The following is a 43065-nucleotide window of genomic DNA, read 5'->3' as shown; positions in this document are numbered from 1 at the left end:
GGATCAAAAGCAGAATGCAGAAACCATTATGGCGCATAGATGCCGAATATATGACAGCTTCAATTCTCCTTATACACATCGCTTTCGATTTTTTTCTTGTATTATCATCGGCGTCCATATATGACGGCTCTGAATTTTAAAGCACTTTCTTATACATACCAGAAAATAACTTACAAACAATAAAAAAGGCACCACAAGGCGCCTTTTTAATCAAAATAATTTGTGTTTGATATTAATGAGCACTTCTCATGTTTTGGAGCAACATTTCAAAAATCATTTTCCAGATTTCAGCCATTTTTTTCGCATGAGCTTCATTCACGATCTCTTGGAAAATCGCTGTAACCAACCTTTTCGCTTCATCTTTTGGCAAGCAAGATAAATCAGAAACGCCGAGTGCTTGCAAATATGTCCCCATTTTTTGCTGAAAGGCTTGACCTGAGATCGATTCTCTTAAATGCGATGGAAATAAATGCGCAGATCCAAGTATTTTCTGAGCTCTTGTGTTCATCGATTCCTGGACTTCTTGTGATTCTTCTAATGACTGTGCGATCGCCTGATACCCTGCATCCGCTTCCAATTGAGCTCTTTGAGCATCATTTAATTGAGGCGGAAATCCATTATCTTGGGCAAACTGCGCTGTATAATCTTGCAGGCTTTTTTGTAACGATGCAACTGATGTCACATCACCATCTGCATTGCGTCTTATGTGTGGTGCGCAAGCTTCAGCAACGCACTTAAGCCTATCAGAAACTTGATTTAAATAAGAATCGTGACGACTTGTTTGTGTTGTCACACATGCCATTAAATGATTTAATGCAACCATCTCAATATCTCTCCTCATTAAAAATATTAAAATCAATATATATTCAAATTATATAAAAGTCAAGAGATCAATTTACTTTTTATTCATAAAGATGAACATCTGAAACAGACCGACAAATTTCTGATGAAAGAGATTGCAATTTTCGTACTATTTGCTTAGATTAGGAAAGCGAGATTTTAACAAGATGAATCATTGAAAACAAAAGGACAAAAAATGCCAATTATGCCAGACAAATGGATTCGTGAAAAAAGCCTAACACACAAAATGATTGACCCTTTTGTTGAAAAACAGAGTGGCTCTGGTGTTATTTCATACGGTCTTTCATCTTATGGATATGATGCACGCCTTGCTCCAGAATTTAAAGTTTTCACAAATGTTCATAGCGCAACTGTTGATCCAAAACAATTTTCACCAAACAGCTTTGTTGATCTGCATACAGATGTCTGCGTGATTCCGCCTAATAGCTTTGCTCTTGCACGCACCGTTGAATATTTTAAAATCCCTCGCGATATGTTGGTGATTTGTCTTGGTAAATCAACTTATGCACGCTGTGGCCTTATAGTGAACGTAACCCCTCTAGAGCCAGAATGGGAAGGGCACGTGACTCTTGAAATTTCAAACACAACACCTCTGCCTGCAAAAGTTTATGCAAATGAAGGTATCTGTCAATTTCTCTTCCTCCAAGGAAAAGATATTTGCGAGACATCTTATGCTGACAGAGCTGGTAAATATATGGGACAAACTGGTGTTACCCTCCCCCGCCTACTTTCTGCTTAATTTTACAAACTTCCATTTATAGATAAGGACTCATCACATGGACACTATTTTGATCAAAGGCGGCAACGTCTTAAGAGGCGAAATCGAAATCAGTGGTGCCAAAAATGCGGCTCTACCTCTCATGGCTGCGTCCTTGCTTTGCGATGGTGTTTTACGTCTCACAAATTTGCCACATCTCAATGATATCGCATCGATGGCTGAATTGTTAAACCAATTGGGCGTTGGACTCTGTTTTAATTCCTTAAGCAGTGGGCTGAACGGACATGAAGGCAAAGTGCTTGAAATGGATGCAAGCGGCGTGAATTCAACAGTTGCTCCTTATGACATCGTCCGAAAAATGCGTGCATCGATCCTTGTTTTGGGCCCTCTTTTGGCACGGTTTCACAAGGCGAAGGTCTCTTTACCTGGCGGCTGCGCAATCGGAACACGCCCTGTCAATTTACACATTGATGCCCTGCGCAAACTAGGAGCCACCATTGATATTGAAGATGGCTATATCATTGCCTCAGCCCCTCAAGGATTGGTTGGCTCTGAAATTTTAATGCCGATTGTCTCTGTCACAGGCACTGAAAATATTATGATGGCGGCCTGTCTTGCCAAGGGCAAAACCGTTATTATCAATGCCGCACGCGAACCTGAGATCATCGATCTTGGTGAATGCCTTCAAAAAATGGGCGCAGATATTCAAGGTCTTGGCACTGATCGCATTGAAATTATCGGCACAGATTCTTTACACTCTGCTGAGCATGAAGTCATTCCTGATCGAATCGAGATTGGCACCTATGCAATGGCAGCTGGACTTACAGGCGGAGAACTGCTTTTAAAAGGAGCAAAGCTCAACCTCATTGAGGCTGTTGCAGCAACGCTAAAAGATGCAGGCCTTTCTTTGACACAAGCATCAAATGGCATTCATGTCAAAATGGAAAGAAACCGCCTTACCTCCATCAACATGACAACAGAGCCTTTCCCTGGCTTTCCAACAGATTTACAAGCCCAGTTTATGGCACTGATGTGTACCGCTCATGGCACATCCCTCGTGACAGAAACAATCTTTGAAAACAGATTCATGCATGTGCCTGAATTAAGCCGCATGGGAGCTAATATCCACATTCAGGGCTCCTCAGCAATGATCCACGGCGTTGAAAGACTAAAGGGCGCACCTGTGATGGCAACTGACTTAAGAGCCTCTGTCTCTCTTGTTCTAGCCGCTCTTGCTGCTGAAGGAGAGACAGTTGTGAGTCGCGTTTACCATCTTGATCGTGGATATGAGCGCGTTGAAGAAAAATTATCAGCATGTGGCGCTCAAATCTATAGAAAACGGAAATAGACGTCAATGTCTTCATTCACGCCCCTACGCCTCATTGCAAAAGATTTAGAAGATATCAAAGTTCTGTCTTCATGCGTTCAAGATGCAATCTTGCCGCTGAAAGAAATGGCTTTTATGCCTGAAGAACAACAATTTGCGCTCCTCATTCAGCGTTTTTGTTGGGAATGTACGCAAATAGATAAGACAGAAATCAATCAGGACAACATAAAACGTATCCATTCAGCGCTCATTTTCTCTCATATTTCATCGTATAAAACGATTGGTATTGAAGAAAATATGGATATCTTAGAACTTCTTGCTATCCAAACTCCTGACAAAAACTCAATGACGCTTCACTTTGCAGGGGGCGCTTCTATCAAGTTAAAGTTCACATCTATTCATGTTAAGCTTGAAGATGTTGGATCTCCTTGGACAGTCAGCCATATACCAAAGCATAAAATCTAATGAGCAGCTTCGATTTCTGACCCACCCTTCATTTTCTGTATTTCTTAAGAAATAGAGATGTACTCTGAATCTATGGAGAAGGGAGAGTCATATGAAACCTGAACACAGCACCCTCAATATTACCCCCCAACAAATTAGCCCTGATGCACATTTTCAAATAGCCAGCTTTTCTGATCTACCTATAAGTGTCATTGAAGATCATATTTGCTCCCGCATCTCAACACACGAAGAATTTCAAAGCTTTACGCTTGTCTGTAAACAATTCAAACAGGCGGCCTATCAGACTTATTTTTACAAACACTACATCCTCCGTTTGCCAAATTCAGGCATTTTTGCTCTTTTCATGTCTGAACCAAGCCTTCTGATTTCACGTTATGAAAAAATTGATCTTTCTGAATCTGTGATTGATAATCAAGGCCTCAGCCTCCTCTCAAGAAAAACACGGATTGTCACAGACTGCAGATTCACTTGGTGTATTCTTTTAACACCTGATGCCATTATCTCTTTTCTCAAAAATACAGCTTACTTACAAAGCCTCAATCTTGATTATTGTTATGATGTCAATTCAGATGTTCTTGATTGTATCTCACAGGCTTGCCCTAGACTCGAGCGATTAAGCCTTTCTCATCTCAATAAAATCACGATTGAAAGCATTTTGAACCTTTTAGAAAAATGTTCAAATATGAAAGAACTAACGTTAAGGGCAACTTATAACCTAAATGATATGCGTATCGTTGATATTTTCAAAAAAGGTAAAAACTTAGAAAGAGTTGATCTCAGTCATTCATCATTTGTGTCAAATGACATTCTTGAGCAAATTGTCGCAGCGATTCTTGAAAATCAACAGTCACATCAGAAGCCTTTCGAACTGATTCTTGAACGCAATGATCTCTTAAAAGCAGAATTTGTTGACTCAATACAAGCCGAAAATCCCACAATTTACATAAGATATTCACCCCTACCGTTAGAAATAAATTCATAAAGTAAATTCATAAAAAATATGAACTTTGCATTTTTTTATTAATTTATATAAAATTTGTATTATAATATAATTATATTTTAACTAGGGAGGCTCACTCAATGAAAAACACAACAAAAAGCAAAACGATTTCTCACTTAAAATCAACAACAGCTCTTGCTCTTTTAGCCACTTTAGGCATCTGCGTCATGAATACCTCGTTCAGCAATATGGCACAAGCAGAAACAACGCATGCTGAAGAAAACAATAAAGACTGTAAAACAAATGAATCAAAAGACAAAAAATGTGAAGAAAAAAATTCATTCCAATTATTTATTCAATCCCTTATGCATCGATTCTTTGGCTCTGAAGACCAAAATTCTGCTGTCCATTCTGAAGATAAAGCAGGAAGTGGCAAAGGTGGACAAGCCGTTGACAACAATAGTCAGAATACAGGCGATGCACCTCCTGGCACAACCGATTCCTCACAATCACCTCAAGGCAATGAAACACCTACCGGAGCGAATAATACAACCGAAGACACAAAAGAAACCGGAGCAAGCATGCTCTCAGGTGCAACTGGATCTGGCAGCTCATCAGGAAGCTCCACAGGCGGCGGCGGAGACAGTAGCAGTACAACACCAGCAGCACCATCTGAATCTACACAATCGCCTCAAGGCGAAACACCTAGCGGAGGCACAGGCACAACAAACGGCACAACCGGAGGAAGCTCTGGATCCTCAACTGAAAGCGGTACATCAACAGGACAGGATGGAACAGGCGCCTCTATGATGCAAGAACCAGCACCCCCAACGACATCACCTCCGACCACTGAAACGCCAACGGGAAGTGACAGTTCAACGACTGGCGGCACGATTATTAAAGACAAGCCAACAAAAACTCCTCTGCCAACAGCGGATGTAATCATAGAAACGCCTCAAGCGACTGAACCAGTGACAACGCCTGCACCAACAACATTACCACCCAAAGATCAAACTCTGGTGACCCCTCCTCTCTCTCAACAAGCACCACCACCCCCAAAGGAATCTCTAACAAGTGGAGCTGTTGGAAATAGCACACCGACTGAAGGTACACAACCACAGGGAACACAAACCCTCCCTCAAGCGGTTATTGTCCAACCTCAAGTGCTAACGGCCGCACCTTTTGCAACTTTTACCCCAACAACACCTGCTGCGCCGTCATCCAGTGCTCCTCTTGATCTCAACAGCGGTGTTGTTATCAATCAAAATAATCAGCCAGTCTTTTTACCCTCTGATCCATACAAAGATGTTACACTTGGCGGAGGCAATAAAACCGAGATAGAGACGACAAGTAGCATCAACACACATGGATTGGGTTTCTTAAGTCAAGCCTCTAGAGATACTAACCCTAACACAACTTTGCCCCCAGCAATTATGCTTCAGCCACAGGTATTAACGGCACTCCCTTATTCAACTTTCACGCCAACACCGAGTCCAGATTCAATAGAAGCTGAGAGACTCATTCTTGAAGGAGGACAAACAACCCTTATCCTCGATAGAAATGACGACACAAGCACCCCACCTGCTGCTAACACAACAACATATGTGAATAATACGCCAGCTGTTGGCAATCCGCAGGCCCCTTCAGGCACAACAATGCCCCTGCTTGATCTTAACAATGCAAACCCTGTTGTGACGAATGGTCAATTGACCATAAACGATACAACAACAAGTACACAACCTTCAAGCCTTGCAGATTGGGCAGCCACTTTAGGTCAATTTAATGGAACAGTCGCAGGCGGCACAACAACGACAACACAAACCATCATGTTACCGGGCGGTGCTATTACAACTAACTTTTCGACGCCTTCCAGTTCCCCCTCTTTTGTCGTCAATGGAACCTCTTCAACAACATTTGGAACGGGCTCTTTTGCGGCATCAAATACACTATACGATTCAAATGGTCAGCGCATTGGCCTTGTAACCAATGCAATGCCTCAAATTTTAACTACATCGCAAAACTACAAAGGATTTGTCTATGACTCATCCGGAAATGTGATTGGCGCTTTTATGACTGGCCTCTATTTCGCTTATGCCGATGGTAAATGGTACCAAGCCATGCTCAATAAAGTTCCTGTTCAATATGTGGGTGCGGATCCAGCTACGATTACAAAATTCTTTGGGACAGTTCCACAAACAACCCTACCCACCGAAGTGCAACAAAGGCAAACAATGACCATTGCTAAACCAAGTAAACCTAGTACACCTTCTAAATCCAAACAAATCACAGAAGACACAACAGATATCGTTTATATTGATGAAGACAGTGGCAACATTGAAAGAGACAGCGCTCGTGACCAAGGCAGAACCTCACCTGCCAGCACCGCACCTGCTGTACCTGTTGCACCTCCGCCAGATGATAACTTCTAAAAGCCTTCTGATAAAAAAAATCAGCCCTTCGGGGCTGTTTTGCATTTAAACTGGGATTTTGGTAGCGGAGGAGGGATTTGAACCCCCGACACAAGGATTATGATTCCTCTGCTCTGACCAACTGAGCTACTCCGCCGCGTACCGTAAAGACGCTCACGTCTTACTTATATCATTTTTTAATCTATCTGAGCCAAATCGTCAAGTCTAAAATCAAAAATTGACAATTTATTTTACAACATAAGACCTCAAGCCGCTATCAAAGTCCTAGCCGCTGCTCTTGCCTCTTCTGAGACATGTGCACCAGAAATCATCCGAGCTAATTCCTCAACTCTTTGCTCATAGCTTAAAGTGACAACAGACGATGTAAAGAGTTCTGAGTGCTCTTTTTTATCTTTCTGCACAAAATAATGATGATCAGCGCGCGATGCAATTTGCGGCGAGTGTGTCACTAAAAAGATTTGCTTCTCTTTTGAAAGTGCTTTTAAGCGCTCACCTACAGCATCTGAAACGGCGCCGCCAATGCCTGTATCAATCTCATCAAAAATCAATGTCATTGCCCCTTCACTCTGATGCAGAACCAATTTGAGCGCTAACATCAAGCGAGAGAGTTCACCGCCCGAGGCAACCTTATGAATTGGTGACAAAACGCCGGATGAACCTGTATTGATCAAGAACTGCACCGATGAAAGACCTGAAAGTGTTGCCTTTTCTTCAGGCAAAGCCTCTACAGCAACAGAAAACTGAGCATGACCCATCTTTAAAGGAGCCAATTCTGCATTCACACGCACTTGAAGCTTTTGAGCAATATCAGCTCTCTTCGCATGAAGAATCTCTGCTTTTTCCAGATAGGCTTTTTTCGATGTTTCAAACTTTTTCTTTTGCTGCAAGAGCATCGCCTCTCCGTCTGAGATCAATGCAATTTCCTGTGCAAAATAATCACGCTTTGCAATCAAATCAACTGATGCAACTTGATATTTACGTGCTAAGGTCCGAATCAAAGAGAGCCTCTCCTCAAGCGCCTCAAAATCAGCTTCACTCAAATCATCAGCCATGGCTGAGCTCAATTGACCTTCTGCTTCAATCAATTCAATGGATGCGCGATTCAATGCATCATAAACAGTTGCATATATATCGCGGATATAAGGAGGCTGACGATCAATTAAACGTAAGGCCTTCAAAATATCAGACTTCGGCGATGCATCACCATTAAAGAGCAACTCAAGCTGTTCCGTCACCTCACGGATTTTTTGCGCATTCATAAAAGCCTGACGTTTTTCAAGTAATGTCTCTTCTTCATTTTCAGCTAAGTTTAAGTCCGTTAGCTCTGTTAAAGCATGCTGAATATAGTCTTGCTCTCTTTGGCTCTTTTCAATCTCTAATAACAATTGCTCATAGGCTTTCTCTGCTTCCTTCCAGGCGGTAAAAAGCGCTCTGATCTCTTGAGTCTCAGAGACAAGACCTCCAAACAGATCAAGTGATACAAGATGTTGAGAAAGATCCATCAAAGATTGCGTTTGAAATTGGCCAATAATCTCAAGAAGACCATCTGAGACCATTTTTAAAAAAGCCAGACTGACTGGTTGGTCATTGACGAAAGATTGACTTCTACCATCTCCGCGTAAAATCCGGCGAATGACTAACGATTCCTGGGATGCGAGATCAATCTCAAGCCCAGCTTCATCAGAAGCCTCTTTAAAAAAAGAAAGAAATTCTGGCGAAAAACCAGAGAATGAAGCCGTGACAAGAGCTTTATCTTGTCCATGCCTGATCAACTTTACATCTGCCCTCTGACCTAAAACAAGCCCGAGCGCATCAAGAATAATGGATTTACCGGCGCCCGTTTCGCCCGTTAGTACAGAAAGCCCTTTTTCAAAAGACAATGAGAGCTTGTCAATCAGTACAAGATTTTCAATTGTCACATAATCAAGCATTCCGATTAACCTCGTATCTTATTTTACCAAAGATTTCCATGCCCTAGAGATCCAAGAACGATCATTTTCACGCGGAACATGGTCTGTTTCTCTTAACAATGCATATGAGTCCTCATACCATTCACTACCCGGAAAGTTATACCCTAAAACAGCGGCAACTGATTCAGCCTCATCAAAAAGACCAACTGAAACATAGGCTTCAACCAAACGATGAAGAGCCTCTGGCGTATGGCTTGTTGTTTGATATTTCACAATGACCTGCTGGAAACGTGTAATGGCTGATTGATAATAACCTTGTTTTAAGTAGAAACGACCGATTGCCATTTCCTTTCCTGCCAAGTGATCCTTTAATAAGGCAAGCTTTAAACTTGCATCTTTTGCATAAGTGCTATCAGGAAATTTTTCAACTAATTCTTCAAAAGCTTCATGAGCGCGCTCTGTGAGGGATTGATCCCGACGCACATCCGCAATTTGCTCGTAATAGCTAAGGCCTTTCAGATAGTAAGCATAGGCAATGTCTTTATGACCTGGGTGCATCTGAATAAAACTATCAAGTGATACTATCGCATCATCATATTTTAAAGCCTCATAATAACAGTAGGCTGCCATTAATCGTGCTTTTGTTGCCCAGCTTGAATAAGGATGGTGACGCTCAACCTCTTCAAAAATCTTTGCGGCCTCATTAAAATTATCAGCATCCATTGCTGCTTTAGCTTGAGCGTAAATTTGATCAACCGGTTTTTCAATATAGATCTCATCTTCTTTACAGGCCGCTAAAGCGCTTAATAGCGAGAGACAAAGAACAATTTTTCCGAAATATCGAAAGCCGTTTTTCATTTTTATCTGATCCTTCTAAGATGTTATACCACCCCTTGATTTATACCAAGAGATCTAAGAAGAAGATAGTGAAAAATGCCATCCCCTGCACTAAACACTGCAATTTAAATTATTTGAAAAATTATATTGTAATTTACTTCAAATTTTATTATAATTAAACCATAGGGCGTCACTTAAGAAAAACAATAGAAAGGGAGATCAACATGTCATTATCCGTCAAATCCATCAATATGATCATTGATTTAATTGAGATTAAGCTTAGTTATATGAGCGTGACTGACCGTGAGGACGCGAAAGAATATGCGATCCTCGAAAAAACACTCAGCGAATTAAAGGCAATGAAAACCCTTAAGCAAAACAATCTCGTTACAATGAAAATGCAGGAAGCGGCGACGAAATAGACTTAGCCGAAATGGAGATATTAAAATTCTATTGGGTTAAGATTGATCTATACTTACTTGAACTGACGCAACAGACTTTCAATATTATCTTGCGCAACCCTATCCATCTGAGTTGCAACTAATCTAGAATAATGAGAAATCAACTCTGGACTTGCCCCAGTGGGATTGCCTTTTCGTCTATACAAACCAATAAGCGCAAATAATGCCTCTGTGTGTCCTTGATCTGCAGCTAACTGAAGGTAACGAACAGCCTCCATCAAACTTGACTTAACACCCCTACCTGTTTGATACATTGTACCAAGGACAAATTGAGCTTCAACATTTCCAGCATCTGCAGCCAATTTAATACGCGGAACATTTTCAGATAGAGATGGGTCAACTACTTGCTTATTCCTGTACATAACCTTAAGATTTTGGATGGCTAGATCATATCCCTGATCCGCGGCTAATTTAAAGTAACGAGCCGCTTCATTCATATTTTTTTTATAACCTTTGCCATTATAATACATGGTTCCAAGATTGTATTGAGCTGTTACATAACCTCGATCCGCTGCCTTTTTATAATAACGAGCCGCTTTACGAAAATCTCTTTTAACACCCCTACCCGTTTGATACATTGTACCAATCATATATTGCGCTTGTACATCACCTTGAGCCGCTGCGAGCTTAACCAAACGAAATGCCTCTGATAAATTCTGTTCAACTCCCTCACCAGCGTGATACATGGCTCCAAGGTTATATTGAGCATTTGCATCATCTTGAGCTACTGCAAGATTGAAATAACGAGCGGCTTCAACCAAATTTTGCTTAACACCATCACCACTGTAATACATCGTTCCTAGAATAGACTGAGCTACTGCATAGCCTTTATCTGCGGCCAACTTAAAGAGAATAAACGCTCTTTTATTATCATTTGCAATACCATCGGCACTACTTTGATATAAGATTGCTTCCAAAGTTTCAATGATCGGATGAAAAAAAATATCTAATGCTCGATTATTTCTTAGATTGCGTAAAATTGTTAAACTCTCAGAGGGTGAGTATTGATGTTGGTTTCTACGCTCTAAACTTAGATCATCCGGTAATTGCTCTTGTGGAACTAGCAAAGACATCGCCTTGAAAATATTCCGCGTAATGTCTTGAGGAATTTCATTCAGATTTTCAACAAATAGAACACTCCGGTTAAAAATCTTTTTCTGTTCAACCAATTCTAAACCTTGAAACTCTAAATTAACCGCCCCTGATCTTTTATTGAGCGTAAAAGGCATTTTAAACTCAATATCATAAGCATGTGCTTTGATAAATTTTGATTCACCGCTTATTGGACTTTGAATTGCTGTTTCATTTGGAACGACTGGCCGTAGTAACACGTGCGACATTAAAATACTCCTGTAAATATATTGTCTGTTTATCTTACAAATTATTGTAATAAAATTGATTAAATCATAGCTTTATTATAAAATCAATACTAAATTAAAAACAATACTAAAAAATTAGGCCCTCTTGAAGTAGAAGAGCCTAATTTGAACAGAAGCAATCTTAATCTCTAAGCGTTTAGGCCTTCTCTCAGCATTCTGCTTGAGCGGAAGCTCACAACACGGCGCGGTGTGATTTTAACTTCTTCGCCTGTTTTTGGGTTACGGCCAACGCGTTCGCTTTTAGTCAATACATTGAAGGAAGCAAATGCAGGAATCTTAACTGTCTCGCCATTTTTAAGTGCATCACCGACCAAGTCTAAAACCTGACCAATCACTTTCATCGCATCAGTCTTTGACAGCCCAATCTCTTCAAAAATTTTGTTCGCTATTTCATCTTTTGTGAGTGTGTGCATTTTTCTATCCTTCTTTATGAACTGTTAAATTTTGAATTAAGAAACCCAGTATACCTATTTTTTTTACCAACGCAAGAGGGAAGATCCCCAAGAAAGCCCTGCCCCAAATGCAGATAAGGCAACCAGCTGCCCTTTCTTTACATGCCCTTCAGAAACAGCATAGTCTAAGGCGAGCGGAATTGAAGCCGCTGACGTGTTTGCATGGAATGAGACTGTTGAAATCAAGTTTTTCTCATCAAGGCCTATTCTTTTCCCAACGGCCTCTAGAATACGTGAGTTTGCTTGGTGCGGAATAAACCAGTCAATGTCAGATACACTCAATTTATTCTTTTCAAGGGCTTGAAAAACAGAATCACTCATAGCCTTAACGGCACTTTTGAAAACCTCTTGTCCTACCATAGTTGTGACGCCTGAAGAACGATTCAATGAAGGCCCACCATCGGCACAGAGAATATCTATATATCGACCATCAGAAAATAGGTGAGTTGAGAGAATCCCTTCTGTTTGAACATCACCTGAATCTTCAAAAGCTGAAAGAATAACAGCTCCGGCACCATCGCCAAACAAAACACAAGTACGTCTGTCGTTCCAATCTAAAATGCGTGAGAAGGTCTCAGCGCCAATCACCATAATGTGTTTGGCTGAACCCGATTTAATAAACTGATCCGCAATTGAGAGCCCATAGATAAAGCCGGCACAAACAGCTTGAACATCGAACGCACAACCACGTTCCATCCCTAACTGAGCCTGTACTCTTGTTGCTGTCGCCGGGAATGTCCGATCCGGCGTTGTGGTCGCAACAATAATCATATCAATATCTTCAATGCCAATAGAGGCTTTTGACAAACATTTCCGCGCTGCTTCTATTGCCAAATCAGATGTCAACACATCATCTTCAGCCAAATATCGCTGCTCTATGCCTGTTCTCTGAACAATCCAATCGTGTGACGTATCAACGATTTTTTCTAAATCATAGTTCGTGACAACCTTAGGTGGCAAATAAGAACCAACGCTTGTAATTTTAGATCGAGTGACCATACTCATTATATCCTTTGTTTAAAAACGTTCTAATTCGCCTAAGCGACATTTGAGATTTTAGATTTAGACTCTGCCATCGTAGCCAAGTATTTCTCAGCCTCAAGAGCAGACATGCAGCCCATACCCGCAGCCGTTACAGCTTGTCTGAAAACCTTATCCTTGACATCGCCTGCGGCAAAAACACCCGGGATGTTCGTCGCTGTTGAATCTGGCTTGGTTAAAATATACCCTTCCCCATCCATCTCAACTTTTCCTTTGAAAACCTCTGTTGCCGGATCATGACCGATTGCAATAAAGACCCCATCAACCTCAAGATTTTTTAAATCACCAGTTTGAACATGTTTCAATGCAACTGCTTTCACATATTTATCAACCGGCTGCGTGCCTCTGCTCCCTAAAATTTCATCCACGACATGATTATATTCAATGCGAATCTTTGGATGGGCTTTCACACGATCAAAAAGAATTTTTTCCCCTCTGAAAGAATCACGACGATGCACCAAAACCACTTCACTGGCATGATGTGTTAAATAAAGCGCCTCTTCTAATGCTGAATTTCCGCCACCAATCACTGCAACACGCTTTCCTCTAAAAAAGAAACCATCACAAGTTGCACAAGCTGAAACACCGTATCCCTTGAAGAACTCTTCACTCTCTAAACCAAGCCAGCGAGCCTTTGCTCCCGTTGCAATGCAAATGGCATCTGCATGAATCACAAGACCGCTCTCACATTTTGCTTTGTAAGGTTTTTCTGAAAAATCAACATCTACAACAATATCAAGCACCATCTCAGTTCCAACATGAAGCGCTTGCTTTTCCATCTGATCCATCAGGAATGGCCCTTGAATCACTTCAGCAAAGCCTGGATAATTTTCAACATCTGTTGTAATCATAAGCTGACCACCTGGCTGCATACCCTGAACCAATATAGGAGACATATTCGCCCGCGCAGCATATATGGCTGCTGTGTAACCAGCAGGCCCACCGCCGATAATCAAAAATTGTGTTGTTTTTTTCATGGCCATTTTAAAACCTCAAACTTGTTAAGTGGCATAGATTTATCAAATAGAAGCAATAAGGCTAGCATATTCAATTTTATTTCACAAGATAAAGAAAACAGCACGAAATATGATGCAACTCAAAACCACTCAACAAGAGTCTCAAGTGAGCGATTTATGAGGAAATCATCAAACGACTCCCCAACCTGAAGCCTTGATGCTTTTATTTCTCGGCCCATCACTGACCATGGTGCAGTATAAGTCATCATAAAACAATCCTCCAAAGACCATCCCAGAGTAAAATGTGCATAGCGAATTGAGTCAAGCAAAGTGACTGCACTCCCTGACAAAACACCATCTTTTGTCACTGAACGGCCAGATTCTGTATGAATTTCTTTTCCTTGCAATGTAAAAGCAGATGGCCCACCGGCAGCTGAAGGCATGGCGTCACTCACCAATATCATTTTATCAATTGGCCTTGTACCTTTTGCTAAAGCCAACATGGTTTCATGAACATGATATCCGTCAGCAATAATGGTTGTTGCGACGCGAGAGTTATTCAATACCGCACCAATAAGACCAGGCTCTCGTGCTGATAGCCCAGACATCGCATTATAAAGATGTGTTGCGCCATGACCGCCTGCTTTAAAAAAAGCGCTTGCTTCTTCAAAATTTGCATTGCTATGCCCTGCAAACAAGATGATTCCAGCGTCAACAAGCCTTTGAACATCCCCAAGCGAGATCTCTTCTGGAGCAACTGTGAGCAATAAAACCCCATCTCCAATCTTTTCTTTTAATTGGATCAAAGCACGAACATCAGCCTCATCCATTTTACGGATCAAGTTTGGAGAATGAACACCCGGTTTTTTGGGGGATAGGAAGGGACCTTCTAAATGAAGACCGGCTATGCCTTTTGGCCATGAAGACAAATTTGACCAATCTTGAAGCACGCGATCCCATTTCTCTTTGTGATCTGTAATAAAGGTGATGAGAATATCTTTCGTTCCGAAAGTTTGGTGCGCCATTTGTATTTGCTGTGCTGTTTCAAATGAAGGCAATTCATTGAAAAAATACCCTTTTCCACCATTCACTTGCAGATCAAAAAATCCAGGAATCGCAATCAAATCAGAACAATCAAGTCTTTTGATATCAGAAGGCAAATCAGACGGATCCAATTCAAGAATACGTTTCTTTTCATTAAGCAGCAACGACACAGGAGTCTTTATTTCAAGCCCATCAAAACGCGTACAATTCTGTAAATAAATTTTAGACACTTTGCCTCTTTTCTTATTTCAAAAATAGCATAACAGTTTTTGAAAAAGATGACAAAAAGAAAGAAAATGGTACTATTTTTGCGCGTAGTCAATCCTAACTCTATCTAACTCATCAAACATATTATTTAAAACATGTATATCACCAACGATCATCAGCAAAACAACGACTACCAGAGTTAATTTTCCTAATTTCGTCTCAAAAAAGGAAAAATAAAAAATGCATACAGCTATTAAAAAAATCAATGAAATATGCCAAAGCTGTGAATACAAATAAAACTCAACGGTATTCACAATGAATGAACATACATAAACGTAAAATATGATGTTAAAAAATGAAGAAAGGCCTATAATCTTTAAGATATTGTTTTGACGCACAGAAGCATACACACCCACGCACAAAACAAATACTGCGCAAAATGACAATGCTAAAATCAAAGAGAAGGATTGACTATCTTTATAAGCAAATGTGTGTTTATACGGACAGTTCATATTGATCACGTTACAACTAAAACAACATCCAAACTCTACGCTTTCAGGCATTGTAGGTATGATGGTGCGAGCAAGGTATTGCGGAGAGTCTAAAATAGACTGCATTTTTTGTGCAACTGAACGCGAATCAATTTCTTCAGGGGGACCATAAATATGATTACTCTTACTATCTCCTCTAACCACGTATTGAAAAAACCTCTGAGCATAATTTTGACTTTCATTCGTATAATAATAGGCCTTTTCATGTCTTATCAAATCTTCAACCCTTATATTCTGCCTATCAAGATTCGGGTTAGTTACTACATATATTTGATACTCATTGAATGAAAACAAAAAAATGCTCGTAAAAAATAATATACTCAAGCACAATATACTAGCTTTCATCCCAGATATAAACACACCTTTTTTCTGCTGGAAATAATTGAAGAAAAAATACAACAATCCTAAGTAAAAAAGATTGGTGGGTGCCGCCATTAATAAAACCGAACCTGAAAAACAAAGGCCTATAAAGTCATAATATTTATTTGAAAAAGAATAAGACACAAAAAACAATAAAACCAAAACACATGAAAACGCTGTCAAACCATACGATTCGGGTATCGATCCAAAAATCAACGCACTAAAACTAAACACACTCAACAAAACCAAAAAAACAGCATGAAAAAAGCTAAACTTTAAAAGACGAAAAACAACAAACAATAAACTAAATTTAAGCGCTGATGCAAAAGGAATGACTGACAAACCCAATACAAATAAAGTCTTTTGGGAATCAAAAACATTAAAGAAACCCACTATCATATTTGTAAACCTAACGATCAACAGGACGAAAAAAACAATTGGATGATTCGGAAAAGAATTCACCCAATGCGGGTATTCTTTTACAGTAAATGATCCTATATACGCAGGAATATCAGCACTAAAAAGAACATCATATTGTGAAAACACACCCTTTTCATTCCAAATATAAGCAAGCCACCCTTCAACCATAAAAACTGACAAGAATATAAACGCTAAAAAAAGAAATTCACCTTTGCTTATTTTTTTAAAATACTCTACTAAACTCAATCTAACAACTCCCTTTCTGACCCAAATTATGTCAACAAAGCTTTAAAGCATCATTAAACCTTGTAGTTTTTATTGATCTCAATAAGACAAACAATAATACTATGGCTCACTTGAAACAAACACAAAAACCCGATAACAGTTTTTGAAAAAGATGACAAAAAGAAAGAAAAGTGGTATACTTAAGTTGTGTAAAGCAGACAGAAAGGGGCCATCCATTACAAATATTCAAGCAAAACATGACGAACCCGCCATGCATTTAAAAGATCTAATCATAGAAAGCCTCCATAACGACAAGGCAGAAGATCTCTTGCTGATTGATTTAGAAGAAAAAAGCTACATCGCTGATTACATGATCATTGTCACAGGCACATCAACAAGACACTTACAATCGATGGCCAAACACCTCGTAGATAAAACAGACTCACTGAAAAACATCGAAAGCCATATTGAAGGGCTTGAGAAATGCGAGTGGGTTTTATTTGATGCGGGTGACGTGATTGTACATCTCTTTCTTAAAGACGTTCGCAAGTTCTATGATCTCGAGAGAATATGGTGCTTTGAACAATCTGAAACACCTGAAAAGATTACATCAAAACCATGAAGCTCTCTCTTTTTTGCATAGCTATTCAAAAATCAGGCGCTGAAGCCCAAACGCTTGTAACTCTTTTGCAGCACTATCAAAAGCAAATGTCTCCAACCCTTGACATTAAAGATTTTTCCATCAAACAAAAACTGCCACCAGAGCAATTGAGACGCAAAGAATCTGAACTGCTGCTTGATAATCTTCCGCCTCAGGCCTATCTCATTGCCTTGGATGAAAGAGGTGAAAATCCAACAAGTCTCGAGCTTGCAAAGAAAATTGAAAAAATTCAACTCAGCGGCTGCCCTCACCTTGTCTTAGCCATTGGCGGCGCTCATGGTCATGATGAATTGCTCCGTAAAAGAGCTGACTATACGCTTAGTTTCGGCAAAATGACCTGGCCACATCAACTCATGAAACTTCTGGTTACAGAACAACTCTACCGCGCGCAAATGATCCTTAAAGGCCATCCCTATCACAAGGAGTAAAATTTTTCGTGAGCAACCCAAATAAGGCTTATATATTTTGTTAAATTTTGCTACCATTAGATAATATAATAGAAAAATTTAAAGCCATGAAAAATAAACAACCACTTATTTTATGCATTCTGGATGGATGGGGATATCGCAAAGACCCAACTGATAACGCTGTTGCACTCGCAGACACACCTTGTTTTGATCATCTCTGGGACACAGAACCAAGAACATTCCTGAAAACCTGCGGCACCGATGTTGGCCTGCCTGAAAAGCAAATGGGCAATTCAGAAGTTGGCCATATGAATCTTGGTGCAGGGCGCATTGTCCTTCAAGATCTACCCATGATTGATCATAGCTTTGCAGATCAATCGATTGAAAAAAATCCACATCTTGTGAGTTTTGTCAAACAATTAAAAAAATCCAAAGGCGCTTGTCACTTGATGGGCCTTCTATCCCCAGGCGGTGTTCATTCACACGAAAGACACATGTTACAAATGGCGAAGATTCTTGAGAAACAAGGACTTGTCGTTTATATCCACGCCTTTATGGATGGTCGTGATACGCCCCCCATGAAAGGAAAAGACTATCTCAAGAAATTTACGAATGAAATTAAAGACTATCCAAACATCAAAATTGCAACCCTGTGCGGACGTTATTTTGCAATGGATCGAGACAAAAGATGGCAACGTGTTGAAATTGCCTATCAAGCCATTCGCAATGGCCTAGGCTTAAAAACAAACCACTTCGGCAAATCTTTGACTCAGTTCTATAAAGAAACAGGCAAAGGTGATGAATTTGTTACACCCCTTATCTCAGAGACATATCCTGGCATGAAAGAGGGAGATGGGCTCTTTATGACCAATTTCCGATCTGATCGTGTCCGAGAATTGCTTTCTGCCTTTCTTTTACCTGATTTTGATGGATTTAATAGAGGCAAACCTCTGCAACTGGCCGCACAATTAGGAATGATGTCATATGCTGATTACCTTGACCCCTGTTTACCAGCTCTTTTCCCTCCGAAGAAGATTGAAAATAGTCTCGGAGAAGTTATCAGTAAAGCAGGCCTTAAGCAACTCCGCATTGCTGAAACAGAAAAATATGCTCATGTTACATTCTTCTTCAACGGCGGCGATGAGACCGTTTTTCCAGGTGAAGATCGCCTTTTGATTCCATCACCACAAGTTGCAACCTATGATCTGCAACCAGAAATGTCAGCACACGAACTCACAACCAAACTCCTTCAACGACTTGACAAAAAAACGTACGATCTGATTGTGTTGAATTTTGCAAATCCAGATATGGTTGGACACACAGGCAGCCTTGAGGCAGCCATTCAAGCTGTTGAAACAGTTGATGAATGCCTTGATAAAATCACAACATCAGCCAAGAAAAATGGCTATGGAATGCTCATCACAGCCGACCATGGTAATTGTGAAACAATGAAAGACCCTAAAACAGGCGAGCCCATGACATCCCATACGCTCAATAAAGTGCCACTCATTTTTTATAACATTCAAAAAGTGAGAAAAATATCTGAGGGCCGACTTGCTGATATTGCTCCAACAATTTTAAGCCTTATGAATCTTCCGATTCCACCCGAAATGAAAGGCGTACCTTTAGTTGAAAATGCAGATGGCTCTAAAAGAAAATGACCCCATATCGCAAAAAATTAAGCTCAGCTCATTTCAACAAAATGCTTAAAACAGCTCTTTGTTTTACACCCTTGTTTTTTGCGAGTACTCCCAGTTATGCAGGCGAAGTTGTCTCTTATGATGAACTTAAAAAAATTCAAGCAACACTCGAGAGCGAGAAAAAACAATTAAGCACGCTTGATGAAAAATCTCAAAATATTGAGAAGGAGCTTTCTAGTTTTCGGCAAAGGCTCATCATGCTCAATGAAAAAATCCGCAGTAATGAGCGTGATTTACTCAGCCTTAAATCAGAACGCACCAAATTAGAGGATCAAAAGCAAAAACTGCTCGACTCTTTTTCAAACAATGAAGAAGATCAAAAACAGCTCATCATGGCACTCGAAAAAATTGCATTGCACCCTCCTGTTTTACAACTTCTGAATCCATCGAATAACAAATCAAAAATAGAAACCACAATTATTCTCAATACACTTCTCCCTCAATTAAGAGAAAAATCTGCTCATCTACAAGAGCAGATTCAAGAATTGAGTCATATTGAAAATCAATTGGGGATGGAACATCATCTCGAAAATAAAACCAAGGAAACAATCCGCAAACAATATGCCGAACTGTCCAAAATGCTTGAACAACGAGCTCATTTATTTGAAGAAACGAACACTGAATCTATTGCCCATAAAAATAAAATCCAGGAGCTTTCATCTAAAGCAAACTCTCTGCAAGAACTAATTGCATCTCTTGAAGCCAGCCAAAAAAACCGTGCACCAAAAGCAAAAAATAACACCACAACCAAACCACAGAAACTCACCCCTCAAAAACAAGAAACCGCTCAGAATCAAAAGACACAACGGAATCAAACAGCTTTTAACCTCAATCTAACTCTTCCAGTCCAAGGAAAAATCATCAATCAATTCGGCGAAAAACTTGATGAGGGACTTCCTTTACAAGGCATTAGACTTGAAACAAACAAAGGCTCACCCGTTATTGCGCCTTATAAAGGAGAAGTTCTCTTCGTAGGACCTTTCAGAAATTATGGCAATATCCTCATTATCAAGCATGATGATGAACTCCATTCTTTAATTGCGGGACTGGATAAAATAAATACTGTTGTTGGACATAAAGTAATCACGGGCGAACCACTTGGAACAATTTCGAATGACAATGCAATAAAACCTATTGTATATTATGAATTAAGGGATCATGGCACCCCAATCAACCCTATAAAAGGACTACAAAAAATCCGGCACCAAAATTAACCTTTTTTTGCAAGCTTCACACTATAATATAACCTCCTGATAGAACTTAAATTTTAGGATTCTGAAAAAATGACAAAGAAAAATTTGCTCCTACCTCTTCTTCTCCTCGCTTTTTTAGCGCCGACAGCTTCAATAGCTCAGCAAACGGCTCCAAAAGAAAAAAGAAATTTTGAGGAAACCTACAAACAATTAAATCTCTTTGGAGATGTATACGAGCGTGTTAAGTCCTTTTATGTAAAAGATGTTGATGATGCTGAACTTGTTGAAAATGCTCTCAATGGAATGCTCACATCACTCGATCCACATTCAAGTTATCTGAATCCTGCTGAGTTCAAAGATATGCAAGTTCAAACCCGTGGTGAATTCGGAGGACTTGGCATTGAGTTTTTAATGGAAGATGGTTACGTCAAAATCATTACGGCCGTTGATGAAACACCTGCCCAGAAAGCAGGACTTCAGCCAAATGACCTCATCACACACCTTGATGGTGAATCTATCTTAACAATGACAAGCTCTGCTGCTATCAAAAAAATGCGTGGTAATGTTGGTGAGCCGATCACTCTAACCATCCGCAGAGGTGATCCACCACAAAGTTTTGATGTTAAGCTTGTCAGAGCCCTCATCAAAGTCAAATCCGTTCGCTCAAATCGTGAAGGAAATATCGGCTATATCCGCATTACGAATTTCAATGATCAAACACAAATTGGCCTTGAAAAAGCAATCAAAGACCTTAGCAAAGAAATTGGCGAAGATAAGATTATTGGCTATATCCTTGATCTAAGAAACAATCCAGGAGGACTTCTTGACCAAGCCATTTCTGTTTCTGATAGCTTTTTAAATGAAGGCGAAATCGTCTCAACCAAAAGCAGAAATCCTGAAAACGATCAAAGATTTTTTGCAACCAAAGGTGATCTTACAAATAACAAACCACTCGTTGTTCTCATCAATGCTGGCTCTGCTTCAGCATCAGAGATTGTAGCTGGCGCGTTAAAAGACCATAAAAGAGCTCTCCTCGTCGGAACAAAAACTTTCGGTAAAGGCTCTGTGCAAACAATTATGCCACTCCCAGGAAATGGAGCAATGCGGATTACAACTGCTCTGTATTACACACCATCCGGCACATCTATTCAGGCACTCGGAATTGAGCCAGATATTGAAGTTCTTCCTGCAAAAGTTGAGCAAATTGACACAACAAGACTCCGTGAAGCAGATCTTCAAAATGCACTGAAAAATGGAAATAAGCCGGATGCAAATTCAAAAGAAGCAGCTCCGGCAACCAAAGAGCCTGCCAAGACAACGGCTCCCAAAGATAAAGCATCGACAATGACAGGCCCACAAGGGGAAGAAATTATTGATTATCAGCTTGAAAGAGCTAAAGACTTACTCATTGGCCTTTCGATCTACAACAAAGCTGATATCAAAACAGATCAAGACCCCAGCACAGGAAATGGAACAACAACAGCAAAAGCTGATCGTTAATCAATCATAGGCAAAAGATGGAAACCAACCCTTCTGATCAACCAACCCAAAAAAGCCTGAAAAGGTTGATCCCTTCTTTTGCCTTATCTTCCTTTCAAATCACTCTAATAACATTCATCCTTATTCTCTGCGGTATGATTGGTTTTGCCTATGTCATGAAAGACAAAACAGAACAAAAATTAGCTGAAAAAGGACCGATGGCAATCATTACCATTTCAAATGAAGTCATTAATAGAGATCAATCCCCTGACAATAAGATTGAAACAGCAGAAGAAATGAGCGAAGATCCGACCTTGAAGGAAGATCTCAGTAATGATTCAACGAAATCACCGCTCCCAAGCAGTCCTATGCCTGGTGTTTATGAAGACTCTGCTGACGGTTATCTGCCAGCTATTTCAAAAGATGGATCAAAACCATACGTGGTTTATGCCAAACCGAGCAAATCCTATCCAAACATCCCTAAAATCTCTATTATATTAACTGAGATTGGCTTCAACAGTGCAATCAATGAGACAATTATATCCACGATGTCAAACAGAATTACTTTATCTGTTTCTCCTTATGTTGAAAATTTGAATCAGCTGACCAATACCTTCCGTCAATCAGGATTTGAATTCTTGATTGAGTTGCCTGTCGAATCAATGCATTTTCCGAAGGATGACTCAGGCCCTTATGCTCTCTTGTCACATCTTGAACCATCCATGAATCTCAAAAGACTGAAATGGAATATGACCCGCACAACAGGTTATATCGGATTTGTTACTTTCAAAGATTCCCGTTTAATGTCAATCTCAACCCTCATTGAACCTGTTCTTGATGAAATTCAGAATCGCGGCCTTTTATTTGCAAGTATAACGGATGGAAAAGAAGAAGATAATATCGATGTACTGGCTGATAAAATCTCTTTGCCATTCATTCCAATTACCAGTGAAATAGACACGGTTCTCTCTGAAGAATTTATCAATTCATCCCTCAAAGAGCTTGAATTACATAGCCTAAAGAGTGGCCATGTTGTTGCCTATGCACATAGCTCTCCTTTAACTTTAAAACTTTTATCGAACTGGATTAATACCCTTGAAAGTAAAGGTATTGCACTTGTGCCTGCTTCTGCTTATGATATAGAGAAAATGAACAAAGAAAAGCAAACTCAATCAGCAGAAACGACAGACAAACAAGAAGACACAAGCAAATGATTTACCGCAATAAATATGCCTACCGTGCCTGCATCGGCGTTATGCTCTTAAACCAAGATAAAAAGGTTTTTGTTGGACAGCGTATTGATAATCAAGGCTCTTGGCAAATGCCTCAGGGCGGCATTGAAAATGATGAAGATTACGTCACAGCCGCTAAAAGAGAACTCAAAGAAGAGATTGGGACTGATAAAATCAACATCATCCGCATCTCACGTGATTGGCATTACTACGATATTCCAACTTTTCTACAACCTAAATTATGGAATGGAAAGTACTTAGGCCAAAGACAAAAGTGGGTTCTAGCAAAATTTCTTGGGACTGACGATGACATTACGATTAAAACAGAAATCCCAGAATTTGACTCCTGGAAATGGGTTGATATTGACTCTTTGGTTAAATTAATCGTGCCATTTAAACGCAAAACCTACCAGGCAATCATCGATGAATTCCATGAAGAAATTCAAAAACATTTCCCTTAAGGCTTGCTACTGCTTGGGCTAACATATAATCAAATCAGAACATATGACCTTTGCCATCAACAAAAAGGCCAGCTTTTCGCTGGCCCTTGTACTTACTTAATTTTTGCTTCTTTAAACACTTCATGTTTACGTGTTTTCGGATCATATTTTTTCAACTCAAGCTTTTCTGGCTTTGTTTTTGGGTTTTTCTTGCGAACAATGAATGTACCTGTGCCAGCTTCGCTGATCATACGAATGAGATTTGGTTTTGCTTTAGCCATTTTTGTAACCTTGACTGTTAATAAGTTTCATTTTGAGAGTTAACTCTAAGAATTAATAACCATTTTGTCAAGCTTATTTTGAAAAAAAGTAAAAAACAAGTTCAAAAGCAAGCATTTGATATCTACACACAGACTCAGTGACCACAAAAATTATAACAATTATCAAATAAAACTTCATGCACAATAGATTATTTTCGAGGGAGTTTTAGGAAAAACGAAGCCGAGCATCGCAGAATATATAGACATATTTGAGAAGCGAAGGCGAGACTTGACGACAAAATCACCGAAAAGAAGCATTGTGCATGAAGTTTTAGATATCAATATCTGCGCCATAGATAGACAAAGCATCTTTAATATCTGGCAAAGCTTTAATGGCAGCTGTTTCTCCTAAAGCGATCAACTCATCGCAGCGCTCAAACTCCATAATACCGATATGCCCAACTTTTGGAACAATATGAACGTCTGGCGGGTCGCCCGCAATCCTTGACCGTGAGATACGGTCCTGAATAATACCAAGCGATGCAACCATTGCGCCCATCATACTTGGCCCATCATAATCTCGTGAAAATAAATTCTTGGCAAACCGTGTTAAAATCCCTGTGCCTGGCGAACTTTGATCGGATTCTAGAAAATCAATCACATCAAAACCAGCAATTGTTTGATAATTTTTCCCTGGCTTTCTTGATTTGCCGATCATATCACCACTCAAATTGACAGCAATCACAATCTCAGCCCCCATCGCATAACAAGTTGAAACAGGTATCGGGTTAACCAAGGCACCATCAACAAGCCATTGTTCATTATGCAGCACAGGTGCAAAAATTCCTGGCAATGAAAAAGAAGCTCTCAGCCTATCTTTCAAAGGTCCTTCCTTCAGCCAAATTTCGTGACCTGTTAAAAGATCAGTCGCAATACAAGCAAATGGTGTTGGTAAGTCTTCAATTAAAACATCACCAAGCGTATTGGCGAGTTCTTGATCTAAATTTTTGCCCGTAATCAAACCACCTGTCTTCACTGTAAAATCAAGATATTTCATCAACTTGACGCGCTTTAAAGATCGAGCCCAAGCCTCAAGCTCATCTAACTTGCCGGCCAAATACATTCCACCAACAACAGCACCGATCGAGGTACCCGCAATCACATCAGGCCGAATATTATATTTATCAAAAACACGCATAAGGCCAATATGAGCCCACCCTCTTGCGATTCCACTCCCAAGTGCGAGTCCAATTTTGGGTCTTCTTTTTTCTTTAACGGGAGCCTCTTCTTTTGGAGCCTCTTGAACTTTTGGTTTCATTCCAAACATTTTATTTTTCTTTTCTTGTTTATAAACTATTGAAGTGTTATTTCTATCTTGAGAAATTTACATCTATTTTAAAATAGGATATGTTAGATCAACGTTAATTTTTTTACAGATGGCAAAAATGAAGCACAACCATACTCCAGACCGATCCAGTTGGGACCTTCTTAAAAGACTCATTATGTCTTATCTCCCACCTTTTAAGTCACGATTATTTATTTCGTGGAGTTTTATGGTCATTGATGCTGCTATGACTGGTGGGCTTGCTCTTTTGATGGAACCAATTTTCGACAAAGTCTTTGCAGGATCTGAATCTTCTCACATCTGGCCTGTTGCCTTTGCTATTTTTGCGTGCTTTACCATTCGAGGCTTTGCAACTTACATTCACACACTACAGATGAACCATATCGGACAAGGTGTCATTGCAACAATTCAAAAGCAACTTTATGCGCATCTTGTTGGCTTAGACGTTGCTTATTTTCATTCAACAACAACAGGCCGTCTTGTTTCTTCAATGGTCAATGATGTCAATATGATGCGCACAGCTGTTGCCGATTGCCTGACAGCTATCGGAAAAAACACAATCACACTTATTTTTCTCATTGCTCTCATGTTCAAACAAGATTGGGTTTTGGCCTCATGCAGTTTCTTTGCCTTTCCACTTCTTGCCTTTTTTGTTGCCCGCATGGGAAAAAGACTCAGAAAAGTCTCTCGCTCAACACAATCTGAATCAGGCGCCTTTGCAACACTTCTACAACAAACATTCCAAGGCATAAGGCACGTTAAAGCCTATACAATGGAAGAGCAAGAACAAAAACACGTTGCGACAGTTATTGACAGCCTCTTCTCATTAAACATGAAATCATTCAGAATTGCCGCTTTCTCTGGGCCTGTTATGGAAGTGCTCAGCGCAATTGCCATCGTAACGATTGTTGTTTATGGCGGGTATCAAATCATGAGCGGAACTCGCACAGCAGGTGAGCTCATGTCCTTCATTACTGCTTTTCTTCTTGCCTATGAACCGATGAAACGCATGGCAAAACTGAATGCCAATCTACAAGCTGGCCTTGCTGCGGCTGATCGCACCTTCCGCATCCTTGAAATTGAACCCAGCATTCAAAACAAACCAAATGCAAAAAAACTTAAAGTGACAGATTACTCAATTCACTTCAACAATGTATCTTTCAGTTATGAAACTCAAACAGATGATGAGAAATCAATCGCAGCACTCGATAATGTGAGCTTTGATATTCATGCCGGTAAAATGGTTGCCCTTGTTGGCACATCAGGCGCAGGAAAATCAACGATTCTTAACCTTATTCCAAGATTCTATGATGTCAGTGATGGTTCTGTTTCTATTGGCAACACAGATATTAAAGATGTCACCCTTGAATCTTTACGACAAAAAATCGCCTTGGTGAGTCAAGAAATTGCTCTTTTTGATGATACGATTTTCAATAATATTAAATATGGTAAAATCGATGCCACTGAAGCTGAAATTATCTCCTCTGCAAAATCTGCAGCCGCACACGACTTTATCATGACCTTACCACACGGATATCAAACAAAGATCGGTGAAAATGGCGTTAGACTCTCAGGTGGTCAACGTCAAAGAATTGCAATTGCAAGAGCAATGCTTAAGAACGCACCCATTCTGCTTTTAGATGAGGCAACTTCAGCGCTTGATACAGAGTCCGAACGGGCTGTACAACAGGCCCTTCAGTCTCTTCAAAAGGGAAGAACAACACTTGTGATTGCCCATCGGCTTTCAACAATCGTTGAGGCAGACTACATTTATGTTCTCGAGAAAGGTAAAATTATTGAGAGCGGAACCCATAGATCTTTGCTTACCCAAAAAGGAACATACGCAAAGCTTTACGGTTTGCAAGAAAAAGAACCGCAAGCATAAATATTGCAACACCTTTCAAATTTTCTTAACAAAGCATTAAAAAATAATTGCATTTTGATAAATGTAAATATAAGATGCCAGTCAATAATGTATAGATGATTTAAGATCATACCGGCATTACGGCGTTTATGAAACAAACAACTTGTGCATTCGTTATTGGACAACAACAATAATCAAAGTTTTGCACAAGAAAAACAGAACATAAAGTAAACGTCACGTTCTTATTTCTAAAAAGATCATTTAACAAGGAGTCTCAAATGAGAATACAAGCACAAAACATCCAAACCTTCCAGGTTCAAGCAGACCCAGTTGTCATGGGATTAGATCCAAAATTTGACACACCACAATGGGGGTTTTTAAAACATGCTGATTACACACAAATCTTATCGAATCTTGATCCAAATCTACTAACAACAATCTACAACAATTCACAAGACCAACGCGATCTTATTTGTGTGCTCTCCCTTACGATTGCTTTTGGCCTAGACCAACATACAGCAACAGCCCTCGCTCAAGAAGTAGAGCTACTTCCTGCTCAATCCAAAAATGTTGACTATCTTATTGTAAATTCACCCAATCTTCCACACATCCCAGCACCTGTTGCAGCTGCGGCAGCACCTGTTGTCAATCAAGCTGATGTTGATGCAGCACGTGCTAATATTCAACAAATGGCAAATAATGTACTAAGACAATTATCTAACAAAAACCTTTACGCTGTGTTACAAAGAAAAAATCTCGCACCAACACCAGCTGTATTGCAACTTTTGCGAGATACTGCAGCAAATCCTGACCAAGCACTTAATCTAAATGCACCAGAACTCCAAACAATCCAAGGCTACCTCAAAACATATCCACAAGCCTTCAATCAATTACAAATTGCAAAACAGGGCAATGTGCCAGCTATTGTCGCAAGAGTTGATGCCCGCATCGAAGATGCTAGAGCTTCATTCAACGCATTTATTGATTTGTATATTCACGCACACCAAGACAATAGAATCAATGCAGGGCCTCTCCTTAATGGAAGAAACGTAATAGCCCTTTCTCCGAATGGATTCCTACCAGCACCTCCAATGCCTGCGCCAGCTCCGGTTGCAAATCCAGCGCCAGCGGCTTCTGCTCCGCCAGCAGCACCTCCAATGCCTGCGCCAGCTCCGATTGCAAATCCAGCGCCAGCGGCTTCTGCTCCGCCAGCGGCACCTCCAATGCCTGCGCCAGCACCTGTTGCAAATCCAGCGCCTGCAGCTTCTGCTCCACCAGCAGCACCTCCAATGCCTGCGCCAGCTCCTGTTGCAAATCCAGCGCCTGCAGCTTCTGCTCCACCAGCAGCACCTCCAATGCCTGCGCCAGCTCCTGTTGCAAATCCAGCACCTGCAGCCTCTACTCCGCCAGCAGCACCTCCAATGCCTGCGCCAGCTCCTGTTGCAAATCCAGCGCCTGCAAATTCTAACCCTGCACCCGCAGCTGATCCAGGAAGAAACGCTCTTTTGGCTCAAATTCAAAATGGACGTAAATTGAGACCAACACCACCAGCAGCAAATGCAAACCCAGCTCCTGCCGGAAACCCTGGCGCTCATGCTGGAACTGCACCAAATCCAAACCCTAATCCAGCTGCAAATGCAAACAATCCTCAACCTGCACCAGCGAACGGCCTCGGAGACGCTCTTGCTCAGGCAGTCAAAACACCTAAATTAAAGACAGCCCCTAAGAAAGAAGCAAAACAACCTGACGCAACAGCTCCTGTTGACTTCCGTCATCTTTTGAAAAAGGCACCATCGCAACCGGCAATCGCACCAGCTGATGCGCCTAATCCAAATCCAGCAGCAGCGGCTAATGCAAACCCTGCTCCAATTGCTCTTCCAAAGCAACCAGAGCCGAAAAGAACAAAAAGCGCTCCAGCGCAAGGAAAAAAAGCGGTTCCACAAATATTAGGGAAAAAGATGGTTCCTAAAATTGTAATGCCAGAACCAGCTGTTTCTCCAATTCCACCTGTCGCAAGACCTCTTCCACCGAAGATGGGCCCGCTCCCTGTTGGTGAAATTACAGGAATGCTCTATGATTTGATTGATGAACATGAAAATGCGGCACCTAATCCGAATCCGGCGCCTGTTGCTGCACCAGAGTCAGTTCCTGTGGTAGTCGTTGCAGCACCTGAACCTGAACCTGTTGCTGTTGCTGTTCCTGTTATTGTAGCAGCGCCAAATCCTGAACCAGCTCCGGTTATTGTTCCAAATCCTGCTCCCGCTGCAGACCCAAATCCGTCACCAGAAAGACGACCAGATATGGTTTCCCTGATGGCAGCACATATTTCAAGTCAACGCGAATTACGCCCAGCTGCTGAACGTCAACTCAGTGCTCCGATTCTACCAACGAGTCCGCAAAGCTTAATTGCAGGAGCTCTTGGGAATAGACGCGAAGCCATTCATGATCCTGAAGATGACGCCCCAATTGACCGTGCTTCATTGGTTATTTCATTTCTAGGCAACGCATCCGAGACTGTTGATCCTGCGCCTGTTGCTGTTCCGCCTCAAAGGATTGCAGCTCCTGTTGGGGTTGGCGCTTTACAAGCAGCCTTTGACAACATGCAAGTTGGAGAATACTTAGATCCAAACGCTTTAAATACGAGCATCAATAATTCTTTCGAGTGGGATGACGAATAAGAGTCAAGCATATATAGGATCAAAAAAGGGACCTCATTGAGGTCCCTTTTAGCATTTTATGACCGCTGAAGCATGTATGCTTTGAGGCAGTTCTTGAGCAAGAAGGCAATTGTCATAGGTCCAACACCACCAGGAACAGGCGAAATAGCCAAAGCTTTTTGGCGAACATCATCAAAGCACACATCTCCAACAATACGCGTTCCTTCTGTTGAATCAACAAGCCTATGGATGCCAACATCAATCACAATAGCTCCTTTAGAAACATCACTCCCTTTGACAAGCCCAGGAACGCCGGTTGCAGAAACAATAATTTCTGCATCTTTGCACAAAACAGAGAGATTCTTTGTATCAATATGGGCAATTGTGACCGTTGCATTTTCATTCACAAGCGTATGAAACATAGGCATGCCGACCACAAGGGATCGACCAATCACCAAAGCTCTCTTGCCACGAATGTCAGGCATGACTTGCTTGATCAAATATAGACATCCTTGAGGCGTGCAAGGGAAAAGTCCTGTTTCAATATTTGAGACAAGCTTGCCGATATTCTCGATATGAAATCCATCAACATCCTTCTGGGGATCAATTGCTTGTTGAATTTTCTCTTTGTGAATATGTTTTGGCAAAGGCAATTGAACCAATATGCCTGTAACTGCTTTATTCTGATTCAGTTTTGTGATCAATTGAAGCAACTGCGTCTCAGACACATCATCAGTAAATTCATGAACAACAGCCTGCATGCCAACACGCTCGCAGGCTTTCTTTTTTCGATTTACATAGAGATGGCTGGCCGCATGATGTCCCACCAAAATCACGTGAAGAGCTATATCCGTTATCGATTTTGCCGCCAAGAAAGAGGCAACGTCCTGCTCAATTTCTTTTGCATATTTTTGCCCATCTAAAATATGGGCTTCATTATTCGTACTCATTAATTGACTGAAATTCCTTACCCCTAAGCTTTAAAGACATATTCCGCAAGCAAATTCTGAATGAATATAATCGCTAACAGCAAAATAACAGGGGAAATATCAACACCGCCAATAGATGGCACTATCCGACGAATTGGTTTTAAAAATGGATTTGTAATCCGATTCAGGAAATCATAAAGATGAAAAACAAAACGATTCTGCGTATTGATAACTTCAAATGCAATCAACCAACTCAAAATTGCTGACAAAATAATGCACCAGAAAAAAATATTTAGAATGGTATCGATTAAAATCGCAACTGACATCATTGGACCGTCTCCTTTTTTAATTTACTATATCTCATTTATGCGAAGAAACCAAGAAAATTGAACATAATTTCTAAAATTAGCAAAATTCAAATAAAATTTTATTTAATAGTGGTATAATTAAGGAAGAATTTTAACCGGAGAAAACCCATGAGCGATATCCATAATAAACCAATTCCAGATCAGCCTCATATACATGAAACCACTGATAAAACTCAGAAAAACGACCAAAAAGACCTTGCACACCGAACAAGTGCAGACACGCAGGTAAATCCTCAACACAAATCTCTTCAAGCTCGATCCTGTCATAAAGCAGCGATGAATGGCTCTATATACAGGACAATATGAAGCAGCGGCAGAAGATTTCTTAAAGGCAGCTGAACTTGGAAATAAAGATGCGTTGTTTCAACTCGCACTCTTACATGATAAAGGAAAAGGGGTTCCTCAATCAGAGACCCTGAAACTTGACTATTTAGAGAAAGCGGCCGAATTAAATCATGATGAAGCATGTTTTATGCTTGCTGAGATTTACAGCAGAGATCCACAACAGGCTGATAAGGCTCTCAATTTATATACGAGAGCTGCTGAACAAATGCACCCAGGCGCGCAGCTCCGTATGGCTGAAACCTCATTTGCCAAGGGTGATTTTGCAACAGCAACGGACTTTGCAACCAAAGCCATCGCTTTCTTTGAAGAAACAAAAGGTGTCTTTTTAGCTGATATGACAAGTGATGTGGGCGAAAAAACTTACGATCTACAAAAATCAAATTCCATGCAAGCAAATCTGATCTTAGGTAAAATAATGTTACAAGAAGGCAAAAATGAAGAAGCTCGTCTTCATTTTGAAAAAGCAACCAGCCCTGAGCAACCAAACGCCGAAGCGTTAAGACATTTAGGTGTCATCTATGCCCAAGGAATAGGCACTCAAATCAATTACGATAAAGCAATCGATTGTCTGCTGCAAGCTTACGAAACCTCTAGCTATAATATAACTGATGGAACTATTGCTGAAATGAACAAGATTGTTGATCAATTGATGCAAGAATCCGATCCTCTTGAGCAAGTCTCAGAAAAAATGCTCAATCATCTGAGATCTGTATATTCCGGTAATCCTTGGAAATCTTCCACTGTGATAGAAGATTATGATACCCTCACCGCGGTTCAACAATCTCTTCCAAATAAGACTGCAATACCAAAACCTTCAATGATTAACCATAAAAAAATTCTAGAATGCTCTTTACTTCTAAACAAGAATAATAAAGACGAAATTTTTTATACAATTGAGGGATTTTTCTTGAATACAGTGAGAAACCCTATCTCACCTGAAAAAAGTGAAGCTCTTTTATGGCTTGCTCATGTCTATAATGATGGTGTCTTGGTCCCTCGCAATGCACGAAATGCTCTTTTATGCCTGCTGAATCAAGAAACTCTTGGAAAAAAAGATCGCATTCTACAAATAAGACTTTTTCCTGAAGTGAAAGCACAACAAGATACATATGTTTTGCAAATCAAAAAAAGAGAGAGCAACTATTACGATGCTGAAGGTGAACTTATCGAAAATATTGCTCATGAGAGTGTTGTTCAGAAATATAAAATATTGGATAGAGATTATGCACGCGGCCGAGCAAAGATGAAGTATACAGCGTTTAAACAAACTCTTCTCACACCAACACCTATGCCGCAAACAAGCATCGATCAAATTTTAAAAGAGTCCTTGAAGATAACATCAGAGGATCAAGCAAAACTAGATCAGCTTAATCATGAAACACTCAAAAAAATAATACAAGACACAAATCTAACAGATGACGAGATCAATGAATTGTTAAAACTGATTTATACAAAATGCCCTGCTCTTACGATTCCAGATTCAGCCTATGATACAAATGCTCTCATCTCAATCAGCAGAGAATCCACCAACAACTTTATAAAAAAGACCAAGGAATCAGGCCAACCCCAAAAAACATACGAAGCTCGTATACAGAGCGATCTTCAAGCCATTCGTGCAAGCCATCAACAATTTAAAGGCAGAATCCCTTTCTCTGAATTAAAAAGTGACAATAATGCAGACATAACCGCTTATGATGTATATGATGAGGTCAAATTTCTCAAAGGTGACAACACTCAAACCAAAGGTGGTGTTGGCTCATCCATGCATCTCAACAATCGCCCACAAGAATTAATCCTTAATCACGTACAACCTGGTGATGCCTATCTTGATATTGGCTGTGGCGCAGGCTCACAAAGCTATGAACTTCTTCAAAAGGGAGCAACTGTTGTGATGAATGATCCTGATGCACGGAGTTTAGATCTTTTTAAACTTGCAGCACCAGAGCTTATGCCAACCGATAAATTAAATGAGGCAGTCACTTTTAACTATGGTTATTTTCCGGAAGCAACAAAAGATTTGCCCGATGCAAGCTTTGATGGCATTGTCTGTAACCATGTTATGCACTATACAGATCCAGAACAAATCCGAGCAATGCTTGCTGAGATGCACCGCCTGTTGAAGCCTGGAGGCAGGATTCATATCGATGCAATTAGCCCATTTCACAGTCATTTATTCCAGTTTGCAACAGCATTAAGCCTCGATAAAATGCAAAAAGGTGACGAGTGGCCATCAGAACTCAAAGACTCAAATCAAATTTTCACACAAGAAACAGGTCTTGAGGCGACTTACAATACAGCACGTCACTTACCCCCATACATGCACCCGCAGTTTTCTGAAGTCCTTGCAAGAGAGGCATCTATTGCAAGACTAGCCATAGAAGAATCAGGATATGCCCCTTTCTATTCAACAAACTCAGCAGGAGAACATCCAGCACGCAAAGCAATCATGCGGGCTCTATTAAGTGGCGAGCCCATCAATCCGGGTGATCTCTTAGAGCTTCCCTTTGAAGATAAAGGCATCAGCTACATAATGGCGACAAAGCCGAGTTCAGAACCAAGTGAAATACCTCATTGATTGATGAATTGCGCAAATTTTTGACGCAATTCACCAAGCTGATCCAGCAGCGGTATTTGATCAGGCGTAATCTCACCTGTTGTAATGTTATTTCCCGACAATTTCAGGGAATTCAGATGAATTTGAATAATTTTTAGAATTCTTGGATTTAAATCTACGCTCTTCGTATTTTCTAATGTTTCGATAAAAAGACAAAGATTCGCTGCGACACGACCTAAAAATCGTAGATCAAACATGCCAGCCTCCCCTCTGATAGAATGAGACAGCTCATATATCTGGGTAAGTCCTTTCTCAAATTCGAACTTTCCTTGCTCAATTTGATTAAAAAGATGTACAATTTGATCGACCTGTAGAATAAGTAATTGCTCATATTCAACAGTTAATTGATTCAATGCATTTTTGCCGGCTGAAATGGCAACAGTTGGTATAACCCCATTTCCTGTATTGACTTTACGTCTTAGCATCTCATCCTGTTCTGCAAAGCTCGTAATCATTTTAACGTCCTTATCCTTCTTTGTCATCTTCTATCCCTTACTCAAAAGAGCATCAATGTCATTAACTGACATTTCCTTTTGCAAATTACCATTTCTTCTTTCATCGCCCTTATAATCGCTATCTGGCCTATTTCTCCGACGATCCGGCCCCTTATATTTATCCGTTTCAATAAATTTTCTTGGTGTTTCGATGACTGCAACCAATCTTTTAAAAAGTATTTCAGATGAGATTGGCTTAGCTAAAAATTCAGTAATGCCTGCATCTCTTGCTTTTTCAATACGATATCTCTCCGTATAACCAGTTAACATCAGGATCGGCACATAAGGATTCGGTGTATCTGTTCCAGCTCTAATAATTTTCGTAAATTCCACTCCATCAAGAGGATCCATCACCCAGTCTGTAATGACAAGATCGATGCTATGTTGCTTTAAAAGTGACAAACCATCAACAGCATCTGCAGCTTCAAAAATAGAACGAAACCCAAAGCCCGTGAGAATCTTGTGTAACGTTTTTCTCATAAAAGCACTATCATCAACAATTAAAACATTAAGTGCTGCAAAGTCATATTTTTTCATTTTCGATCTCTTATCAATTTCAATCTGACCATTTATTAAGATTCAATCACAATTTTAACCGAAACAAAATGATAAAAAGTGAAGAAACCTATCGCCTTTTGTTAAGCATATCTTTAACTTATGCTAAGCTTGTTATTTTCTGTATTCTATCATAGAATAAAGACCATTTAATAATTTCAATCCTTTGAGGAAGGACTGTTTATGACACTCGAAGATCAAATTCAAGAACAAATGCCTGTTCACCCTCAAACCATTGGCCTTGGATCAAACGACCGTCCTGGGTTAGTGATTGTTGATTTAATCAAAGGATTTACAAAAGTTGGCGCTGGCTCTCTTGCCCCTCTTGCACCAAATGCTCAAATTAATTCTATGATATCTGAAGTTTCTTCACTTTCCGCTCAATTTCACGAAAAGAAACATCCGACCTATTTCTTCAAAGATAGTCATCATCCTGAAAAATATGAACCCCCTTATCCACCACATTGTCTAAAAGGGACAGAAGAAGCCGAAATTGTTGATGAATTAAAATGGATGGAAACTTCAACGCATGTAACTTTTCTCGAAAAAGAATGCATCAATGGCTTTATTGGTGCAATGGATGAGAATGGTCAAAATCATTTTATCAAGTGGGTCAAAGATCACAAGCTAACTCATTTGATCTTCACAGGCATATGCACTGATGTCTGCGTGATGGATTTGGTTCTTATCTCCCTATCTGTTAGAAACAGAGGTTTCTTTGGCTCTACTTTAAAAGAAATCATCGTCTATGAGCCAGGCTGTGCTACTTTTGAAATTAATCATCAAATGTGTGAAAAATATACCCTGCCCGACTCAGCACGACATCCACAAGCACTCGCTCATCACCTAGGCCTTTATTTTATGGCATCGCGCGGCGCAATTATTGTTGATGAATTAAAATTTGCATAACTATTGATTATGTTTTTCAATCTGTCCACCGATCTTAGGAATGTCAATCGGCTCTCTAATGGCTTCAGCTGGTAGCTTTGATAAATTCTTATACACAATTATTTTGCTTTCATGAATCGGCTCAAAAGCAGTTGGAATAATCTCAAACACTTTCTGAAAATGAGATGATTTTAAAACATTATCTACTCTTTTCATCTGAGGAACATCAATCCAAAACTCATCTTGGGCAACAACATATGAAATTCTATTGCGATTGATGATTTCGAGAATCTCATCTTCTGAAAAGTTTTTCTCTCCAACTCCCAAGCTTTTCCGATCATTGACATGCAAGAACAGTTTGTCAGACCGGAATATTGAAACATCGTTCCTGCCCGCATACATTCGCATGTTCGCAATAAAAGACCCATCTCTATAAGCAGAAATCATTACATTTGTCTGAGATGGAATTTTATCAGATATAAAATCAACTGATTCTCTATAGCCTGTCACAAAAGGCGCTGGATAATAAAGAAGCGTACTCACCATCACAAACACTGCAATTAAAAAAGCACAAAGAGTTGACCATATTTTATTTTCTTTTCTGAGATGATCAACTGCAAAAAAGACTAAAAACAAGAGCGGATACAGAATATATAAACTATACCTAGACTGTTTCAAAGAGATATAACTAAAAAATATGTAACCTGACACATACCACGCACAGAGAAAAATAAAACCTTTTTTCTGAAAATCTTGAAACGCAAAATAATCACGATGTTGCAATTTCGTCCAAACATAAGAAATCAGGCATGATGCAATCAAGACATACGTTAAGACAAGCCCAATCTGACTTGGTATAAATTTCAAATAGATCAACCAATTTTCAAGCGTAAGCTTACTAAGCGGTGCATCACTGATATTGGTCATAGATTCATAATTCGTTTTACCAAAATATAGTGTCAAATAAACCAATGGCAGCATACATAAGCATAAAATGATTATGTTCAGGACAAAAACTCTTTTTCTGAATAAATCAAGCCTATACTCCCACAGCAAAAATAAAGCAAAGACAGGAATGATGAAGATGGCTGTAAACTTAGTGTACATGCTTAAAAGAATAAACAGTGTTGTTAGATATAAGTATTTATCTTTTTTCCCTTGCAGAAATTTCAAAAAGAAAAAAATAGACCATATAAAGAAACATAAAGAAGGTATTTCCAGCATAATCTGCCTAGCCCATTTTGCTATATCAGGCAAAAAACAAAAAGCGACACTAAGCGCAAGTGAGAGAGGAACTGAGAACCAAAATCTCGATAGTCGATAAACTCCAAGAGCTAAGAAAAAAAAATGCACAATGACAATCCCTTGAATCACACCATTTGTTGCGCCAAACATTAATACAAAAGGAGCGGCAGTCACGTAAAAAAGAGGAGGATAAAAGAGAATAGTTAAAGCTGGATATTGAAAATAATAATCATAAGCGTAATTTTTTAAATGCGTTAGAGGCATATCTTTGAGCAAATCTGCACAGAAAATGGTATTCAAAGCATGTCTTGGTGCATCGCTCCACCAAAACTCACCATTTGTCTTACTTGTTAAATACATAATGCACGATACGCCCAAAAGGACACCCAGAACCAAGAGTCTATGCAAAATATTTTGTCTTAACATCATAATGACCTCACGTTGCTTTGATTAATATAAGTCCACAAATTGCAATTAAAAATAGGCTTTTTTTATTCGTCAGAGCATAAATGATCGGATCATCAGACATTTCATTCCTGACAGTTGCAAGCCATAACGATGCTATCCATAAAAGCATAAAAGGACAAGCTAGCCACAAATATTCAGGGTGGCTGTACAAAAGCTGAATATCTGTACTATTGATATAGAGAGAGAAAACCAAACGGCAATCGCACCACTGGTCATGCCCATATTTAAAAGAATTGACATATCAACAATACGATACCCTCGGCTATTCTCGCTTTTCGTACTTGATGTCTGTTCTCTTAAATAAAACAATTCTTTATATCGTTTAATAACAGCAAGACTTAAAAATAAAAAGAAGCTAAACCCTAGCAACCAGAATGATAAAGGAATATCTGTTGCTTCAGAACCTATAATGAGTCTATATGTATACATGTTAGATAAAAGAATAATGTCAAAAATAGGGATTCTTTTGAAAAATAAGGTATAAGCCAGATTAAGAATCAGATAGCCAAAAACCAAAATAACAAACTGGCTTGAAACAAGAGAAGCTAAAAAAATCGACAGACATAACAAAACAGGTATTGTGAAAAGCGATGTCTGAATTGAAATATCGCCTGAAGCCAAAGGTCGATTTTTCTTTGTTGGGTGTTTTCGATCATCAAAAAGATCAAATAAATCATTCATCACATAAATCGTTGATGCCGAGAAACTAAAAGCAAAAAATGCAATGAGTGCCATCGATAACTTATCCGTATCAAATATATTATGTGATGCCACGAGAGGGACAAGAATCAAAATATTTTTGATATATTGTTGACACCGAATCGCTTTTATAAACGATTTCACTTTTAAAAAAACTGTTGATTGATACCCTATAAACATCGGAAAAGGAATTTTTTTATCATCACTTACTTGCTCTTGCTTCTTACCTTCATTTTTAAAAATAAGAGGATGAGCGATACTTCCTTTTAAAAAGAATAGATCTTGACTCTCTCCTTTTGCTGCATGTTTTTTCAGAAATGGAAATTTATCTAAGAATATGTCTCTGAGCTCTTCCGGAAATTGTTTCCCAAGATAGATGGCTACTTTCATAGAATCCAATATTTTGAGCCATTCTACAAAATCTTCTCGCATAGGAAGAAGACTTAAAAAGTCACGCGTAGTATCTTTACAATGTGCTCGCGTCAATCTCACTTTGATAAAATACAAGAATTTTATCCACCATGATTCAAACAGATAATTTGATTTCAGAAAAAATTGATAATCTTCAATAACCAGAATCGGACTTTTTGATTTCATTACCACAGCTCAACTTAAGATTTTATCTGAACAAATGATCTTGTTCTGATGGTCATCTTAGCCCAAAGCCTTTTATAAATTATTAAATAATGCGCTTTATCAATTTATAAACGAGCGGCTCTCAATGAGTTTAAAGTTTGAAAAGCCCTTATACCGCCAATAAACATCAAGGGAATAATAGCGATCATATATCGAATCTCAACGTGAATAAGAGCATATACGCCATAGAAAATCCAAACTGTAAACCACAATGATAAATGATTGAGAACATCGATTCTTTTTATCAAACCACGGGCAAACGCATACCACGTCACCAAAGGTAATCCGACAAACGCAAAACCAACACAAAGAGAAAAAGCTTGCGTTAACATATTGCCGACATAAAGCAAATAAGTTCCCACAGAAATATCTGCACCCGTAATTTTCCCTAATCGTAAGTTTCTAAAGCTTACCCAAGTAAAATAATCTGTGTATTTTGAGAGATCTTTAAAAAATCCTAAAGGACGAAAGCTCTGTTCCAAAAACAATAAAAATTTCATTTTCTTCAACACACCCAAAAACATAAGTCCCGGCTCAGCCATCCAAAGCTTCATATAAAAATGCTTCCCAATTTCTAAAATCTGAATCGCGTTCAAATCAAAATTTTTATAAAGAAGGTCATTGAAATGTATAATTTCATAAAAGACAAATTTTTTAAAAACAGCCTCTGCTGCACTCTGATAATCATTAGGCAAATAATCCATCATACCAGGCGATAATAAGCCATCATAAACCAGCTCTATTGGACGCTGAAAATAAACTGCTTGCATCCCTGTCGCTAAAAAATAATAACCACTGAAACTATGGTTCCACATCTGTAAAAAGATAACAATCGTAATCAATGGTGCATAAAAAGAAATACAGAGTTTCACAAATCTAACAGATCCCATAAAAAACCCACCCGTCTCTTTTAAAGCACCCAAGATAAACCATGGCATAAAGCAAAGACTCAGTACGAATGCTCCTTCACGAAGCAATAAGCAACATATAAGAAAGAAGGTCGATAAGAACAAGTCTCGATATGCGATGTGCCTTTCTTTTGAAACAGAACGAACAGCATAAAAAAGAGCCATAACCAAAAAGCTTGCAAAAAAACTATCCGTTAAAATTGAAAAATCAAAAACCAATCCAGCGCCTGTGGCGTAAGAGAAACAAACAAAAAGCGAGAAGCCTTTTGATAAATTCAATAACCGAGAGAATCGATAAACATAGAATGAGGCAACAGCTGAAATCAAAAACTGTAATATAACAAGACCTTTCGGCCAAAAGTCACCAAACAGAATTTTAGAGATAGCAATAAACACAGGATACCCAAACATTCGAAAGTAAGTTGTTTGAATGGCAGCGAGCCCAAATTTCTCTTTCGCAAAGATATTTCCCTGTTCAAGAATGAAATCTGCATAACCAAGATACCCACCCGTATCAGGCCAAAAAATCGGATCCAAAACATAAAACAATAAATATAGCTTAATGCTTAAAATCAATCCCAAAAGACATAAGACAAGTCTATACTCACTGAAATTTTTAGGATCAATTTTCTGTTCTAACATCTTAGCTCGCCATTTTTTTCAACTGATAAAGAACTTCTAATGCCTGTTTTGGGGTCATATCATCGGGATTCACATCAGCAAGATTATCTCTCATTTTGGTGAAGCTCGCAATGTTACTCTGCATTTCTTCGCTCACAAAAGACTCATCCTTAAAATTTTGATCCGATTCACGCACTTGAAACAAAGGCAACTGTGATGATTCATCAACTGAAAATTCTGGCTTCAGTTTTTCTAAAATTGACAAAATCGTCTCTGCTCGCTGAATCACTGTTTTCGGCAATCCAGCAATCTGAGCAACATGAATCCCGTAAGACCTGCTTGCAGCCCCTTTCATCACCTCATGCATAAAGATAATTTCATTGTTCCATTCTTTAACACGCATTGTGTAACAGGCCATTGACTTTAACTTTCCAGCCAGCTCCGTTAATTCATGGTAATGAGTTGCAAACAAAGTTCGACACTTCAATACATCATGCAGATGCTCTAAAGTTGCCCAGGCAATTGAAAGCCCATCATAAGTCGCTGTCCCTCGCCCAATCTCATCCAAAATCACCAAAGATCGATCCGTTGCTTGATTCAAGATCGCTGCTGTTTCAACCATTTCAATCATAAAGGTTGACTGACCCTTTGCAAGATCATCAGCTGCACCAACACGGCTGAAAACACGATCAACCAAACCAATTTCAGCCTCAGTTGCCGGCACAAAACTCCCCAACTGCGCCAGAATCACAATCAAAGCATTTTGTCTTAAGAAAGTTGATTTACCCGCCATATTTGGACCTGTTAACAACCAAAGACGTTCTGTCTCCCCTAATTGACAATTGTTTCCGATAAATTTCTTTCCATTCTGTTTCATCAAGACTTGCTCAACAACAGGATGACGTCCTCCGAGAATACGACATGTTTTTAAATTGGTCATTTTGGGGCGAACATAATTTTTTTCAATCGCCAATTCTGCAAAACCAGAGGCCACATCAATCAAAGCAACCGCATCAGCGGCCAATTGAATTGAATCTGCTTTATGCAAAATATCTCCGCAAATTTCTTCAAAGATCTCAAGCTCCAAAGCAACACTCTGATCTTCAGCCCTTGCCATTTTTTGCTCGAGCTCTCCAAGCTCAACCGTTGAGAAACGGCTACCGCCCACCAGTGTCTGACGATGAATAAAATACTCAACATTTTTACCCGTCACCATTTTATCAGCAACTGTTGGTGTTGCTTCAATAAAGTAACCGAGAACATTGTTATACTTAATCTTAAGTGATGGAATTCCTGATATTTCCTGATATTTTTGCTGCAAGCCTGCAATATGCTTTTTGCCATTTTCTTTGAGACCACGGAGCTCATCAAGACCTGCATGATAACCTGGCCGGATGAACCCACCATCTCTTGTTAAAAGTGGCAGCTCATCATTCAGAGCTCTGCGTAATTTTTCTCGAATCGCGCTGAAATCATGGATCTGATCTAAGGTTTTCGCAAGCTCACGAATCGTATGAAAATCTGCAAAATATTGAATGATTTTTGTTTTCAAATGACCCGCAACACAGAGCCCTCTGTAAATAGCTTGCAAATCTCTTGGTCCTGCGCGCTTTAATGAAAGGCGTGAAAAAGCCCTCTCTAAATCTGGATATTGCTGTAAATAACCTCTTATCTTCTCTCTGAGATCATCTGCTCCATGGAAGAAGGAAACAAAATCCTGTCGTGATTGAATATTGTCAAGATTGAGCATAGGCGCTGACAAAGAGCGAGATAACAAACGTGAGCCGGCCGAAGTCATTGACCGATCAATTGCATCAATGAAAGACCCTTTCCGATTCCCTGATAAAGTCCGATGTAACTCAAGATTATTACGCGTGGCTGAGTCAATCTGCATGACCGAATTTTCCTGAAGCTTCACCAAAGATCTTAGTTTTGGCATCGTTCCCTTTTGGGTTTGATAGATATAATCCATCAAAATACCAGCGGCTAAAATTTCAGGCTCACTAAAATCGCCAAAAACTGACAGACTTTTAACTCCATAAAACTGCAGAATATTTTCTTGCGCATTCGCCAAATCATACCGCCGAATTGGTAAAAGCGTTAAACGCTGTTGATAAATATCAAATAGCACTTTAACCTTTTCTTGTTCATAAAATGAATCAGAAATCAAAATCTCAGCTGGTCCGTACTTTCCAATATTGGCGGCTAAATTCTTTAAATCTGAAACTTCAGTCTGGAAAAGTCCAATCGATAAATCAAGAACAGCAAGACCAAACCTATCTTCGCCTTCATGCGGAACAACGGAAAGAATGAAATTATTTTCATCCGCTTCAAGCAAGTGTTCTTCTGTGAGAGTCCCTTTTGTAATCAGGCGGATCACCTCACGCTTAACAACTGACTTTGCACCACGTTTTTTTGCTTCTTGCGGATCTTCCACTTGCTCACAGACAGCCACATGCATCCCAGCCTTAATC

Annotated in this window: 36 protein-coding genes and 1 tRNA gene; 17 read left to right on the top strand and 20 right to left on the bottom strand. The window is 39.6% G+C overall.

What is annotated here, in order from left to right:
- Window positions 1-232: 232 nt before the first annotated feature.
- Window positions 233-823: a hypothetical protein gene (locus tag KBF71_03375; GenBank protein MBP9877358.1), complete on the bottom strand. Its 591-nt coding sequence runs from the start codon at window positions 821-823 to the stop codon at window positions 233-235.
- A gap of 213 nt (window positions 824-1036) precedes the next feature.
- Between KBF71_03375 and KBF71_03370 the strand changes: the two genes are divergently transcribed.
- From KBF71_03370 to KBF71_03350, 5 genes are all read left to right on the top strand, one after another.
- Entirely contained in the window at window positions 1037-1600 is a 564-nt protein-coding gene (locus tag KBF71_03370; GenBank protein MBP9877357.1) for a dCTP deaminase, read from the top strand.
- 37 nt (window positions 1601-1637) lie between these two features.
- The gene (gene murA / locus KBF71_03365; protein ID MBP9877356.1) at window positions 1638-2927 is read left to right on the top strand and encodes a UDP-N-acetylglucosamine 1-carboxyvinyltransferase; all 1290 of its coding nucleotides are present in this window, start codon (window positions 1638-1640) and stop codon (window positions 2925-2927) included.
- 6 nt (window positions 2928-2933) lie between these two features.
- Window positions 2934-3371 carry a DUF2948 family protein gene (locus tag KBF71_03360; protein ID MBP9877355.1) on the top strand — a complete coding sequence of 146 codons (438 nt, stop codon included), beginning with the start codon at window positions 2934-2936 and terminating at the stop codon, window positions 3369-3371.
- Between the two features lie 91 nt (window positions 3372-3462).
- Complete coding sequence (locus KBF71_03355; GenBank protein ID MBP9877354.1) at window positions 3463-4353, top strand: hypothetical protein; 891 nt, start codon at window positions 3463-3465, stop codon at window positions 4351-4353.
- 98 nt (window positions 4354-4451) lie between these two features.
- Entirely contained in the window at window positions 4452-6740 is a 2289-nt protein-coding gene (locus KBF71_03350) for a hypothetical protein (GenBank protein ID MBP9877353.1), read from the top strand.
- Window positions 6741-6799: 59 nt separating this feature from the next.
- On the opposite strand, the gene KBF71_03345 is transcribed toward KBF71_03350, so the two are convergent.
- The 3 genes from KBF71_03345 to KBF71_03335 form a co-directional block, all read right to left on the bottom strand.
- Window positions 6800-6876, bottom strand: a tRNA-Met gene (locus KBF71_03345).
- A gap of 109 nt (window positions 6877-6985) precedes the next feature.
- Window positions 6986-8671 (bottom strand): DNA repair protein RecN, encoded by a 1686-nt coding sequence (gene recN / locus KBF71_03340; GenBank protein ID MBP9877352.1) that lies wholly within the window; start codon window positions 8669-8671, stop codon window positions 6986-6988.
- Window positions 8672-8689: 18 nt separating this feature from the next.
- Window positions 8690-9508, bottom strand: a complete 819-nt coding sequence (locus tag KBF71_03335) for an outer membrane protein assembly factor BamD (protein MBP9877351.1) — start codon at window positions 9506-9508, stop codon at window positions 8690-8692.
- 203 nt (window positions 9509-9711) lie between these two features.
- Here KBF71_03335 and KBF71_03330 point away from each other — a divergent pair, with 203 nt between their 5' ends.
- Window positions 9712-9909, top strand: coding sequence for a hypothetical protein (locus tag KBF71_03330; GenBank protein ID MBP9877350.1), 198 nt, complete (start codon window positions 9712-9714; stop codon window positions 9907-9909).
- 53 nt (window positions 9910-9962) lie between these two features.
- Here the strand turns inward: KBF71_03330 and KBF71_03325 are convergent, their stop codons facing one another.
- The 6 genes from KBF71_03325 to KBF71_03300 form a co-directional block, all read right to left on the bottom strand.
- Window positions 9963-11288, bottom strand: a complete 1326-nt coding sequence (locus KBF71_03325) for a sel1 repeat family protein (GenBank protein MBP9877349.1) — start codon at window positions 11286-11288, stop codon at window positions 9963-9965.
- Window positions 11289-11455: 167 nt separating this feature from the next.
- Window positions 11456-11740 carry an integration host factor subunit alpha gene (locus KBF71_03320; protein ID MBP9877348.1) on the bottom strand — a complete coding sequence of 95 codons (285 nt, stop codon included), beginning with the start codon at window positions 11738-11740 and terminating at the stop codon, window positions 11456-11458.
- A 63-nt stretch (window positions 11741-11803) separates the two neighbouring features.
- Window positions 11804-12778 (bottom strand): ketoacyl-ACP synthase III, encoded by a 975-nt coding sequence (locus tag KBF71_03315; protein ID MBP9877347.1) that lies wholly within the window; start codon window positions 12776-12778, stop codon window positions 11804-11806.
- A 38-nt stretch (window positions 12779-12816) separates the two neighbouring features.
- Complete coding sequence (trxB, locus tag KBF71_03310) at window positions 12817-13803, bottom strand: thioredoxin-disulfide reductase (protein ID MBP9877346.1); 987 nt, start codon at window positions 13801-13803, stop codon at window positions 12817-12819.
- Window positions 13804-13916: 113 nt separating this feature from the next.
- Window positions 13917-15050 carry an N-acetylglucosamine-6-phosphate deacetylase gene (gene nagA, locus KBF71_03305; GenBank protein ID MBP9877345.1) on the bottom strand — a complete coding sequence of 378 codons (1134 nt, stop codon included), beginning with the start codon at window positions 15048-15050 and terminating at the stop codon, window positions 13917-13919.
- Window positions 15051-15122: 72 nt separating this feature from the next.
- Entirely contained in the window at window positions 15123-16604 is a 1482-nt protein-coding gene (locus tag KBF71_03300; protein ID MBP9877344.1) for a hypothetical protein, read from the bottom strand.
- Window positions 16605-16755: 151 nt separating this feature from the next.
- Here KBF71_03300 and rsfS point away from each other — a divergent pair, with 151 nt between their 5' ends.
- The 7 genes from rsfS to KBF71_03265 all read left to right on the top strand — a co-directional run bounded on the left by rsfS (window position 16756) and on the right by KBF71_03265 (window position 23716).
- Window positions 16756-17205, top strand: coding sequence for a ribosome silencing factor (rsfS, locus tag KBF71_03295; protein ID MBP9877343.1), 450 nt, complete (start codon window positions 16756-16758; stop codon window positions 17203-17205).
- Window positions 17202-17672 (top strand): 23S rRNA (pseudouridine(1915)-N(3))-methyltransferase RlmH, encoded by a 471-nt coding sequence (locus KBF71_03290; protein MBP9877342.1) that lies wholly within the window; start codon window positions 17202-17204, stop codon window positions 17670-17672. Before rsfS ends, KBF71_03290 begins: the two co-directional genes overlap by 4 nt.
- Window positions 17673-17758: 86 nt before the next feature.
- Window positions 17759-19312 (top strand): 2,3-bisphosphoglycerate-independent phosphoglycerate mutase, encoded by a 1554-nt coding sequence (locus KBF71_03285; protein ID MBP9877341.1) that lies wholly within the window; start codon window positions 17759-17761, stop codon window positions 19310-19312.
- Window positions 19309-20565: a peptidoglycan DD-metalloendopeptidase family protein gene (locus tag KBF71_03280; GenBank protein ID MBP9877340.1), complete on the top strand. Its 1257-nt coding sequence runs from the start codon at window positions 19309-19311 to the stop codon at window positions 20563-20565. The genes KBF71_03285 and KBF71_03280 overlap by 4 nt, the downstream gene beginning before the upstream one ends.
- Window positions 20566-20634: 69 nt before the next feature.
- Window positions 20635-22044 (top strand): S41 family peptidase, encoded by a 1410-nt coding sequence (locus KBF71_03275; protein MBP9877339.1) that lies wholly within the window; start codon window positions 20635-20637, stop codon window positions 22042-22044.
- 17 nt (window positions 22045-22061) lie between these two features.
- The gene (locus KBF71_03270) at window positions 22062-23237 is read left to right on the top strand and encodes a divergent polysaccharide deacetylase family protein (protein MBP9877338.1); all 1176 of its coding nucleotides are present in this window, start codon (window positions 22062-22064) and stop codon (window positions 23235-23237) included.
- Window positions 23234-23716 carry an RNA pyrophosphohydrolase gene (locus KBF71_03265; protein ID MBP9877337.1) on the top strand — a complete coding sequence of 161 codons (483 nt, stop codon included), beginning with the start codon at window positions 23234-23236 and terminating at the stop codon, window positions 23714-23716. Before KBF71_03270 ends, KBF71_03265 begins: the two co-directional genes overlap by 4 nt.
- A 92-nt stretch (window positions 23717-23808) precedes the next feature.
- Here KBF71_03265 and rpmG read toward each other — a convergent pair whose 3' ends face one another.
- Both rpmG and KBF71_03255 read right to left on the bottom strand, forming a co-directional pair.
- The gene (gene rpmG, locus KBF71_03260) at window positions 23809-23976 is read right to left on the bottom strand and encodes a 50S ribosomal protein L33 (protein ID MBP9877336.1); all 168 of its coding nucleotides are present in this window, start codon (window positions 23974-23976) and stop codon (window positions 23809-23811) included.
- Between the two features lie 310 nt (window positions 23977-24286).
- Entirely contained in the window at window positions 24287-25273 is a 987-nt protein-coding gene (locus KBF71_03255) for a patatin-like phospholipase family protein (GenBank protein ID MBP9877335.1), read from the bottom strand.
- Window positions 25274-25391: 118 nt separating this feature from the next.
- On the opposite strand from KBF71_03255, the gene KBF71_03250 reads away from it, so the two are divergent.
- Together KBF71_03250 and KBF71_03245 are read left to right on the top strand one after the other, a co-directional pair.
- On the top strand, window positions 25392-27185 hold the full coding sequence (locus KBF71_03250; GenBank protein MBP9877334.1) for an ATP-binding cassette domain-containing protein: 1794 nt from the start codon (window positions 25392-25394) through the stop codon (window positions 27183-27185).
- Between the two features lie 257 nt (window positions 27186-27442).
- Window positions 27443-29842, top strand: a complete 2400-nt coding sequence (locus KBF71_03245) for a hypothetical protein (GenBank protein MBP9877333.1) — start codon at window positions 27443-27445, stop codon at window positions 29840-29842.
- Window positions 29843-29898: 56 nt separating this feature from the next.
- Here KBF71_03245 and KBF71_03240 read toward each other — a convergent pair whose 3' ends face one another.
- Together KBF71_03240 and KBF71_03235 are read right to left on the bottom strand one after the other, a co-directional pair.
- Window positions 29899-30771, bottom strand: coding sequence for a bifunctional 5,10-methylenetetrahydrofolate dehydrogenase/5,10-methenyltetrahydrofolate cyclohydrolase (locus tag KBF71_03240; GenBank protein ID MBP9877332.1), 873 nt, complete (start codon window positions 30769-30771; stop codon window positions 29899-29901).
- A 23-nt stretch (window positions 30772-30794) separates the two neighbouring features.
- Window positions 30795-31079: a YggT family protein gene (locus tag KBF71_03235; GenBank protein ID MBP9877331.1), complete on the bottom strand. Its 285-nt coding sequence runs from the start codon at window positions 31077-31079 to the stop codon at window positions 30795-30797.
- A gap of 319 nt (window positions 31080-31398) precedes the next feature.
- Here KBF71_03235 and KBF71_03230 point away from each other — a divergent pair, with 319 nt between their 5' ends.
- Window positions 31399-34038: a methyltransferase domain-containing protein gene (locus KBF71_03230; GenBank protein ID MBP9877330.1), complete on the top strand. Its 2640-nt coding sequence runs from the start codon at window positions 31399-31401 to the stop codon at window positions 34036-34038.
- On the opposite strand, the gene KBF71_03225 is transcribed toward KBF71_03230, so the two are convergent.
- Window positions 34032-34559 (bottom strand): hypothetical protein, encoded by a 528-nt coding sequence (locus KBF71_03225; GenBank protein MBP9877329.1) that lies wholly within the window; start codon window positions 34557-34559, stop codon window positions 34032-34034. The genes KBF71_03230 and KBF71_03225 overlap by 7 nt on opposite strands.
- Window positions 34560-34562: 3 nt before the next feature.
- Window positions 34563-35108 (bottom strand): response regulator, encoded by a 546-nt coding sequence (locus KBF71_03220; protein MBP9877328.1) that lies wholly within the window; start codon window positions 35106-35108, stop codon window positions 34563-34565.
- Window positions 35109-35309: 201 nt separating this feature from the next.
- Between KBF71_03220 and KBF71_03215 the strand changes: the two genes are divergently transcribed.
- A complete protein-coding gene (locus KBF71_03215) occupies window positions 35310-36035 on the top strand; it encodes an isochorismatase family protein (protein ID MBP9877327.1) in 726 nt (241 codons plus the stop codon).
- On the opposite strand, the gene KBF71_03210 is transcribed toward KBF71_03215, so the two are convergent.
- The 4 genes from KBF71_03210 to mutS all read right to left on the bottom strand — a co-directional run.
- Complete coding sequence (locus KBF71_03210) at window positions 36036-37685, bottom strand: glycosyltransferase family 39 protein (GenBank protein MBP9877326.1); 1650 nt, start codon at window positions 37683-37685, stop codon at window positions 36036-36038. It abuts the gene before it with no gap.
- Window positions 37686-37847: 162 nt separating this feature from the next.
- Window positions 37848-39023: a UbiA family prenyltransferase gene (locus tag KBF71_03205; GenBank protein ID MBP9877325.1), complete on the bottom strand. Its 1176-nt coding sequence runs from the start codon at window positions 39021-39023 to the stop codon at window positions 37848-37850.
- Between the two features lie 104 nt (window positions 39024-39127).
- Window positions 39128-40612 (bottom strand): hypothetical protein, encoded by a 1485-nt coding sequence (locus tag KBF71_03200; protein MBP9877324.1) that lies wholly within the window; start codon window positions 40610-40612, stop codon window positions 39128-39130.
- 1 nt (window position 40613) lies between these two features.
- Window positions 40614-43065 (bottom strand): DNA mismatch repair protein MutS (gene mutS, locus KBF71_03195; protein MBP9877323.1); only part of this gene is annotated, 2452 nt, incomplete at its 5' end.

Source organism: Alphaproteobacteria bacterium, from assembly GCA_018063245.1.
Taxonomy (GTDB): domain Bacteria; phylum Pseudomonadota; class Alphaproteobacteria; order JAGPBS01; family JAGPBS01; genus JAGPBS01.
The sequence above is the reverse complement of the archived record's forward strand: the minus strand, read 5'-3'. Positions and strand labels throughout refer to the sequence as shown.

What these genes read in the sequence shown, in the direction of transcription:
- KBF71_03325 (MBP9877349.1), bottom strand. Translation starts at nt 11,288, where the DNA reads ATGTCGCACGTGTTACTACGGCCAGTCGTTCCAAATGAAACAGCAATT.
- KBF71_03265 (MBP9877337.1), top strand. Translation starts at nt 23,234, where the DNA reads ATGATTTACCGCAATAAATATGCCTACCGTGCCTGCATCGGCGTTATG.
- KBF71_03315 (MBP9877347.1), bottom strand. Translation starts at nt 12,778, where the DNA reads ATGGTCACTCGATCTAAAATTACAAGCGTTGGTTCTTATTTGCCACCT.
- KBF71_03290 (MBP9877342.1), top strand. Translation starts at nt 17,202, where the DNA reads ATGAAGCTCTCTCTTTTTTGCATAGCTATTCAAAAATCAGGCGCTGAA.
- KBF71_03360 (MBP9877355.1), top strand. Translation starts at nt 2,934, where the DNA reads ATGTCTTCATTCACGCCCCTACGCCTCATTGCAAAAGATTTAGAAGAT.
- KBF71_03220 (MBP9877328.1), bottom strand. Translation starts at nt 35,108, where the DNA reads ATGAAAAAATATGACTTTGCAGCACTTAATGTTTTAATTGTTGATGAT.
- rsfS (MBP9877343.1), top strand. Translation starts at nt 16,756, where the DNA reads ATGACAAAAAGAAAGAAAAGTGGTATACTTAAGTTGTGTAAAGCAGAC.
- KBF71_03285 (MBP9877341.1), top strand. Translation starts at nt 17,759, where the DNA reads ATGAAAAATAAACAACCACTTATTTTATGCATTCTGGATGGATGGGGA.
- KBF71_03355 (MBP9877354.1), top strand. Translation starts at nt 3,463, where the DNA reads ATGAAACCTGAACACAGCACCCTCAATATTACCCCCCAACAAATTAGC.
- KBF71_03250 (MBP9877334.1), top strand. Translation starts at nt 25,392, where the DNA reads ATGGCAAAAATGAAGCACAACCATACTCCAGACCGATCCAGTTGGGAC.
- KBF71_03280 (MBP9877340.1), top strand. Translation starts at nt 19,309, where the DNA reads ATGACCCCATATCGCAAAAAATTAAGCTCAGCTCATTTCAACAAAATG.
- KBF71_03270 (MBP9877338.1), top strand. Translation starts at nt 22,062, where the DNA reads ATGGAAACCAACCCTTCTGATCAACCAACCCAAAAAAGCCTGAAAAGG.
- KBF71_03215 (MBP9877327.1), top strand. Translation starts at nt 35,310, where the DNA reads ATGACACTCGAAGATCAAATTCAAGAACAAATGCCTGTTCACCCTCAA.
- murA (MBP9877356.1), top strand. Translation starts at nt 1,638, where the DNA reads ATGGACACTATTTTGATCAAAGGCGGCAACGTCTTAAGAGGCGAAATC.
- KBF71_03320 (MBP9877348.1), bottom strand. Translation starts at nt 11,740, where the DNA reads ATGCACACACTCACAAAAGATGAAATAGCGAACAAAATTTTTGAAGAG.
- KBF71_03230 (MBP9877330.1), top strand. Translation starts at nt 31,399, where the DNA reads ATGGCTCTATATACAGGACAATATGAAGCAGCGGCAGAAGATTTCTTA.
- rpmG (MBP9877336.1), bottom strand. Translation starts at nt 23,976, where the DNA reads ATGGCTAAAGCAAAACCAAATCTCATTCGTATGATCAGCGAAGCTGGC.
- KBF71_03240 (MBP9877332.1), bottom strand. Translation starts at nt 30,771, where the DNA reads ATGAGTACGAATAATGAAGCCCATATTTTAGATGGGCAAAAATATGCA.
- KBF71_03245 (MBP9877333.1), top strand. Translation starts at nt 27,443, where the DNA reads ATGAGAATACAAGCACAAAACATCCAAACCTTCCAGGTTCAAGCAGAC.
- KBF71_03200 (MBP9877324.1), bottom strand. Translation starts at nt 40,612, where the DNA reads ATGTTAGAACAGAAAATTGATCCTAAAAATTTCAGTGAGTATAGACTT.
- recN (MBP9877352.1), bottom strand. Translation starts at nt 8,671, where the DNA reads ATGCTTGATTATGTGACAATTGAAAATCTTGTACTGATTGACAAGCTC.
- KBF71_03275 (MBP9877339.1), top strand. Translation starts at nt 20,635, where the DNA reads ATGACAAAGAAAAATTTGCTCCTACCTCTTCTTCTCCTCGCTTTTTTA.
- KBF71_03225 (MBP9877329.1), bottom strand. Translation starts at nt 34,559, where the DNA reads ATGACAAAGAAGGATAAGGACGTTAAAATGATTACGAGCTTTGCAGAA.
- KBF71_03350 (MBP9877353.1), top strand. Translation starts at nt 4,452, where the DNA reads ATGAAAAACACAACAAAAAGCAAAACGATTTCTCACTTAAAATCAACA.
- KBF71_03370 (MBP9877357.1), top strand. Translation starts at nt 1,037, where the DNA reads ATGCCAATTATGCCAGACAAATGGATTCGTGAAAAAAGCCTAACACAC.
- KBF71_03330 (MBP9877350.1), top strand. Translation starts at nt 9,712, where the DNA reads ATGTCATTATCCGTCAAATCCATCAATATGATCATTGATTTAATTGAG.
- KBF71_03235 (MBP9877331.1), bottom strand. Translation starts at nt 31,079, where the DNA reads ATGATGTCAGTTGCGATTTTAATCGATACCATTCTAAATATTTTTTTC.
- KBF71_03205 (MBP9877325.1), bottom strand. Translation starts at nt 39,023, where the DNA reads ATGAAATCAAAAAGTCCGATTCTGGTTATTGAAGATTATCAATTTTTT.
- KBF71_03375 (MBP9877358.1), bottom strand. Translation starts at nt 823, where the DNA reads ATGGTTGCATTAAATCATTTAATGGCATGTGTGACAACACAAACAAGT.
- trxB (MBP9877346.1), bottom strand. Translation starts at nt 13,803, where the DNA reads ATGGCCATGAAAAAAACAACACAATTTTTGATTATCGGCGGTGGGCCT.
- KBF71_03255 (MBP9877335.1), bottom strand. Translation starts at nt 25,273, where the DNA reads ATGAAACCAAAAGTTCAAGAGGCTCCAAAAGAAGAGGCTCCCGTTAAA.
- KBF71_03335 (MBP9877351.1), bottom strand. Translation starts at nt 9,508, where the DNA reads ATGAAAAACGGCTTTCGATATTTCGGAAAAATTGTTCTTTGTCTCTCG.
- KBF71_03210 (MBP9877326.1), bottom strand. Translation starts at nt 37,685, where the DNA reads ATGTTAAGACAAAATATTTTGCATAGACTCTTGGTTCTGGGTGTCCTT.